General features: G+C 34.4%; 56 protein-coding genes (2 of these 56 only partly in view). 39 read left to right on the plus strand and 17 right to left on the minus strand.

Going from position 1 to position 57,671, the window contains the following annotated elements:
* The 22 genes from D1J36_RS05875 to rimO all read left to right on the plus strand — a co-directional run.
* Nucleotides 1–798, plus strand: the 3' portion of a protein-coding gene (locus tag D1J36_RS05875) for a polysaccharide biosynthesis/export family protein (protein ID WP_154137584.1). Its footprint begins 15 nt before the window's first position; 798 of the gene's 813 nt are visible here — the last part of the coding sequence; its start codon lies off the left edge, out of view; it ends in the stop codon at nt 796–798.
* Nucleotides 799–820: 22 nt separating this feature from the next.
* The gene (locus D1J36_RS05880) at nt 821–3,193 is read left to right on the plus strand and encodes a GumC family protein (protein WP_154137585.1); all 2,373 of its coding nucleotides are present in this window, start codon (nt 821–823) and stop codon (nt 3,191–3,193) included.
* Nucleotides 3,194–3,204: 11 nt separating this feature from the next.
* Entirely contained in the window at nt 3,205–4,176 is a 972-nt protein-coding gene (locus D1J36_RS05885) for an SDR family oxidoreductase (protein WP_154137586.1), read from the plus strand.
* Between the two features lie 61 nt (nt 4,177–4,237).
* On the plus strand, nt 4,238–4,594 hold the full coding sequence (locus D1J36_RS05890) for a four helix bundle protein (RefSeq protein ID WP_154137587.1): 357 nt from the start codon (nt 4,238–4,240) through the stop codon (nt 4,592–4,594).
* 66 nt (nt 4,595–4,660) lie between these two features.
* Nucleotides 4,661–5,941, plus strand: a complete 1,281-nt coding sequence (locus tag D1J36_RS05895) for a nucleotide sugar dehydrogenase (RefSeq protein WP_154137588.1) — start codon at nt 4,661–4,663, stop codon at nt 5,939–5,941.
* A 17-nt stretch (nt 5,942–5,958) separates the two neighbouring features.
* Entirely contained in the window at nt 5,959–7,314 is a 1,356-nt protein-coding gene (locus D1J36_RS05900) for a lipopolysaccharide biosynthesis protein (RefSeq protein WP_252339343.1), read from the plus strand.
* Nucleotides 7,293–8,255 (plus strand): glycosyltransferase family 2 protein, encoded by a 963-nt coding sequence (locus D1J36_RS05905; protein WP_154137589.1) that lies wholly within the window; start codon nt 7,293–7,295, stop codon nt 8,253–8,255. Before D1J36_RS05900 ends, D1J36_RS05905 begins: the two co-directional genes overlap by 22 nt.
* A gap of 176 nt (nt 8,256–8,431) precedes the next feature.
* Nucleotides 8,432–9,442: an EpsG family protein gene (locus tag D1J36_RS05910; RefSeq protein ID WP_237190436.1), complete on the plus strand. Its 1,011-nt coding sequence runs from the start codon at nt 8,432–8,434 to the stop codon at nt 9,440–9,442.
* A 133-nt stretch (nt 9,443–9,575) separates the two neighbouring features.
* Nucleotides 9,576–10,607 carry a hypothetical protein gene (locus tag D1J36_RS05915; RefSeq protein ID WP_252339344.1) on the plus strand — a complete coding sequence of 344 codons (1,032 nt, stop codon included), beginning with the start codon at nt 9,576–9,578 and terminating at the stop codon, nt 10,605–10,607.
* Nucleotides 10,604–11,476, plus strand: a complete 873-nt coding sequence (locus D1J36_RS05920; protein ID WP_154137591.1) for a glycosyltransferase family 2 protein — start codon at nt 10,604–10,606, stop codon at nt 11,474–11,476. The genes D1J36_RS05915 and D1J36_RS05920 overlap by 4 nt, the downstream gene beginning before the upstream one ends.
* Nucleotides 11,477–11,487: 11 nt before the next feature.
* Nucleotides 11,488–12,534, plus strand: coding sequence for a glycosyltransferase family 4 protein (locus tag D1J36_RS05925; protein WP_154137592.1), 1,047 nt, complete (start codon nt 11,488–11,490; stop codon nt 12,532–12,534).
* The gene (locus D1J36_RS05930; protein ID WP_154137593.1) at nt 12,535–13,581 is read left to right on the plus strand and encodes a hypothetical protein; all 1,047 of its coding nucleotides are present in this window, start codon (nt 12,535–12,537) and stop codon (nt 13,579–13,581) included.
* 57 nt (nt 13,582–13,638) lie between these two features.
* Nucleotides 13,639–15,528 carry an asparagine synthase (glutamine-hydrolyzing) gene (gene asnB / locus D1J36_RS05935; RefSeq protein ID WP_013446896.1) on the plus strand — a complete coding sequence of 630 codons (1,890 nt, stop codon included), beginning with the start codon at nt 13,639–13,641 and terminating at the stop codon, nt 15,526–15,528.
* Between the two features lie 7 nt (nt 15,529–15,535).
* Complete coding sequence (locus tag D1J36_RS05940; protein WP_154137594.1) at nt 15,536–16,693, plus strand: glycosyltransferase family 4 protein; 1,158 nt, start codon at nt 15,536–15,538, stop codon at nt 16,691–16,693.
* On the plus strand, nt 16,686–17,294 hold the full coding sequence (locus D1J36_RS05945; RefSeq protein WP_154137595.1) for a sugar transferase: 609 nt from the start codon (nt 16,686–16,688) through the stop codon (nt 17,292–17,294). The genes D1J36_RS05940 and D1J36_RS05945 overlap by 8 nt, the downstream gene beginning before the upstream one ends.
* On the plus strand, nt 17,291–17,893 hold the full coding sequence (locus D1J36_RS05950; protein WP_154137596.1) for an acetyltransferase: 603 nt from the start codon (nt 17,291–17,293) through the stop codon (nt 17,891–17,893). Before D1J36_RS05945 ends, D1J36_RS05950 begins: the two co-directional genes overlap by 4 nt.
* Before the next feature lies 1 nt (nt 17,894).
* Complete coding sequence (locus D1J36_RS05955) at nt 17,895–19,028, plus strand: DegT/DnrJ/EryC1/StrS family aminotransferase (RefSeq protein WP_154137597.1); 1,134 nt, start codon at nt 17,895–17,897, stop codon at nt 19,026–19,028.
* A gap of 78 nt (nt 19,029–19,106) precedes the next feature.
* A complete protein-coding gene (locus tag D1J36_RS05960) occupies nt 19,107–19,691 on the plus strand; it encodes a sugar transferase (RefSeq protein WP_154137598.1) in 585 nt (194 codons plus the stop codon).
* A 33-nt stretch (nt 19,692–19,724) separates the two neighbouring features.
* The gene (gene rfbC, locus D1J36_RS05965; protein ID WP_154137599.1) at nt 19,725–20,270 is read left to right on the plus strand and encodes a dTDP-4-dehydrorhamnose 3,5-epimerase; all 546 of its coding nucleotides are present in this window, start codon (nt 19,725–19,727) and stop codon (nt 20,268–20,270) included.
* Between the two features lie 10 nt (nt 20,271–20,280).
* Complete coding sequence (gene rfbB / locus D1J36_RS05970) at nt 20,281–21,363, plus strand: dTDP-glucose 4,6-dehydratase (protein ID WP_154137600.1); 1,083 nt, start codon at nt 20,281–20,283, stop codon at nt 21,361–21,363.
* 4 nt (nt 21,364–21,367) lie between these two features.
* The gene (rfbA, locus tag D1J36_RS05975) at nt 21,368–22,225 is read left to right on the plus strand and encodes a glucose-1-phosphate thymidylyltransferase RfbA (RefSeq protein WP_154137601.1); all 858 of its coding nucleotides are present in this window, start codon (nt 21,368–21,370) and stop codon (nt 22,223–22,225) included.
* 105 nt (nt 22,226–22,330) lie between these two features.
* Nucleotides 22,331–23,635 (plus strand): 30S ribosomal protein S12 methylthiotransferase RimO, encoded by a 1,305-nt coding sequence (gene rimO / locus D1J36_RS05980; RefSeq protein WP_154137602.1) that lies wholly within the window; start codon nt 22,331–22,333, stop codon nt 23,633–23,635.
* Between the two features lie 10 nt (nt 23,636–23,645).
* On the opposite strand, the gene D1J36_RS05985 is transcribed toward rimO, so the two are convergent.
* The gene (locus D1J36_RS05985; protein WP_154137603.1) at nt 23,646–24,137 is read right to left on the minus strand and encodes a dihydrofolate reductase; all 492 of its coding nucleotides are present in this window, start codon (nt 24,135–24,137) and stop codon (nt 23,646–23,648) included.
* A gap of 82 nt (nt 24,138–24,219) precedes the next feature.
* Here D1J36_RS05985 and D1J36_RS05990 point away from each other — a divergent pair, with 82 nt between their 5' ends.
* The 5 genes from D1J36_RS05990 (at nt 24,220) to D1J36_RS06010 (ending at nt 29,269) form a co-directional block, all read left to right on the plus strand.
* The gene (locus D1J36_RS05990) at nt 24,220–24,825 is read left to right on the plus strand and encodes a LemA family protein (RefSeq protein WP_004918316.1); all 606 of its coding nucleotides are present in this window, start codon (nt 24,220–24,222) and stop codon (nt 24,823–24,825) included.
* Nucleotides 24,825–25,256, plus strand: a complete 432-nt coding sequence (locus tag D1J36_RS05995; protein ID WP_154137604.1) for a TPM domain-containing protein — start codon at nt 24,825–24,827, stop codon at nt 25,254–25,256. Before D1J36_RS05990 ends, D1J36_RS05995 begins: the two co-directional genes overlap by 1 nt.
* Nucleotides 25,237–26,019, plus strand: coding sequence for a TPM domain-containing protein (locus tag D1J36_RS06000; RefSeq protein ID WP_154137605.1), 783 nt, complete (start codon nt 25,237–25,239; stop codon nt 26,017–26,019). Before D1J36_RS05995 ends, D1J36_RS06000 begins: the two co-directional genes overlap by 20 nt.
* A 126-nt stretch (nt 26,020–26,145) precedes the next feature.
* The gene (locus tag D1J36_RS06005) at nt 26,146–28,296 is read left to right on the plus strand and encodes a S9 family peptidase (RefSeq protein WP_154137606.1); all 2,151 of its coding nucleotides are present in this window, start codon (nt 26,146–26,148) and stop codon (nt 28,294–28,296) included.
* Nucleotides 28,297–28,357: 61 nt separating this feature from the next.
* Complete coding sequence (locus tag D1J36_RS06010) at nt 28,358–29,269, plus strand: TIGR01777 family oxidoreductase (RefSeq protein ID WP_154137607.1); 912 nt, start codon at nt 28,358–28,360, stop codon at nt 29,267–29,269.
* Between the two features lies 1 nt (nt 29,270).
* Here the strand turns inward: D1J36_RS06010 and lpxB are convergent, their stop codons facing one another.
* From lpxB to bioB, 3 genes are read right to left on the minus strand one after another with little or no spacing between them, the layout of a single operon-like run.
* Complete coding sequence (lpxB, locus tag D1J36_RS06015) at nt 29,271–30,371, minus strand: lipid-A-disaccharide synthase (protein ID WP_154137608.1); 1,101 nt, start codon at nt 30,369–30,371, stop codon at nt 29,271–29,273.
* 54 nt (nt 30,372–30,425) lie between these two features.
* Nucleotides 30,426–31,049, minus strand: a complete 624-nt coding sequence (locus D1J36_RS06020; protein ID WP_109475193.1) for a DUF502 domain-containing protein — start codon at nt 31,047–31,049, stop codon at nt 30,426–30,428.
* Nucleotides 31,042–32,139 carry a biotin synthase BioB gene (gene bioB / locus D1J36_RS06025; protein WP_154137609.1) on the minus strand — a complete coding sequence of 366 codons (1,098 nt, stop codon included), beginning with the start codon at nt 32,137–32,139 and terminating at the stop codon, nt 31,042–31,044. Before bioB ends, D1J36_RS06020 begins: the two co-directional genes overlap by 8 nt.
* Nucleotides 32,140–32,317: 178 nt before the next feature.
* On the opposite strand from bioB, the gene D1J36_RS06030 reads away from it, so the two are divergent.
* Nucleotides 32,318–33,175, plus strand: coding sequence for a GLPGLI family protein (locus D1J36_RS06030; RefSeq protein ID WP_154137610.1), 858 nt, complete (start codon nt 32,318–32,320; stop codon nt 33,173–33,175).
* Nucleotides 33,176–33,235: 60 nt separating this feature from the next.
* Here the strand turns inward: D1J36_RS06030 and thiL are convergent, their stop codons facing one another.
* The 3 genes from thiL to D1J36_RS06045 form a co-directional block, all read right to left on the minus strand.
* On the minus strand, nt 33,236–34,288 hold the full coding sequence (thiL, locus tag D1J36_RS06035) for a thiamine-phosphate kinase (RefSeq protein ID WP_154137611.1): 1,053 nt from the start codon (nt 34,286–34,288) through the stop codon (nt 33,236–33,238).
* Between the two features lie 15 nt (nt 34,289–34,303).
* On the minus strand, nt 34,304–34,801 hold the full coding sequence (locus tag D1J36_RS06040; RefSeq protein ID WP_154137612.1) for an acyl-CoA thioesterase: 498 nt from the start codon (nt 34,799–34,801) through the stop codon (nt 34,304–34,306).
* A 103-nt stretch (nt 34,802–34,904) separates the two neighbouring features.
* Nucleotides 34,905–36,644: a DUF4153 domain-containing protein gene (locus D1J36_RS06045; RefSeq protein WP_154137613.1), complete on the minus strand. Its 1,740-nt coding sequence runs from the start codon at nt 36,642–36,644 to the stop codon at nt 34,905–34,907.
* Between the two features lie 117 nt (nt 36,645–36,761).
* Here D1J36_RS06045 and D1J36_RS06050 point away from each other — a divergent pair, with 117 nt between their 5' ends.
* The 5 genes from D1J36_RS06050 to D1J36_RS06070 all read left to right on the plus strand — a co-directional run bounded on the left by D1J36_RS06050 (nt 36,762) and on the right by D1J36_RS06070 (nt 42,409).
* Entirely contained in the window at nt 36,762–37,556 is a 795-nt protein-coding gene (locus tag D1J36_RS06050; protein WP_154137614.1) for a DUF2797 domain-containing protein, read from the plus strand.
* Between the two features lie 165 nt (nt 37,557–37,721).
* On the plus strand, nt 37,722–39,155 hold the full coding sequence (gene miaB / locus D1J36_RS06055) for a tRNA (N6-isopentenyl adenosine(37)-C2)-methylthiotransferase MiaB (RefSeq protein WP_154137615.1): 1,434 nt from the start codon (nt 37,722–37,724) through the stop codon (nt 39,153–39,155).
* A gap of 28 nt (nt 39,156–39,183) precedes the next feature.
* A complete protein-coding gene (locus tag D1J36_RS06060; RefSeq protein WP_154137616.1) occupies nt 39,184–40,458 on the plus strand; it encodes a sigma-54 interaction domain-containing protein in 1,275 nt (424 codons plus the stop codon).
* A gap of 3 nt (nt 40,459–40,461) precedes the next feature.
* Complete coding sequence (lptE, locus tag D1J36_RS06065; protein ID WP_154137617.1) at nt 40,462–41,004, plus strand: LPS assembly lipoprotein LptE; 543 nt, start codon at nt 40,462–40,464, stop codon at nt 41,002–41,004.
* 4 nt (nt 41,005–41,008) lie between these two features.
* The gene (locus D1J36_RS06070) at nt 41,009–42,409 is read left to right on the plus strand and encodes a hypothetical protein (protein WP_154137618.1); all 1,401 of its coding nucleotides are present in this window, start codon (nt 41,009–41,011) and stop codon (nt 42,407–42,409) included.
* Nucleotides 42,410–42,422: 13 nt separating this feature from the next.
* Here D1J36_RS06070 and rnpA read toward each other — a convergent pair whose 3' ends face one another.
* From rnpA to D1J36_RS06085, 3 genes are read right to left on the minus strand one after another with little or no spacing between them, the layout of a single operon-like run.
* Complete coding sequence (gene rnpA, locus D1J36_RS06075) at nt 42,423–42,764, minus strand: ribonuclease P protein component (RefSeq protein WP_154137619.1); 342 nt, start codon at nt 42,762–42,764, stop codon at nt 42,423–42,425.
* Nucleotides 42,761–43,489: a tRNA threonylcarbamoyladenosine dehydratase gene (locus D1J36_RS06080; RefSeq protein ID WP_154137620.1), complete on the minus strand. Its 729-nt coding sequence runs from the start codon at nt 43,487–43,489 to the stop codon at nt 42,761–42,763. The genes rnpA and D1J36_RS06080 overlap by 4 nt, the downstream gene beginning before the upstream one ends.
* Nucleotides 43,486–44,112, minus strand: a complete 627-nt coding sequence (locus D1J36_RS06085) for a TatD family hydrolase (protein WP_154137621.1) — start codon at nt 44,110–44,112, stop codon at nt 43,486–43,488. Before D1J36_RS06085 ends, D1J36_RS06080 begins: the two co-directional genes overlap by 4 nt.
* Before the next feature lie 70 nt (nt 44,113–44,182).
* Between D1J36_RS06085 and D1J36_RS06090 the strand changes: the two genes are divergently transcribed.
* Nucleotides 44,183–44,803 carry a TetR/AcrR family transcriptional regulator gene (locus D1J36_RS06090; RefSeq protein ID WP_154137622.1) on the plus strand — a complete coding sequence of 207 codons (621 nt, stop codon included), beginning with the start codon at nt 44,183–44,185 and terminating at the stop codon, nt 44,801–44,803.
* Nucleotides 44,804–44,861: 58 nt separating this feature from the next.
* On the opposite strand, the gene D1J36_RS06095 is transcribed toward D1J36_RS06090, so the two are convergent.
* The 6 genes from D1J36_RS06095 to D1J36_RS06120 form a co-directional block, all read right to left on the minus strand.
* Entirely contained in the window at nt 44,862–45,335 is a 474-nt protein-coding gene (locus D1J36_RS06095; RefSeq protein WP_154137623.1) for a DUF6702 family protein, read from the minus strand.
* Between the two features lie 49 nt (nt 45,336–45,384).
* Nucleotides 45,385–46,116 carry a TIGR00730 family Rossman fold protein gene (locus D1J36_RS06100; RefSeq protein ID WP_154137624.1) on the minus strand — a complete coding sequence of 244 codons (732 nt, stop codon included), beginning with the start codon at nt 46,114–46,116 and terminating at the stop codon, nt 45,385–45,387.
* Nucleotides 46,113–46,826, minus strand: coding sequence for a nucleotidyltransferase family protein (locus tag D1J36_RS06105; protein ID WP_154137625.1), 714 nt, complete (start codon nt 46,824–46,826; stop codon nt 46,113–46,115). Before D1J36_RS06105 ends, D1J36_RS06100 begins: the two co-directional genes overlap by 4 nt.
* Nucleotides 46,827–46,832: 6 nt before the next feature.
* On the minus strand, nt 46,833–48,035 hold the full coding sequence (gene coaBC, locus D1J36_RS06110) for a bifunctional phosphopantothenoylcysteine decarboxylase/phosphopantothenate--cysteine ligase CoaBC (protein WP_154137626.1): 1,203 nt from the start codon (nt 48,033–48,035) through the stop codon (nt 46,833–46,835).
* Between the two features lie 111 nt (nt 48,036–48,146).
* A complete protein-coding gene (locus D1J36_RS06115; protein ID WP_154137627.1) occupies nt 48,147–48,470 on the minus strand; it encodes a DNA-directed RNA polymerase subunit omega in 324 nt (107 codons plus the stop codon).
* Nucleotides 48,471–48,550: 80 nt separating this feature from the next.
* Nucleotides 48,551–49,435 (minus strand): outer membrane protein assembly factor BamD, encoded by an 885-nt coding sequence (locus D1J36_RS06120; protein ID WP_154137628.1) that lies wholly within the window; start codon nt 49,433–49,435, stop codon nt 48,551–48,553.
* A 160-nt stretch (nt 49,436–49,595) separates the two neighbouring features.
* Here D1J36_RS06120 and D1J36_RS06125 point away from each other — a divergent pair, with 160 nt between their 5' ends.
* The 3 genes from D1J36_RS06125 (at nt 49,596) to secA (ending at nt 54,121) form a co-directional block, all read left to right on the plus strand.
* Nucleotides 49,596–50,627 carry a GDP-mannose 4,6-dehydratase gene (locus D1J36_RS06125; protein WP_154137629.1) on the plus strand — a complete coding sequence of 344 codons (1,032 nt, stop codon included), beginning with the start codon at nt 49,596–49,598 and terminating at the stop codon, nt 50,625–50,627.
* 93 nt (nt 50,628–50,720) lie between these two features.
* Entirely contained in the window at nt 50,721–50,942 is a 222-nt protein-coding gene (locus D1J36_RS06130) for a DUF2795 domain-containing protein (protein WP_002662059.1), read from the plus strand.
* A 107-nt stretch (nt 50,943–51,049) separates the two neighbouring features.
* Complete coding sequence (gene secA / locus D1J36_RS06135) at nt 51,050–54,121, plus strand: preprotein translocase subunit SecA (RefSeq protein ID WP_154137630.1); 3,072 nt, start codon at nt 51,050–51,052, stop codon at nt 54,119–54,121.
* Between the two features lie 248 nt (nt 54,122–54,369).
* Here the strand turns inward: secA and D1J36_RS06140 are convergent, their stop codons facing one another.
* Nucleotides 54,370–56,079: a helix-turn-helix domain-containing protein gene (locus tag D1J36_RS06140; protein WP_154137631.1), complete on the minus strand. Its 1,710-nt coding sequence runs from the start codon at nt 56,077–56,079 to the stop codon at nt 54,370–54,372.
* 207 nt (nt 56,080–56,286) lie between these two features.
* Here D1J36_RS06140 and D1J36_RS06145 point away from each other — a divergent pair, with 207 nt between their 5' ends.
* Together D1J36_RS06145 and D1J36_RS06150 are read left to right on the plus strand one after the other, a co-directional pair.
* Complete coding sequence (locus D1J36_RS06145) at nt 56,287–56,520, plus strand: hypothetical protein (RefSeq protein ID WP_154137632.1); 234 nt, start codon at nt 56,287–56,289, stop codon at nt 56,518–56,520.
* 5 nt (nt 56,521–56,525) lie between these two features.
* Nucleotides 56,526–57,671: the 5' portion of an outer membrane beta-barrel protein gene (locus tag D1J36_RS06150; protein ID WP_154137633.1), read on the plus strand. Its footprint extends 930 nt past the window's final position; 1,146 of the gene's 2,076 nt are visible here — the first part of the coding sequence; it begins with the start codon at nt 56,526–56,528; its stop codon lies off the right edge, out of view.

The following is a 57,671-nucleotide window of genomic DNA, read 5'->3' on the forward strand; positions in this document are numbered from 1 at the left end:
GCTAGAAACTACTTGACGTTGTTGTTTGTATCACTTTTTATTTTTTCGTGTAAAACGAAAAACGATATAGAGTATATGCAAGATATAGAAAAACAAGCGGAAGATGCTTATACAAGAGCTTCTCAGACAACTATACAGCGTGGCGATGAGATATCTATATTGGTAACGGCAAAGGATATGTCTGTTGTTGCACCATTTAACCAGGGAGTTACACCTTCTAATAAACTTGGAGCTTATTCCCTTGCAGAAGGGAATAGTCCCATGGGAAATCAGGCACCAATAAACGGATTTACCTATACGGTTTATGATACAGGATACATAGATTTTCCTGTGTTAGGAAAAATAGACACTAATGGAAAAACTTTAGAAGATTTAAAACAAGAGTTATCCAGTAAATTAAAAAGGTATATTGTAAACCCTACAGTAAGCGTGAAGTATGCTAACTATAAAGTTACTGTTTTGGGAGAGGTAAATAGACCTGGACAGTATATTATTCCTGATGGAAAAACGAGAATAGTAGATGCGTTAGGTTTAGCTGGTGATTTAACTATTTACGGTAAAAGGGATAGAGTGCTTGTAGTTCGTGAGCAAGACGGTGTTAGAACTAAAGCCTACATAGATTTAACAAAATCCGACTTCATTAATTCTCCATATTATCATTTAAAACAGAATGATGTGGTAATGGTGGCTCCAAATAAAACGAGACAATCAGCGGCAATGTTTGGTCCTCAAACAGGTATATATATATCGGTAGCCTCTGTGATTGTTACTATTTTAGCTTTAGTAATTAAAAAGTAAATATAAAAGAAAAAACTATACAATGGATAAAAAACTATCTAATCTGTCTATGGGAGAGGGAGATGAAATTAACATTAGAGAGATTCTTAAACCTTATTTAAGAAATTGGGTTTGGTTTGTTGTTTCAATTGCTTTGGCATTAGTCTTAGCATTTTTTTATTTAAAATTTGCTACTCCTGTATATAAAGTTGAATCATCTGTTCTTATCAAAGATGCTAAAGGAAGTAGTAGTGGAAATATGGAGGCAGATATGTTGAAGGATTTATCTGGCTTGGGCGGAATGAGTACTAACAGTATAGATAATGAGATAGAAATTTTTAAATCTAAAAAACTGATGACTACGGTAGTAGAGGCAAAAAACTTACAAACCTCTATTACTGCTAAAGATGGATTTAGAAGAAAAGAACTTTATGGGGAAACCTCACCAATTATAGTTAATATTGTTTCAGAAAAAAAAGATGAGCCTTTTTTCAAAGAACCAATAAGATTGTCTATTGAAAATAATAAGGTTACATTGCTGTCGGATGAACTCTCTTCAGAAGTGAGTGCTATACTTGGAAAAACTATTAGTTTACCATTCGCTAATATTATTATTCGTAAAAACCCAAATTTTGATTCTAAAAAAGCGGGTAATATAGATGAGTTAGAGATATCTATACTTGATAGAGATAGTAGAGTAACACAGCTACAAAAAGAGCTTGATGTGGCTCTTGTGAATAAGGATGTTACAGTTATAGGGTTATCTATGAAATCCGAGAATATAGATAAAGCCAAAGACATTATCAATTATTTGGTAACAGCTTATAATGCTGATGCAATAGGAGATAAAAACTCACAGTCTGAGGAGACTATGAAGTTTATAGAAAGTAGGATTAAGGTTATTTCTAACGAGTTAGGAGATGTAGAAACGCAAAAAGAACAATTTAAAGCTCAAAATAAAATTACAGATATTCAGGCAGAAGCAGAACTTGATTTAAAGAGTACTGCAGAAGCTAGAGCTAGGCAACTTGATATAGATGCACAACTACAACTTACAGATGGGCTTATTTCGTATTTAAGTAAACAGGCATCTTACCAAGTTTTACCTTCTGCAATAGGTTTAGATAATCCTACAGCATCTTCTGGTATAGCTTCTTATAACGAATTGGTTTTGGAGAGAAATAGATTGTTAGAATCTGCTACTCCTGAACATCCAGCCGTAATAAATCTCTCTAAACAGCTTAATAACCTTAGAGGCTCTATTTTACAAAGTTTACAAAAAACACGCTCAGGCTTACAAATAAGAAGCAATGAGTTGCAAGGTGAACAGAATAAAATATCAGGGAAAATTTCAAAGATTCCTGCTATAGAAAAAATGTTTAGAGGGATTGAGAGACAGCAACAAATAAAAGAACAATTATATCTTTTATTACTGCAAAAAAGAGAGGAAACAGCTATTTCTCTTGCTATTACAGGTAATAAAGCTAGAGTGATAGATAATGCGTATGCTTCTGATAAGCCTGTAGCTCCCAAAAAAATAATAGTTCTTTTGGTTGCATTAGTAGTAGGATTGCTTATTCCGTTTCTACTTATTTATTTAAAAGAACTTCTTGATAATAAGATTAAAACTAAGCATGATATAGAACAAATTTCTAACACTCCTGTCATAGCAGAGCTTCCTAGCATAGAAAAAGGTCAATCTGATATTGTGCAGTTGAATGACTTAACACCAATGGCAGAGGCGTTTCGTATCTTGATTACTAATATGAATTTTATGCTTCCTAAGAAAGCTAAGGGTAAAGTGGTTCAGGTAACCTCTACTATTAAAGGAGAGGGGAAAACTTTCACCTCTGTTAACTTAGCATTAACATTGGCTACTCCTAGTAAAAAGGTAATTATTATAGGTTCAGATATCAGAAATCCTCAGTTGCAGAGATATAATGAATCTAGAAGAGGATTAGCAGGACTTACAGAATTCTTGTATGATAGTACGACTAAGTTGGAAAGTATTATTCATCAAAGTTCGTTTAACCCATATTTAGATGTGATTTATTCAGGTAGTATTCCACCTAATCCAACAGAGCTCTTAACCAACGGTAGATATGAGGAGCTTTTGGAACAACTTAAACCTAACTATGATTATGTCATTATAGATACAGCACCATTAATGTTAGTAACAGACACATTCCTTAATGCAGATTTAGCAGATGCAACAGTTTATGTAACACGCTCTAAGTATACAGATAAAGAACTGATAGATTTTGCTAATAAAAATATCAATGCTAATAGAATTAAGAATGTAGGTTTTGTATTGAATGATGTAAGTAAAAGTAATTTCGGTTATGGTAATAAATATGGCTATGGTTACCATGCTGATGAAAAAACATGGTTTCAAAAACTGAAGGATAAATTTTAAAAACCTGAGAGATGAGTAACAGAAAAATATTAATTACTGGAGGGGCAGGTTTTATTGGCTCGAACCTTACAGAACACTTTTTGAGTAAAAATTATCAAGTAAGAGTTTTGGATAATTTTTCTACGGGTCATAAACATAATATAAAGGACTTTTTAGAAAATGAAAACTTTGAGTTACTTGAAGGAGATATTAGAGATTTAGAGGTCTGTAGAAAGGCTTGTGAAGGCGTGGATTATATTTTGCATCAAGCGGCATTGGGTTCTGTTCCTCGTTCTATTGAAGACCCCGTTACGAGTAATGAGGTGAATGTTTCGGGATTTTTGAATATGTTGGTGGCAGCAAGAGATGCTAAAGTTAAACGCTTCGTGTATGCGGCAAGTTCTTCTACTTATGGGGATTCTAAATCGTTGCCTAAGGTAGAAGAGGTTATTGGAAAGCCACTGTCACCTTATGCGATTACCAAGTATGTTAATGAACTCTATGCTGATGTGTTTGGTCGTACTTATGGTATGGAGTGCATAGGCTTGAGATATTTTAATGTATTTGGTAGAAGACAAGATCCTAAAGGAGCTTATGCAGCGGTTATTCCAAAATTTGTGATTCAGTTGATAAATCATCAGTCGCCAGTTATCAATGGTGATGGTACTTATTCAAGGGACTTTACTTACATTGATAATGTGATTCAGATGAACGAGTTGGCAATGTTAACCGATAATCTAGAAGCTGTAAATACCGTTTATAACACGGCGGTAGGAGATAGGACAACCATTAAACAAATGGCACAATTACTGAAAGAATACTTGTCGAAATACGATGAGAAAATAGGCGAAGTTGAAATTTTGCACGGTCCCAATAGAATAGGAGATATACCTCATTCTTTAGCCTCCATAGACAAAGCGAAGGGATATTTAGGATACGCTCCTACACATGTTTTTGAAGAAGGCTTGAAAGAGGCTGTGGATTGGTATTGGGAGAATTTGTAAAAGTGTTAAGCTGTAAAATTGTGAGATTGTAAAGTTGTGGAATTATAAAATGAATTGATGGATGTTTTATTTTGAAAAGTTAGAAGTTTGGCAAAATGCACGAAAATTTACAGTTAATATTTACAGAGTTACAGAACGCTTTCCTAATGAAGAGAAATTTGGTATTGTTTCTCAGATGAGAAGAGCATCTATGAGTATTTGTGCAAATATATCTGAAGGAATATCAAGGAAAACGAATAAGGATAAGTCAAGGTTTTTGAATTTATCGTATGGTTCTGCAATAGAGGTACTTAATTTTTTAATTATTGCTAATGATTTAGAGTATATTGAACAAGAAGAGTATCTAAAGTTGCGAAAAGAAATAGAATTAATTACTAATCAACTAAATAAGTTATATAATAAGTTGAAAAACGATTGAGTTTATGTAATTTAATGATTTTACAACTTCACAATTTTACAGTTTTACAGAATTAATAAAATAACAATGAAAAAAATAGCAATCATAGGTTTAGGATACGTAGGTTTGCCTTTGGCAAGGTTATTTGCAACAAAATATCCAGTTGTAGGCTTTGATATTAACCAAGAGCGTGTGGCAAAACTCAATCAAGGGCACGATGACACTTTAGAAGTAGCTGATGATGTTTTACAAGCAGTGTTGGTCAAAGATAATCCTTTTTCGACTGATAAGACAGGGTTATATTGTTCAGCTGACTTGAATGATATTCAAGATGCTAATGTTTACATCATTACCGTACCAACACCTGTGGATAAAAATAATCGTCCTGTTTTGACTCCTCTAATAAGAGCTAGTGAAACTGTAGGGAAAGTATTAAAAAAAGGAGATATTGTGATTTATGAATCTACAGTTTATCCTGGAGCAACCGAGGAAGATTGTATTCCTGTATTGGAAAGAGTATCTGGTTTGAGATTTAATGAAGATTTTTATGCAGGCTATTCTCCCGAACGAATTAACCCAGGTGATAAAGAGCATACTGTAGAAAAAATATTAAAGGTTACATCTGGCTCTACTTCTGAAATAGGTAGAATAGTAGATGAGTTGTATAAATCTGTTATTACTGCAGGGACTCACTTGGCTCCGACAATCAAAGTTGCAGAGGCGGCTAAAGTGATTGAAAATTCCCAAAGAGATATCAATATAGCTTTTGTAAATGAGTTGGCAAAAATATTTAGTCTCATGGGTATTGACACTCATGCAGTTTTGGAAGCAGCAGGAACAAAATGGAATTTTTTGCCATTTAAACCAGGCTTAGTAGGAGGGCATTGTATTGGTGTTGATCCTTACTATTTAGCTCAAAAAGCTCAAGAATATGGTTACCATCCAGAGATTATTTTGGCTGGTCGTCGTTTAAATGATTCTATGGGGAAATATGTAGCGGAACAAGTGGTAAAAGCGATGATAAAAAAAGATATTCCTGTAAATAATGCGGAGGTCTTGATGCTGGGGGTGACTTTTAAGGAAAATTGTCCTGATGTCCGTAATACTAAGATTGTAGATGTGATTGCAGCTTTAGAAGATTTTGGAGTGAAAGTAACAACCTATGATCCATGGGCTTGTCCTGAAGAGGTTAAACATGAGTATGGTATTGAAAGCACTAAGGATTTACCATCTCAAAAGTTTGATGCCGTAGTTTTAGGGGTGGCTCATAGAGAATTTAAGACATTGGATTTATCTCTGCTTAAAAAAGACAATGTAGTGGTGTACGATGTGAAAGGAATTCTTTCGTACTATGATGATAGATTATAACATAAGAACAGCCCTGAATGCAAAAAATTAGAAATATATTAGAACGAATAGGTCTAGATGGTGCTGTTTTTTATACTGTTTTAGGTAGGGTAATTCAAGGAGGGGGAGGATTAATATCCATATTTTTTATAACAAACTATTTATCAAAGATAGAGCAAGGGTATTTTTATACCTTCTCCAGTTTAGTTGCAATACAAGTTTTTTTTGAATTAGGTTTTACTGGTATAGTAACTCAGTATGTGGCACATGAATTTGCATATCTTAGAATAGGGAAAGATTTTAAAATAGAAGGAGATTTACAATATAAGTCTAGGTTGTCGTCGTTATTTAGGTTTTGTGTAAAGTGGTATGTTATTATTTCCCTATTGCTCTTTTGTCTTTTACTCATTATAGGAAATGTATTCTTTTCTAAATACGGAGGAGAGAGTACGGTACAGTGGTCTTTTCCATGGATGTTACTTGCATTAGCAACATCTATTAATTTGTTTTTTTCCCCCCTTCTCTCTTTTATGGAAGGAATTAATTTGATTAAGTATGTGGCTCAGATTAGATTAATACAGAAGAGTGTTCAACTTTTTATACTTTTTGCATTATTGATGATGGGGTGTAAACTTTATTCTGTTGCGATATCTTTGATGATTTCATCTTTAATTTTTCCATTCTTATTTTTCTTATCAAAGAATAAGAATATTTTTTTAGCTCTGTGGAAAGAAAGAGGTGAATGGAGTGTGAGTTACAAAAGAGAAATCTTCCCTCTTCAATGGAAAATAGCATTGAGTTGGATTAGCGGTTATTTTGTATATCAATTATTCAACCCTGTTGTTTTTGCTACAAGTGGAGCTGTTGTTGCAGGGCAGATGGGAGTAACAATAGCTGTCTTAGGTGGTGTTTCAACAATTTTTATGAGTTGGATGAATACTAAGGTTCCTATGTTTTCTAGTTTTATTGCTAAAAGAGAATATAAAATGTTAGATATAGCTTTTAAAAAAAATTTAATACAAACTTTAGTGGCTACTTTAGTGGGATTACTCATGGTAGTTATAGCTGTTGCTTTTCTTAGATATTTTAAAATTTCATACGCTAACCGCTTTTTATCGATGGATCTTTTTGTTCTATTGTCTATAGCTACATTCTTTAATCAAGTTGTATCCTCTTTAGCATTATACCTAAGATGTCACAAAAAAGAACCATTGTTAATATATTCTATTGTTTTAGGTATATTAACAGGAGGAGGGACTTTATTTTTTGGTAACAAGTATGGTGTAGATGGGGTTGTTATAAGCTATACTTTTTTTGTTGTAGTGATAGGTTTCCCATGGGTTTATAATGTTTTTAAAACAAAAAAGGCAGAATGGCACAAAATCAAAATATAGATAGTCACAAACCAACGTTAGCTCTTGCTATTCCTACATACAATCGTCCTGAGATTTTGAAGGAGAATCTTTTAAAGATTATAAATGAACTAAGTAGATATAATATACCAGTTTATATATCTGATGATAGCACAAATAATGATACAAAAGAGATAGTTGATTATTTGAAAAAGGAGTACTATGATAATATCTATTATTATAAAAATACTCCTTCTTTGGGGCATGATCATAACTGCTTGTTTACTATGTCTCTACCAAAAGAAGACTATATTTGGTATATAGGGGACTCTATGATAATAAGAGAGAAAGCATTTTCTATGATATTTGAAATTATAGAAAATGAGGACTATGATTTTATATGTTTTAATGCAGAGAGTCGTAGTGAGCCTCTACCAAATAATAATATATATACTGATCCCAAATGCATACTGTTAGATTTAGGATGGCATTTAACTATGTCAGGAGCGATAATTTACAATAGAAGAGCTTTATTCACAGAATGTATAAATATTCAATTAGTTAAAAATTTTCCTCAATTGGCTTTAATATTTTGGGCTGCCTATAAAAAGAAAATTCAATTATATTGGATTAATAAAAAAATAATATACGGCAATAGGAAAAAAGAAAGTTATTGGTCTGGCAATCAGTTTAGTGTTTTTATAGATGATTATAAAAATATGCTTATAAATCTCCCTAATAAATTTAGACTAGAAGATGTTGATAAGGTTGTAAGACAACATTCTTTAAATACGGGAATATTTAGCTATAAAAGTCTGATAGTTATGCGAGCTAAGTCTATGCTTAATATGGAGCAACTTGAGAAACGAAAGAGAGATATAAAGTCTTTTTCTAATGCTAATATATTGATTTTATTTATACTATGCTTGATTCCTGTGAGAATTGTAAGATTGGGCTATGAACTTTTTAAGAGGAAAAAATAAGTGATTTTTGTTAAAAATATTATGATTGGAGGATTAAGTTCTAAATTTGTATAGATTGATCTATAGTAAATGTTAAAGTTAGAGGTATGTTCTATTACTATTTATTATTGTTATTTTTTTTAGGAGTGTTGGAGTTTTTTTGTAGAGGGATGAAAATCAAGAATATTTTCTTGATTATGAGTGGTAGTATTTTTTTTATTATACAGGCATTTATAACTTGGACTCCAGACTTATTTAATTATGAAATTCATTTTTATAATATAGATTTAGATTATGTTAGGTTAGCGGTAGAACCGGTACATATCAAACTGATTGAGTTTGTCCATTACATAAATGAAGATTTTCAATATTTTTTAGGAGTATATGCAGCTTTAACTCTAATATTATTTTTGTTTTTTCTAAAAAAAACGACCCCGTCGCCAGCTTTCGTATTATCCATTTTTTTTATTGTTCCTTATTTTTTAAATATAATTCAAATAAGAAACTTTTTAGCTATATCAGTATTCTTAGTTGCTGTTTTATACTACGAAAAAAGGAAAATAATTTTTTGGGCATTTTATATTTTATCTGTATTATGCCATTTTTCTATGTTAATTTTATTACCATTTTTTTTAGTAAGAAAATTTTCCTTTTTTAACAAGCTTTCAAAAAGTAATATTGCCATAATTATTGGGATGTTGATACTACTGGCTGTTCCCAAATCTATAGCGGAGCCATTGGTTACAGCTATTAATCCTAAATATAGTGATTATTTGGAGGCTACTTCTACTTATTTAGGGACTATTGCTCTTTTTATACCTTTTTTTATTATCAATAATTTTATACTATGGCATTATTATAATAAGTTTTATCTATGGGAAAGTAGAGTGAATGAGTCTTATAAGAAATACCTCCCAATATTTATTCAATTGGTACAATACGCAAACTACCTTATCTTAGCACAATATTTTATAAGAGATTTTTCTAGGATAACTATGAATTTAAGCTTACTATCCTATATCTACTTGTCCGTAATATTTTTTTATAGACGGGAAACAAAGCAAGATAAATTAAGAGTGTTCTTAATGAAATTTATGTTGTATTTATGGGGAGGAGTTAGTTTTTATTTAATATTTTTATCATTGAATGAAGGAGAGTACTTTGATGTAATTGAGAAAACATTTAATAGCAATTTAATATTTAGATAACATTTTTTACCTCAAATTTAAACTACTTATGTTAAAATCTAATCTGTATACAATTTTGGTAATATTTTGCACTGTTTCTCTCAGTAGCTGTCAGAAATTCACATATAAGTATCTTCCCAAAAATTATGAGGAAATGGTATTTATATCTAGAGCAGAAAGAGACAGTGTAAGAAAAACTATATTAAATCCGTATAATTTGGTTAGAGCACTCCCTAAAAATTATTCAACAAGAGGAGATGTAGATTATACAGAACAAATACAAAATGCTATTGATAAGTATAGTCATGTTATTTTTCCAAATTTTCCAATTTTGATAAATGATAGAGGATTGTCTATACCTTCTAATAGGAAAATCTATTTTAATCCTAATTCTAAATTAATTTTAAAGGCTAGTGATAAGGGGCAGTATGAAATTTTAAGAATTCATGATGCAGAAAATGTTTCAATTTACTTTCCAAACATTATAGGAGATCGAAAAACTCATTTAGGAAATGGAGGAGAATGGGGTATGGGAATATCTATAAGGGGAGCTAAAAATATCCTTGTCTATGGAGCTAGGGTTAATGATTGTTGGGGAGATGGCATATACTTAGGAATTTCTCCTGTAACCGGTAGCGTATTAAATGATAGTATTAAAGTAGTTAAATCTCATGTTAATAATAATCGTAGAAATGGGATGTCTATTATTACAGCACAGAACTTGTTAGTTGATAAATTTTGTGCAGCTAATACATCTGGAACACCACCTCACGCAGGTATTGATATAGAGCCAGACAAGAATACAGATGTTATTTATAATTTAAATTTTAAAAATCTTGTTTTATTTAACAACGAAACACATGGTTTTTTAGCTGTTTTAGAAAATTTATCAGGTAAAACCTATGATATTGGACAGATAAATATCAAAAACATAAAGGTAGATACAGGTTATTTTGGGATAAGCTTAAGATTTGCTAGTGATAATAGTAACATACAGCAACCAAAAGGGAAAATTAATATTGAAGATTTCCAATTTAGGGGGCTTTCTAGAGCTGAATTTCTCTCCTATGATGAAAATAAAAACACAAATATTAAAGTTAATTTTAAATCTACGAAAAAGGATGTTTTTATGCTTCAGTCTCAAATGAAAAATTTGGGTGAAAATCTTAAGATTGATGTAAAATGAAAATAGATGTTATTATTCCTACTTACAATGGGTCTGAACATATAGCTCAGCAAATTGAAAGTATATTACAACAGCCTTATGAAAATATTACTATACATCTCAGAGATGATGGGAGTAAGGATGATACGGTAAATATTATCAAGAGTTTTTCTAATAAATATCCGAATGTTATTCTATATCAAGATTTAAATAATAACCTTGGGCTCGTCAAAAATGTAGAGTATCTATTAACAAAATGTAGTGGGGATTTAATTTTTCTTGCAGATCAAGATGATGTTTGGTATGAGGATAAAATTAAAACATTTCTCAGCTATTATAAACCTACAGATACACCTACCTTATTACACTCAAACTGTATGGTAACCGATGGCGATTTAAATGAAAGAGGGTTGTTTTTAGATGATAATCCTGCCTCTAATAAAAGAATAGAAAACTCTTATTTTCACTACTTTGTACAGGGAGCTTCGTCCATGATTAATAAGTCTTTAAAAAATAAGATTTTACCATTCCCAAATAATATTTATATCCATGATAGGTATATTCATTTTATGGCAGAATTATTTGGAGAAAGAGTTTATATACCACAACCTACAATGTGGTATAGGCAGCATGGTGCAAATCTTATTGGAAGTAATACATTCATAGATAAGTTGAAACGACTTAATCTAAAACAAAAATTTTATTTGGAACCAGATAAGAAATTGATAGAGATTCTTGTCAATCTATATCCAGATAAAAAAAGTAGATTTAAACTGTATTTTGATATAGTGAATAATGAAAAATCTAGGTGGTCTAAATGGAAGTTAATGTATTCTAATAATATTCCACTTAGAATGAAAGAAAAAGTATTACTATGGTTGAATAATTAATACTGCGTTGAATGAAAAAAAAGATACTTCTCTTGTCCAAATATGGTGTAGCGGGTCCAAGCTCTAGATACCGTTTTTATAATTATTATCCATATTTTCAAAAGGTAGGTTTAGATATAGAGTTTAAGCCACTTTTTGACGACGATTATATCAAAAAAATATATAATAATAGAAGTTTTTATTTATTTTTTTTACAATTATTAGCTGTCTTAAAACGTATAATATTTCTTTTAAAAAATTATAGACGGTATGATGCTTTTATTATTGAAAAGGATATGTTTCCTTTTTTGCCTTTATGGCTAGAAAAGCTTTTTCTAAATCATAAACCTTATGCATTAGATTTTGATGATCATGTCGCAGCATCTTATCAATCTTCTAGACTTAAAAATAAAATTTTAGGAAACAAAATATCTGGGTTGGTTAAACACTCTAAATTTACTACTGTTGGAAATAGGTGGTACTTTACTAAGTTTAAGGAGGGGAATTTAATTTATTTGCCTACGGTGATTGATTTAGATAAATATCCGATTCATAATATAATTTCAAAAACGAAGACAATAGTTTGGATAGGCTCACCATCTACTGTGAAATATTTAAAATTGCTTGAGCCTGTTTTTGTTGAGTTGTCAAGCGATATAGATTTTGTTTTAAGAATTATAGGAGGGGAAATTAAGCTAGATTCTCGTATAAATGTTGAATATATTTCTTGGAGTGCAGAATCCGAAAATCGACTTTTAGCAGAGAGTACAATTGGGATTATGCCTTTAGAAGAAACCGAATGGGAGAAAGGGAAGTGTGGCTTTAAATTGATACAATATTTGGCTAGTGGTATTCCTGTAGTGGCCTCTAAATTGCCAGCAAATGAGGAAGTTATAACTCAAGATTGTGGTTTTATAGCTAACGATTTGCTTGAATGGAAAAAGCACCTTAGATTCTTGCTTGAAAATCCATTAATTGCTGAAGAAATGGGAGTTAAGGGTAGATTGCGTGTTGAGGAATACTATTCATATCAAATATGGGGGGAGAGGTATGCAGATATGATAAAAAGTAAACTTTAGATGCAAACAGAAGTAAAGGGAGAAAGTTTTTATAAGATTGTTTTTGGATGTTGTATTTTACTCCATTTAATAATATTAGGCTTAGTTTTAAATAGTCCTGATAATTTTGGGCATTTAGATTCACATAGAATTTTTAAGTTAGCAGGAGGTGAATTTCAAAAAGGAGGAGACTGGGGGATTACAATTTTAGCAGCTGCTCTCTCAATCCCTGTAAAATTTGGCATAACTTACGAAGTTTTGACCCTTTTTTTCTCATTTATTTCTCTAGCAGGATATTATTTTTTATATCTCGTAGTCAAAGAGGAAACTTGTAATAATTCTTTATCATACTTGAGCGTATTACTTTTATTTTTATTGCCATCTATACATTATTGGACTTGTTTTATCAGTAAAGATTCTGTTTTCTTCTTTCTCATTTGTGGTTTAGTTTTTTCAATAAAAAAAGAAAAATTTAGGTTACAGTTTTTATTTCTAGCCCTCATGTTTATTCGCCCACATATAGCAATAGTTATTCTAATTGTAACTCTGTTTTATCACCGTAGATATTATTATTATCTCAGTACAAAACAAAAAATTTTACTTCTAATATTTGTATTCATGTTGATATTTTGTGCTTTGATTTTTTTTCACTTCAAGATATCTCCACTTCAAAATTTATTGGAATTTGTAACCAGTTTTGGACAATTTAACTTTCTGCGTAATGGCTTGGGGCATAGTCCTATCAGATTAGGTGAAACCTATTTTTACGAACGTTTTTTAATGCTAATGTATCGCCCATTATTTTTTGATGCAAAAGGCTACACACAGAAATTAGCGTCCATGGAAAATCTAATACTTCTCATTTACACAGTTTTTATATTAGGTTTTTATATTGTTAGAGCAAAACGGAAAAATAATTTATTCATAACGCTTGGAGTAGCTATTTGGATTATTATATCAGTATACATATATAATTTGGGATTAGCTAATAGAATGAAAGTAATGATTTTACCATTTATTTTCATTGGGGTAATCTTGTATTCTAAATCTTCCAAACCAGTGCAGTAGTATTATATAATTTTTTAATTATTAAGATAATAGTTGTAATTTTGAAAAAAAATATCGATGTGTGGTATTAATGGACTTATTTTAAAAGATATAAATTCTGACTCAGCGATAAAGAAGCTGGAAATAATGAACCAAAGAATTTTTCATCGTGGACCAGATGAAGATGGGTTCTTTGTAGAGCAAAAAGAGCAAAATGTTATAGGGTTTGCTATGCGTAGGCTTTCTATTATTGACTTGTCTAGTGGTAAGCAACCTATTTTTTCAGAGGATGGAACTAAGGTTATCGTTTTTAATGGTGAAATTTATAATTATCAAAGTTTAAGAAAGCAGCTTTTATCCGTAGGAAAAACCTTTAAAACCAATTCTGACACCGAAGTTATACTAAGGTTATATGAAGTTTATGGGAAAGAGGCATTCAAAATGTTAGACGGAATGTTTGCTTTCTCTATTTATGATAAGTCTATTAATAAAGTATTTATAGCAAGGGACTTCTTTGGGGAGAAACCCCTATATTATCAGAATTCAAAGGGAGGACTTATTTGGTGTTCGGAGTTAAAATCTTTAATGTCGGTTTCAGAAGAAGAACGAGTTATTTCTAAAGAAGGATTAAATCTTTACTTTCAGTTGACTTATATACCCGCACCTTTTACAATTTATGAGGGAGTCTATAAGTTAGAACCCAATCACTTTATAGAGTATGATTTGGTTGCGAATGAATTTAGATTAGAAAAAATACATATTGAAGGTAAATTTGATAAGAGAGAGATTTCATTTGATGATGCTAAGAAGGAATTGAGGGATTTGGTAAAGGAAAGTGTTCTTTCTAGAAGTATTTCTGATGTTCCCATAGGTACTTTTTTGTCTGGTGGAGTAGATTCTTCTATTGTAACGGTTTGTTTAGCTGAAGAAATGGGGCAAAAGATTAATACTTTTTCTATTGGCTATGATAAAAAATCGTTTGACGAGTCGGATAAATCAAAAATTGTAGCTAAGCAGATAGGCTCTACACATCATCAATTTATACTTAAAGAACAAGATTTAGAAGACGAAATAACTTCTGTACTACAGAATTTTGACGAGCCGTTTGCTGACTCTTCTGCATTGCCTAGTTTTTTTGTGGCAAAAAAAACTAGTGAATATGTAAAAGTAGCTCTGACAGGAGATGGAGGAGATGAAGTCTTTGGAGGATATAACAAATATCTTATAGGAAAAATAAATGAAAGATATACGCAAATAGTGCCAAAGGCTTTGCATTGTACGATAAAAAAAGTGTCAGACTTTTTAACTAAACAAAAAGAGGATCAGCGGGGATTGAAATTTAAAGTGCGAAAAGCAGTTAATGCCATTGACTACGGGGGAGAGTTTTACTATAATATGGTTAAGTTAGGTTTTCAAGAGCCTGAACTATCACGTTTTCTTAGGAAAGAATGGTTAGTAAAAGATGCTTTGAGTCTTTACAAAGAGAGAATACCTAATCCTAAAACACTTAACGATTTTCGTAATGTGGATAGAATGATAAGTTTGGAAGGAGATATGATTGTAAAAGTGGATCGGACAAGTATGTTGACTTCGTTGGAATGTAGGGCGCCCTTTTTAAATAAAAAACTTTGGGATTATTCTCACACTCTTCCAGAGCATTATTTGCTTAATGGGAATAATAAAAAGTATATACTAAAGAAGGCTTTTGAGGATAAATTTCCAGAAGGTTTTTTAGAGAAATCAAAGAAAGGTTTTGGAGTACCTGTTGGGGATTGGTTAAAATCTACACTTAAAGAGGAATTAATGTCTTACGTAGTAACAGAAAAATTGGAGAAACAAGGTCTTTTTAATGTTCTAGAAATCCAAAAATTGGTTTACAATCATTTAAATGAAATAGAAGATAATACATTCCGTGTTTGGACGCTTTACTGCTTTCAGAAGTGGTATTTTAATATGCATTTAGAGTAAATTAAGTATGCAGAAAAGAAAATTATTTAGAGTAACCACAGTTCCTATTTCTCTTTATGCTTTGCTGAGAGGACAACTGAGGTATATGTCTGACCATTTTGATGTTTGGGGTATTTCATCTTTCGGAAAAGAACTTCAGTTGGTAGAGGAGGAAGAGGAAGTATGTGTTTCCGCAGTTGAGATGTCAAGAAAAATAACGCCTTTTCAAGATTTAAAATCACTTTGGAAAATGTGGCTCTTGTTTAGGAGAGAGAAGCCTTGTATCGTTCATACACATACACCAAAAGCAGGGTTGATTGGGATGTTGGCATCTAAATTAGCAGGAGTTCCTATTCGTTTACATACAGTGGCGGGTCTACCTCTGATGGAAGCCAAAGGAGGTAAGCGTAAATTATTGGATTTTGTAGAAAAATTGACTTATGCTTGTGCTACCAAAGTGTATCCGAATTCTAAGGGGTTGTATGATTTTATTGTGGAGCAAAAATATACTTCAATAGATAAATTGAGTATTATAGCGAATGGTTCTTCAAACGGTATCAATACCACTCATTTTTCTCCCAAACAAATAAGTGAGGAATTGAAAAAGCAATTAAGGAAAGAACTGGATATTAAAGATACTGATTTTGTTTACATTTTTGTAGGTAGATTAGTTGGTGATAAAGGGATTAATGAGTTAATAAAAGCTTTTAAACAAATACAGAAACAAAATATTAAATTACTTTTAGTAGGAGCAGAAGAAAGAGACTTAGATCCTTTAAAAACTGAGACTATTCAAGAAATTGAAAGGAATAAGAATATTATAGCTGTTGGATTTCAAAAAGATGTAAGGCCTTACTTTGCTATTGCTGATGCTCTTGTGTTTCCAAGTTATCGGGAAGGCTTTCCTAATGTAGTTATGCAGGCAGGAGCTATGGGACTTCCAAGCATTGTGTCAAACATTAATGGATGCAATGAAATTATAGAGAATAACAAAAATGGGTTAATTGTTCCATCGAAAGATGTAGAAAGTCTTCGAAAGGCTATGCAAATCATTATAGATGATGATAATTTGTATTTACGGTTAAAAGAAAATAGTAGAGAAATGATTGTAAGCTGTTATCAGCGTGAGTTTGTATGGGAAGAATTATTAAAAGAGTATAATAAGCTAATTAGAGAGAATGTATAGAGATTTTTTTAAACCTATTATGGATTTCACTTTGGCTCTTGTTGGTTTCTTGCTATTAAGTCCTGTTTTTATTTTAGTTACAATAGGTTTGTTTTTTGCAAACCAAGGGAAGCCTTTCTTTTTTCAGAAAAGACCTGGGAAAAATGAACGTATTTTTAGTATCATTAAGTTCAAAACAATGAATGATAAAAAAGATGCTAATGGTAATTTATTGTCTGATGCAGAACGCTTAACAGCAATAGGTAAATTCGTTAGAAAAACATCGTTAGATGAAATTCCGCAACTATTAAATGTAATTAAGGGAGATATGAGCTTAGTTGGTCCAAGACCTCTACTACCACAGTATTTGCCATTATATAATGAGGAACAGAAAAAAAGACATAATGTGCGTCCTGGCATTACAGGTTGGGCTCAAGTCAACGGTAGAAACGCTATCTCGTGGCAGCAAAAATTTGAATACGATGTTTGGTATGTTCGTAACCTATCGCTATCTTTGGATATTAAGGTATTGTTTCTAACAGTGAAAAAAGTTTTTGTTTCAGAAGGGATTTCTCAGGAAGGACAAGCAACTATAGAACCATTTAAAGGAAATGAAGTATGATTTTATTTGGAGCAAGTGGGCATGGTAAAGTGATTTTGGATATTTTACAACTCAATGGAAAAAATGTTGAGGTAGTATATGATGATGCTCCTAAACTAAAAGAAATTTTTAGTGTTCCAGTAGCTAAAAATAATATTGAAGAAGCGGATGGTTTAGAAGCGATAATTGCCATTGGAAATAATTTAATTAGGAAAAAAATAGCTGAAAGGTTTAATTTTCAGTACCAAAAAGCTCTACACCCTCTTTCTGTTGTTGCAAAATCATCTAAGGTTTGTGAAGGGACGGTTGTTATGGCTAAAGCAGTGGTTAATGCAGATGCTAAGATTGGTAAACATTGCATTATAAATACGGGAGCTGTAGTTGAACATGATTGTGTATTAGAAGATTATGTTCATATCTCTCCTAACGCTGCATTGGCAGGAAATGTAACAGTGGGTGAGGGAGCTCATGTAGGGATAGGAGCTTCTATAATTCAGGGTATTAAAATAGGTAAATGGGCAACTATTGGGGCTGGAGCAGTTGTAATAAAGGATGTGCCAGATGGAGCTACTGTAGTTGGGAATCCTGCAAGAGTGATAAGAATACAAAATATAGAATAAAATGAACACAAAAATATGGTTATCCTCTCCACACATGGGAGGAAATGAACAAAAGTATATCAATGAGGCATTTGCTGAGAATTGGGTAGCTCCATTAGGTCCTAATGTTAATCAATTTGAAGAAAGTATTAAAACCTATTTGGGACAAAGTGTAGATGTGGCAGCCCTCAGTGCGGGTACCGCTGCATTACATTTAGCTTTGATTATTTTAGGGGTTAAAATGGGAGATGAGGTCATTTGTCAGAGTATGACTTTTTCGGCATCGGCAAACCCTATTGCTTATCAAGGAGCTACACCTGTGTTTATTGATAGCGAAAAAGAGACTTGGAATATGTGTCCACTGGCTTTGGAAGAAGCCATCAAAGATAGACTGTCTAAGGGTAAAAAGCCGAAAGCCATTATTGTGGTCCACCTTTACGGAATGCCAGCAAAAATGGATGAACTGATGGCAGTTGCTTCTAAATATGAAATTCCCATCATTGAAGATGCGGCAGAGGCTTTAGGAAGTAGCTATAAAGGACAGAAATGTGGTACTTTTGGGGAGATGAGTATTTTGAGCTTTAATGGAAATAAAATTATTACAACCTCGGGAGGTGGAGCGTTGATTTGCAAGACTTCAGAGCAGAAGGAGAAAGCCGTATTTTTATCTACTCAGGCGAGAGATAACGCGCCACATTACCAGCATTCAGAAATTGGGTACAATTATAGAATGAGCAACATTTGTGCAGGAATAGGGTGTGGACAAATGGAAGTTTTAGATGAACGTATTACCCAGCGTAGAGCTAATCATCAGTTTTATATTGATTTGTTCAAAAATATAGAAGGAGTGGAGGTGTTCACAGAGCCATCGGAAGATTATTTCTCTAACCATTGGCTGTCAGCGGTGGTGATTGATGCTCAAAAGGCTGGTTTTTCTAGAGAGGATTTACGCTTGAAATTTTTGGAAGATAATATCGAATCTCGCCCATTATGGAAACCGATGCATTTGCAACCTGTTTTTGCTGATGCTTCATATTACGGCGGTCAAGTAGCGGAGCAGTTGTTTGAAAACGGACTATGTTTGCCTTCAGGGTCTAACCTAACCGATGCGGATAGGCAGAGAATATCAGAAGTGGTTTATAAACTGAAAGGTTAGGGCGTATTCCTTAGTACTATTGCCAACCGTTAGGCTATTTGCTCTATCCCTTACTTGGGGAAAAGAAAAATGAGCATTATGAAAGGGGAACAATACACCTATCTGAAAATAAAATATACACTCGCTAGAATTTTAGCGGGTGTTGTTATTGTTGTTGTATTTCCTTTGCTTTTGATGTTGTTCATTTTGGTATCTTTAGATACGAATTCTTTCGGGGTTTTTGTGCAGGATAGAGTGGGGCAGTATGGCAAGCTATTTAGGATATATAAGTTTAAAACCATTCATCCAGTTTCCCGTAAAATATCAAAGGTCGGAGCTTTTTTAAGAAAAACCAAATTGGACGAACTTCCCCAGTTGTTCAATATCTTGAAGGGAGAAATGAGTTTCATAGGTCCTCGTCCGGATGTGCCAGGGTATTATGATTGTCTTGAAGGAAACAATAGAAAATTATTGATTTTAAAACCGGGGCTTTTATCGGAGGCTAGTTTAGAGTATAGGAATGAAGAATACCTTTTAAGTCAAAAAAAGGATTCTGTCAAATATAATGATGAAGTTATTTTTCCGCACAAAATCAAACTAAATTTAGAGTATTTAGAGAGGGTATCATTCAAAGAGGATATTAGAGTTTTATTAAAAGCCATTATTATTTTTTTTAATAAGTAAAAAACTTTATTTTTGTACAGTATATACAAGATTATGAACATAAAAGAAACACCATTAAAAGACTGTTATATTATAGAGCCTACCATTTTTGAAGATGAAAGAGGTTACTTTTACGAAAAATTTAATGAGAAAAAATTTGAGGAACTTACAGGCATGAACGGGCATTTCGTTCAAGATAATATTTCTAAATCGTCTTATGGGGTTCTTAGGGGGTTGCATTTACAAAAAGGAGAATATGCTCAAGCGAAACTCGTGTCTTGCTTAGAAGGAAAAGTTTGGGATGTGGCGGTGGATTTAATAGAAGATTCGCCTTCGTTTGGGAAATGGTATGGAGTGGAATTAACGGCAGAAAATAAGTTACAGTTTTACGTACCGAGAGGTTTTGCTCACGGCTTTGCGGTGTTGAGTGAAACTGCAGTTTTTGCCTATAAATGTGATAATTTTTACAACAAAGAGTCTGAAGGAGGCGTTCTCTGGAACGATGTGGATTTAGCGATAGACTGGAAGTTAAATGAAGCCGATGTTATTCTTTCCGAAAAAGATAAAGTACAGTTGCCATTTTCTAAAAAGAATTTTTAAAAAATAAATGATGAAATCAATTATAATAACAGGAGGAGCAGGTTTTATTGGCTCTCATGTGGTAAGAGAGTTTGTGAAAAACTTGCCTAATACCAAAATAATCAATTTAGATGTTCTGACTTATGCAGGGAATTTAGAGAATTTAAAAGATATTGAAAACGAACCCAACTACGCTTTTGAAAAGGCAGATATTACCAAAGTCGAAGAGTTAAGAAGGGTATTTGAAAAACATCAGCCTGATGCGGTGGTGCATTTGGCGGCGGAGAGTCACGTGGATAGAAGTATTACCGACCCTAACGCTTTCATCAATACCAATGTGATGGGGACGGCTAATTTATTAAATATTTGCCGTGAAATTTGGACGCTTAATCCAGAGCATACGCACGGGAACTTCCCAGATGAGCCAAGGCAAAACTTATTTTATCATGTTTCTACTGATGAGGTTTATGGGGCTTTAGGCGAAACGGGGTTCTTCACCGAAGAAACGCCTTACGATCCAAAATCGCCTTATTCGGCGAGTAAAGCGGCTTCCGACCATTTGGTAAGAGCGTATGGGAATACTTACGGAATGCCTTTTATCGTGTCTAATTGTTCTAACAATTATGGTCCGAATCATTTTCCTGAGAAATTAATTCCGCTTTGTATATCTAATATTATCAACGAGAAACCGCTACCTATTTATGGTGATGGTAAATATACAAGAGATTGGTTGTTTGTCATAGATCATGCAAAGGCGATTTTCCAAATTTTCCACGAGGCTAAGACAGGCGAAACTTACAATATTGGCGGTTGGAACGAATGGCAAAATATTGATTTAATTAAAGAACTTATCAAACAGATGGATGCTAAGTTAGGGCGTCCAGAGGGATATTCCGAAAAGTTAATCACTTTTGTGAAAGATCGTCCTGGGCATGATAAACGCTATGCGATAGATGCTACGAAACTCAATAAAGATTTAGGTTGGAAACCAAGCGTTACTTTTGAAGAAGGTTTGGCTAAGACTATCGACTGGTTTTTGAATAATCAAGATTGGTTGGAAAATGTAACCAGCGGAGCTTACCAAGAATATTACAAAGAGCAGTATAAAAATTAAAACTATGAAAGGAATTATACTTGCAGGAGGTTCAGGTACAAGACTTTACCCATTAACCATTGCGGTGAGTAAGCAGCTAATGCCCGTTTATGATAAACCGATGATTTACTATCCGCTTTCTACTTTGTTGTTAGCGGGGATTAGAGAAATACTTATCATTACGACACCACATGACCAAGACGGCTTTAAAAAACTTTTGGGTGATGGCTCACAAATTGGTTGTAGAATAGAGTACAAAGTACAGCCCAGCCCAGACGGATTGGCACAAGCCTTTATTTTAGGAGAGGAATTCATCGGTGATGATTCGGTAGCTTTGGTATTGGGCGATAATATTTTCTATGGTACAGGATTACCGCAGTTACTAAATAGTAAGACTGAAATCAAAGGAGGTTGTGTGTTTGCTTATCAAGTTTCTGATCCAGAAAGATATGGGGTGGTGGAGTTTGATTCTGATAACAAAGCTATTTCCATTGAGGAGAAGCCTGAGAATCCAAAATCGAATTATGCGGTTCCAGGACTGTACTTCTACGATAATCAGGTGGTAGAATTTGCTAAAAACTTAAAGCCTTCACCAAGAGGCGAATTAGAAATTACGGACATCAATAAAATTTACTTAGAAAGAGGCGAGTTGGAAGTTGGAGTAATGAGCAGAGGAACCGCATGGTTAGATACAGGAACATTTGATTCTTTACATGAGGCTTCGGAGTTTGTGAAAGTTTTAGAAAAGCGTCAAGGTTTCAAAATTTCTTGTATTGAAGAAATTGCCTATAAAAAAGGTTTCATCAATAAAGAACAACTTCTAAAATCGGCAGATAAATACGGTAAAAGTGGTTACGGAGAATACTTGAGAAGAATTTTGTAATAATTTCTTAGACAAATAAATATCAATAGGGTACATCTTTATAGGGTGTACCTTTTTATTTGTGTAAAAATCCCTAAATTTGCAGGCTTTTAATCCATTAATGTTATGAGAACTAAATCCACAGGAAAGAAAAAAATCAATGTAGTAACGCTAGGGTGTTCAAAAAATTTGTACGACTCGGAGGTGCTTATGGGTCAGCTTAAAGCCAACGGAAAAGAAGTGGTGCATGAGCAAGAGCGTGGAGATATTGTGGTAATTAACACTTGTGGATTTATAGACAATGCGAAAGAAGAATCTATCAACACAATATTAGATTATGTAGAGGCGAAGAATAGGGGCGAAGTAGAGCAAGTTTTTGTAACAGGCTGTCTTTCGGAGCGATATAAACCAGATTTGTTGAAGGAGATTCCTGATGTAGACCAATATTTTGGGACGAGGGATTTACCTATTTTACTCAAACATTTAGGAGCAGATTATAAGCACGAATTAGTAGGAGAAAGATTGACGACGACTCCTAAGCATTATGCTTACCTTAAAATATCCGAAGGCTGTGATAGACCGTGTTCATTCTGTGCTATTCCGTTGATGAGAGGGGGACATGTTTCTACACCAATAGAAAAATTGGTAGAAGAAGCGAAAAAATTAGCCAAAAAAGGAACTAAAGAGCTAATTTTGATTGCACAAGATTTAACTTATTATGGTTTAGATATTTATAAGAAAAGAGCTTTGGGAGATCTTTTAAAAGAGTTGGTAAAAGTAGAAGGGATTGAGTGGATAAGGCTGCATTATGCTTTCCCTACGGGATTTCCAGAGGAGGTATTGGATATTATCAGAGAAGAGCCTAAAGTATGTAATTATATTGATATTCCGTTGCAACATATCAATACTGATTTGCTAAAGTCTATGAAAAGAGGGACAACGCATGAAAAAACCAACGCTCTTTTAAATAAATTTAGAGAAAAAGTGCCAAATATGGCAGTGCGTACCACTCTTATTGTAGGTTACCCAGGAGAGACGGAAGAGCGCTTCCAAGAATTAAAAAATTGGGTAAAAGAGCAAAGATTTGATAGGTTAGGTTGTTTCACTTATTCTCACGAAGAAAATACTACGGCATATCAGCTAGAAGATAATGTGCCTCAGAAGGTTAAAGAGTCGAGAGTGGAAGAAATAATGGCACTACAGTCTCAAATTTCTTGGGAGAAAAATCAGGAGAAAATAGGGCAGGTATTCCGTTGTATCTTTGATAGAAAAGAAGGTAATTACTTTGTAGGGAGAACCGAGTTTGACTCTCCCGATGTAGATAATACTGTACTAGTGTCAGCGGAAAATACCTATATTTCTATTGGGGAGTTTGCTAATGTTCGTATAACTTCTGCAGAGGAATATGACTTATACGGAGAATTGGTCTAATTGTATTTGATTATTTCTGTACTCTTTCATAAGTTTGAAAGCAAAAATCATAAGGGTTTTGCTCGTCCTTTTCATGGCAAATCTCATCAGTTTTTAGCCATTCTTTTGGGTTGATTTTTGGAAAAAAGGTATCTGCGTCTAGAGTAGTATCTACTAAGGTTATTTCTAGTCGTTCTGCTTGGTCTATGGTCTGTTCATAAATGCTGCCACCACCGATGATGAAAATATTTTCGTCTATTTTCTTGGCAAATTTAATAGCTTCTTTTAAAGTACCAACAATCAGAATACCTTCTTCAAACCAATCATTTTTTTGACTAACCACGATATTAGTTCTGTTGGGTAGAGGTTTTCCAATACTTTCGTAGGTTTTTCGTCCCATAATTATAGGGTGTCCTGAGGTTAAATTTTTGAAGTGTTTCAAATCTTTAGGTAAATGCCAAAGAAGTTGGTTATTAAAGCCTATTTCATTATTTTTACCCATTGCTACAATGATGGTAGTCATTTTTAATACTATTTTTTGACAAATTTAGCATATAATTTGTATATTCGGTGCAGATTTAATTTTAATTTAAAAAAATGAAACTATGAATAATAAAGGATGTATGAGTGCTAGTACTATTTTTATAGCACTGGGAGTTATTTTGGTAGGGCTTTTCTTTTGGGGAAAGTCAGGTTATAATACTTTTGTAGAGAAAGACCAAGAAGTAAACTCTAAATGGTCTAATGTAGAAACGGTTTACCAAAAAAGAGCTAACTTAATCCCTAACTTGGAAAGAACAGTAAAATCTTACGCTCAGTTTGAAAAAGAAACTTTAACAGGAGTAATTGAGGCTCGTTCTAAAGCTACTTCGGTAACTATAGACCCTACTAATATGACGGAAGCTGATTTAGCAAGATTCCAGTCAGCACAAGGGGAATTGAGCGGAGCGTTGAGTCGTCTAATGGCTGTGGTAGAGCAGTATCCTAATTTGAAGGCAGACCAACAATATATTAATTTTCAAAGAGAATATATAGCAATAGAGAATAGTATTAGAGCAGAAACGGTTTATTTTAATGATGCAGTAAAAGATTACAATAATACTATTAAGAAATTCCCTAATAACATTTTGGCTAATTTTACTAACTTTAGAGATAAGCCTTATTTCCGTTCCGAAGTAGGTGCAGAAAAAGCTCCAGAAGTTTTCAAATAATGGTTAAAGATTATCTTACAGAAGAACAACAGGCTTCCCTTGTGGAAGCCATTAAAGTAGCTGAAAGCCTTTCTACAGGAGAAATTAGAGTTCATATAGATACTCAGTCAGAACATCATCACGCTAAGAGAGCTTTTGAGGTGTTTCAATCGTTAGGTATGCAAGATACTAAGTACAGAAATGCGGTTTTATTTCATATTAACTTTGATAATAAATACCTTACGATTATAGGTGATGAGGGTATTCATAAAAAGGTGAAACAAGAGTTTTGGGACGGATTGCACGATGAAATTACCGCTTCGTTTGCTCAAGGTAAATATTATTTAGGGCTGAAGGAAGCTATTTTCAAGGCAGGTCAAGAACTCAAAAAATATTTTCCTATAGAAGGACAAAATCATAACGAATTACCGAATGAGATTACATTCTCTTAAAATATTTTTACTTCTATCTTTTATTTGGTTTGGGAATGTTGTAGCTCAGTATCAAATTCCTAAAAAGCCAAGTGTACTTTATCCAGTTTATGATGAGGTGGACTTACTTTCTGTCCAAGAGAAACAACAGCTCAACCAAAAGTTAATAGCCTTTGCGGATTCTACTTCTACCGAGATAATGGTCATTATTATCCCAACAACTAAAGGGGAAGATATTAACTATGTGGCTACAATGTTTGGTGAACAGTGGGGAATAGGTCAAAAAAAAGTAGATAATGGGGTAGTTTTTCTCATAGCTACGGAAGATAGGAAGGTATCTATACAGCAGGGGCGTGCAGTGGAACAGTATCTTACGGCTTCCACAGCGGGACAAATTATAGATTATCTTGTAGTGCCTCGCTTTAAGACAGGTGCTTGGTACGAAGGTATAGATTACGGAACAACAGCGATTATAGAAGCTGTACAAGGTAAGTTTAAACCTATTCCGAAGCCTGAAAGAAATAGCGGATTGGCAACGGGTATCATTATTTTTATTATAATAATATTTATTTTACTGATGTTTTCAGGACATGATTCTAATGGGAGAGGTGGCTACGATGATGAAGATGTAATTATCACAAGACGAGGAAGACGCTCTTATTCTGGAGGATTCTTTCCTTTTCCAGGGGGAGGTTTTGGCGGAGGCTCTAGTAGTGGCAGAGGTTTCGGCGGTTTTGGAGGCGGTGGTAGCTTTGGCGGTGGAGGAGCCAGTGGTGGTTGGTAATCTTAGCTTAAATTTTTCATAATAAGATTTTCATAACGGAGTTTATTTTAAGTTCAAAGGAGACTAGAGGTGTTTTGTTTTCAGTGTAACATTTTTTAGTATCTTTGGGGAGAACAAATTGTTGTTATGAGATTTAATAAAAACTATTGGTTGGCTTTGTTTGTAGTGGGTTTGCTACCTGCTCAAAAACAAAAGTTTACAATGAGTGAAGCTGTTAATGGGCTTCGTTCTAATTTGGCAATTAAGAATTTACCTCAATTACAATGGGCAAAAGATGGTTCAGGGTATATTCATTCGGTTAAGAATGCCTATATGGTTACAGAGTATCCTTCAATGAAATCGGATACTTTAATTTCTCTTTACCAAATCAACCAAAATTTAACAGGAGGTAGAAAATTATTTGGATTTCCTAATCTTAATTTCATCAATAATAATACAGCTTATTTTTCTCAGGACAACACTCATTATTTGTTGGAGAAAAAAAGTAATGGTTGGAATATTAGAGAATGGGAACGTTTGCCAGAGGAAGCGGATAATATCACACTTTTATCAGATAATTCCACTTTTGTTTATACAGTTAAGAACAATCTTTATTGGCAAAAAAATGGACAAGCGTTTGCAATTACTGATGAAAAGAATGAAAATATCATTAGTGGACAATCAGTTCATCGTAACGAGTTTGGGATAGATGGAGGTATTTTCTCTGCTCCCGATAATTCTATGATTGCATTTTATAGAATGGACCAAACGATGGTGAATGATTATCCTGTGATAGATTGGTCGGTTACGCCTGCAAAAAATCATAATATTAAATATCCTATGGCGGGCGGTACTTCTCACCAAGTAAGTTTAGGCGTTTATGATGTAAAATCGAAAAGAACTCATTTTCTAAATGTAGAAGGAGATAAAGAACAATATTTAACGGCAGTTTCGTGGAGCCCAGATGCTAAATATATTTTTGTAGGTGTTCTCAATAGAGACCAAAATCACCTCAAAATGAACCAATATGACGCTAAAACAGGAACGTTTATCAAAACTCTTTTTGAGGAAAAAAGTGATAAATATGTAGAGCCACAGCACTCGTTAGTATTCTTCCCTAATTCTAATACAGATTTTATTTGGCAGAGTCAAAGGACGGGGTATAATCACTTGTTTCATTATCATCTCACTAAAGGTTTGATTGGTCAAATAACAGAAGGCGATTGGTTGGTAAGTAATATTTTAGGATTCAATGCGAAGAAAAATGAAATTTATATAGAGGCAACTAAAGAAACACCTTTAGAAAAGCACTTATATAAGGTTAATTGGCACAACAAGAAAATGGTGCGTCTTTCCAAGTCGGCAGGTGTTCATAGAGGGTTGCTTAATCAGTCTGGGACGGTCTTGTTAGATAGCTATTCTAACGCCACTACGCCAAGAAAAATAGAGGTCATCAATACCAATACAATGACATCTAGTACTTTGTTGTCTGCGGATAATACTTTGGAGGGATACCTTCGTCCAGAGGTTAAAAATGTAACGCTGAAAGCAGATGATGGTACGCCTCTTTATGGAAAGCTGATTTTGCCGACTTCATTTAATCCAAATAAAAAATATCCTGTTATTGTTTATTTATATAATGGTCCACATCTTCAGTTAGTTACTAATTCTTTTCCTGCGAGTGGGAATCTTTGGTATGAGTATTTGGCACAGCGGGACTATGTCGTCTTTACTATGGACGGTAGAGGTTCGTCTAATAGAGGTCTAAAGTTTGAGTCGGCACCATTTCGTCAGCTAGGAACTGTGGAAATGAACGACCAACTAAAGGGAGTAGATTATTTAAAATCATTACCTTTTGTAGATGCTGAAAGAATGGGCGTTCATGGTTGGAGTTTCGGAGGATTTATGACGACGAGTTTAATGCTTCGTCACCCAGATGTCTTTAAGGTAGGTGTAGCAGGAGGTCCTGTGATAGATTGGAAGATGTATGAAATTATGTACACAGAGCGTTATATGGATACACCTCAGCAAAATCCAGAGGGCTATGCACAAGCTAATCTACTAGATAAGGTTCAAAATCTTAAAGGGAATTTGCTCCTGATACACGGAGCTCAAGATGATGTGGTGGTATGGCAACATACGATTGATTTCTTGAAAGCAGCAGTTGATAAAGGGGTACAATTGGATTACTTTGTCTATCCAGGTCATGCTCATAATGTGCTAGGTAAAGATAGGGTGCATCTGATGCAAAAGGTTACAGACTATTTTGATGCTCATTTGAAAAATAATAAAAACTAAATTTAAAGGCTCTAGGATTAAATATCTTAGGGCTTTTTGATTAAAAAAAGTGCAAGCAAAGATGAAAGTCATTATTTCAGGAGGAACAGGCTTTGTAGGGAAACATCTTACCGAATATCTTATTTCAAAGGGATATGAAATTTTTATTTTAACTAGAAGGCTACCACCTTATAATCTACAGGATAATTTACGCTATTTTGAATGGAATCCTCAATTAAAAACCTTTGATAAAAAACCTTTTGAAATGGCAGATGCTATCATCAACCTCGCAGGAGCAGGTATTGCAGATGAACGCTGGACTACTCAAAGGAAAGGAATACTCATCAATAGTAGAATCAATGCTAATGAGACAATAATAAAAGCTCTGCGGGAAGTGGATAATCGTATTACGACGGTTATTAGTACTTCTGCGATAGGTTGGTATGGGTTAGAAATTCCTAGTGATATGTTTTGTAGGGAAGATATGCCCGCTGCAGCAGATTTTTTAGCACAATTATGCCAAAAGTGGGAAAATTCTATAAAGCCGGTCAGTGATTTAGGGAAAAGATTATGTATTCTACGAACAGGTGTTGTTTTAGGAACAAATGGTGGGGCTTATCCTAAAATGACTCAACCTTTAAATTTTGGTATTAAACCTCTACTTGGAAATGGTAAACAAATGATGAGTTGGGTTCATATCAAAGACCATTGTGCTATTTACCATCACTTACTGGAGAACGAAGTGGAAGGTATTTTTAATTCGGTGGCACCTAATCCAGTAACACAAAATGAATTTTTAAATCAAACTCAAAAATCTAAAAAGAAATATAGTCTGCCTGTAAAAGTTCCTAAATTTTTTCTTAGAATGATGCTAGGCGAACTATCGGATATGCTAATTTCTAATGCTAAAGTTTCCTCACAGAAAATAGAACAAGCAGGATACAAATTTAGATATCCTAATATAAAAGATGCTGTTGAAGATTTAGAAAAATAATCTAATTCTTAGTAATGATTTCTGCTGCTTTCTCGCTAGCTCCTTTTCCTCCTAGTTTTTCTTTAAGAATTTTATAGTCAGAAAGAAGACTGGTTCTATTTTCATTGAGTATCAGTTTGAGTTCTTTAACAAGATTAGGCGTATTGAGTTCATCTTGAATAAGTTCTTTAACCACCTCTTTATCCATAATTAAATTAACGAGGGAAATGTATTTAATATGTTTGATGAGGCGTTTAGCGATTTCGTAGGAGATTTTACTTCCACGATAGCAAACTACTTCTGGGACTTCTAATAAGGCGGTTTCCAAAGTAGCTGTGCCAGAGGTTACGAGTGCTGCATCGGAGCATCGGAGAAGGTCGTAGGTTTTATTAGAAATAAAGCTCACTTCCTTATCTACATAACTTTCGTAGAAAGATTTAGGTAAACTAGGAGCTCCAGCGATTACAAACTGATAGTCTTTAAATTCACTCCTCACAGAAAGCATTATTGAAAGCATTTTTTTTACTTCTTGTTCTCTAGAACCAGGTAGAAGAGCAATGATTTTTTTATCACTTAATTGATGTTCTTTTTTAAAAGTTTGAATGTCAATTGGTGGTAAATCAGATAAAGCATCTAAAAGTGGGTGTCCAACAAAATGAGCTTCTATCTGATGTTTTTTATAAAAATCCTTTTCAAATGGTAGGATAACAAGCATTTCATCTACATATTTTTTTATGATGTTTACTCTGCTTTCCTTCCATGCCCAAAGTTGAGGGGAAATGTAATAAACGACTTTAATACCTAACTTTTTTGCAAACTTGGCAATTCTAAGGTTAAAGCCAGGATAATCTACAAGAATTAAAACATCAGGGCAAAAATTACGAATGTCCTCTTTACAGAATTTAATATTTCTGAGTATAGTGCCTAAGTTTTGAATAACCTCCACAAACCCCATAAATGCTAGATCTCTGTAATGCTTTACCAAAGTGCCACCTTGTTGCTCCATTAAATCACCACCCCAAAATCTAAAAGTAGCGTTAGGGTCTTTTTGTTTTAGAGCTTTCATAAGGTTGCTTCCATGTAAATCACCAGAGGCTTCTCCTGCTATAATGTAGTATTTCATTTTAATCCTTTTCTAATGAGATATAGAGTTTATGAAATATAGGAAAATAGCTAACTACGATACAGTATCTTCCTTTTTTCTTGAAGTTATATTATTAGGAAATCCAGCAACTCCACCACTTACAGCAAATTTCATGGCATCAGCAGCGTTGATATTTTCTAATAATTTTACATTTTTACTTTCTACTAAAACTACCCAGCCAGAGACGGCATAAGAATGCGGAAGATAGACCGATACATGCTCCTGAAGTCCCATGATAGAAACTTCTTTTTGAGTAAGAAAGCCTACTCTCCAAACTTCTGGAGAATCGTTAGTTTTGATGAGTACAGGAATGTTAAATTTCTTTTTATCTCCAACAAAAGAAGACATCACATCTTTTAAAGAAGTGTAAATAAATTTGATACCTGGCGTATGCTCAAGTAGATAATCTATACTATCCACTAAGATTCTCCCTAATAGAAATTTATTACCGAGCCAACCTATAAGTGCTGTGCTACTGATTACCAATATAAAGATAAGCCCAGGGAATTTCTCCGCAATGGAAGGTATAATGTTGTCTATACTAGAAACAATATACCAAATAATCCATACCGTTGCAGCAACGGGACCAATAATAACTAATCCTTGCAAAAAAGAACGAAGGAAGAGCCCAAGGTAATCGTTTAAGTTTTTATTCATTATCTTTTAGAGAGCTACTAGATTGTCTTTTCTCTTCGTTTCTTGGTATTTTGTGTCCAGGTCTCGTCCATTTAGGATTTTCTCCTAGAGCTGTGTATTGGCTGTTTTCTTTGTCCACAACCTCTCTTTTGGCGTGTTTTTCAAAAGGTTGTTGAGGTTTTATTCCCAAAAGATTAAATAAGGTTTTGTCCTCGTTAATATCAGGGTTAGGGGTGGTTAATAATTTATCTCCTGCAAAAATAGAGTTGGCACCCGCAAAGAAACAAAGTGCTTGCCCTTCCTTAGAAAATTCTGTTCTTCCTGCGGAAAGTCTTACTTGAGTTTTAGGTAAAACAATTCTAGCAGTCGCTACCATTCTTACAAACTCAAAAATGTTTACAGGTTCTTGGTCTTCCATAGGCGTTCCTTCTACGGCAACCAAAGCATTGATTGGAACACTTTCGGGCTGTGGCATCATATTGGCTAAAACTTTTAGCATTCCACAGCGGTCTTCCACACTTTCTCCCATACCAATAATTCCTCCAGAACAAAGGGTGATAGAGGTTTTTCTTACATTATTGATGGTTTCTAATCGGTCTTCAAAAGCACGGGTAGAAATCACTTCTTTATAATATTCTTCGGAACTGTCTATATTATGGTTATAGGCGTATAGCCCAGCTTCTTCTAGCCTTTTAGCTTGATTTTCGGTAAGCATTCCTAGGGTGCAACATACTTCCATATCTAGTTTGGTTACCTCTCTTACCATATCTAGCACATGGTCAAAATCAGGACCGTCTTTTACATTTCTCCACGCTGCTCCTAGACATACCCTAGAAATGCCATTTTGCTTGGCTCTTAAGGCTTGAGCTTTTACTTGGTTTACAGGTAACATCTCGTGGATTTTAACCTCTGTGTGGTATCTTGCTGCTTGAGGACAGTAACCACAATCTTCTGGGCAACCTCCTGTTTTTACAGAAATGAGCGAGGATACTTGTATTTTATTAGGGTCGTGGTGTTGGCGATGAACCTCTGCTGCACGATAAATCAAGTCAAAGAAAGGCAAGTTATAAATATCTAAAATCTCTTGGGTCGTCCAGTTTTGTTTAATCATTTTATTTTGTTATAGATTTTTGTTCAAATTAGAGGTTGTAAATTTACTTATTTTTTCTTTAACGAAAGATGAAAAACTAGAATTACAAAGTGCTTTTTATTTAACTTAGATATATTTCATAAAAAACTTTTGGATATTTATACGAAAGTTTTATCTTGGTAAAAAATTGAAGATTATAATGAAACAAATAGAGAATGTAGTAATATTTTTAGGCTTAATTTTCTCCACATTATTATTAGCTCAAAAGAATGATGAAAATACGCTGGAAGTAGAATTTGCCTATCTTTTAAAGGCGAAATTGGATAAAACTAATTCTTTCGTAGATGAGGAAGTTTTTCTTTTGCAAGTTTTAAAGGACAAAGCTTTCTTTTTTAGTGAAAATATGGCGAAAAATGACTCTGCAAGACAAAGTGATATTTACAGAGCTTTTGCCGCCACACCAAAAGGACGACCTATTAATGTTACAATGTCTGATAGATTGAAAGGTAAATATGATTATAGCGTTTTACAAACCAGCCAAGAAAATCAGTATTTTGAGGGAAATGGAAGTAGTTCATATACTTATAAAGAGCCAGTCATCAAAGATTGGAAATTGATAAATGAAAGCGAAACTATCAATACTTTTAGTTGCAAAAAAGCAACGTTACATTACAAGGGTAGAGATTGGGTGGCTTGGTATTCCCCAGAGATTCCGTTGCCTTACGGACCTTATAAATTTACAAGCTTGCCAGGTTTGGTGGTGAAAATAGAAAGTGAAGATGGCGAGTTTAGTTTTGAATTGGTAAAATCTACATTCAAAGATAACCTCAACGGCAAAGCACTTTCTTTACAAGATTCGCGATACAAAAAGGCTACCCCAGCCACCTTTTCAGAAATACGAAAAATGAAGAAAAGCAACATAGAAAGGCTTGTGGCAGAGGCTGTCAGTATGGGGATTGATACTTCTGCGGAAAATGTGAGAAATTTATTGGAAAGACAAAAACGAAAACTTCATAATTTTGAAAATGAAAATCTGATAGAAAAAACAGAACATTGATTGTTCAAAAAAAAGGCTTATACGGAAAAAAGTATAAGCCTTTTTCTTTATGAAAAATATTTACTTTGAAAGTAATGCGTCCCAGCCTTGTGCGGTGAGTGGCGTGAGCTGTTCGCTTCCTCTTAGTACCAAGTAATTGCCTTGTTCTAGCTCCGTAGCATGACCAATAATAGTAAAATCTGGGTGGTTTCTTATCTTTTCATAATCGTTTGGAAAAATGGTGAATAAGAGTTCATAGTCTTCGCCACCGTTAAGGGCTGCCATTGCAGGGTTTAGATTAAACTCATCTGCGGTAGTTATGGTAAGAGTATCCATAGGGATTTTCTCTTCATATAACCTAAAACCTACTTTGCTTTGGTCAGACAAGTGCAGAATCTCCGAAGCCAATCCGTCAGAAATATCTATCATTGAGGTTGGAGTGATGTCCAATTCGGTTAAAGTCTTTTTGATGTCCGTTCTTGCTTCGGGTTTTAGTTGGCGTTCTAGGATATAGTCGTAGCCTTCCATTTCTGGTTGCATATTAGGATTGGTTAAGTACACCGAATGCTCTCGTTCTAGAATTTGCAGCCCCATATATGCACCACCTAAATCTCCTGTAACTACTAATAGGTCGTTAGGTTTAGCGCCGCTTCGTTTGGCTAATTCATTTTCGTTTGCGAGTCCTATGGCTGTAATGTTCAATATAAGTCCTGCTTGGGAGCTGGTAGTATCACCACCTACAAGGTCTACATTGTAGCGTTCGCAAGCTAAAGCGATACCTGCATAAATTTCGTCAAAAGCCTCTACTGGGAAACGGTTGGAAGCCGCCATAGAAACCAATATTTGTGTAGGTGTGGCATTCATAGCGGCAATATCACTTAGATTGACTACAACAGCCTTATACCCTAGGTGCTTTAGCGGAACATAACCTAAATTAAAATGTACGCCTTCTGCTAAAACATCGGTAGAAACAACTACTTTTTTGTTTTCTGGATTGATGATGGTAGCATCATCTCCTATGCCTAGTTCCGAAGAGGTGTTTTTTAAACTGAATTTGTCGGTTAAGTGTTTTATCAGTCCAAACTCTCCTAATTGAGAAACTGGAGTAAGTGCCATTTTCTTTTCTTCTAACATAATGAAGTTTAAAAATTAAGATTGAAAAACAGAAGGGTCTATATTTTCTGGTCTGAAAGGAAGATTTTTGATGTCTTCTCTACTTAGTGTTTTGGTGTTTTCTGTTTTATAGGGTGCCAGACTTACCAAAATATCATCAGGTGGCGTGGTGGTTTTTCTTAGCATAGTGTCTATCCATACGCCCATTACTTCTGAAGTGGCACAGTGAGTACCATCAGGTAGATAAAACTTGTGAGTAAAAGCATAAATGCTGGCATCTTCTGACACGCCCGAAACCTCCAAAGAAACATAAACCGTTTGGTCTGCATAAATTTCTTTAAAAAACGAATACTTTTCGTGAAGAAGTACGGGACCAATTCCCCAACGATTAAGCTGTGCAAGTCCCATTTTATGTTGGTTCATAAAAGCCATTCTTGTTTGGGCACAATACTGCACATAGGCGGAGTTGGCAAGGTGTCTGTTGGCGTCTATATCGCTCCAACGCACTTCAAATTTATGGTAGAATACTGACATTTTTAATTTTTTAAGGTCAAAGGTAAGAAAATTTAAAGTAAAACGGTTTTTAGCAATACTTCGTATAAAGGTATTTTATAGTACAACTACTGTTGTATTTGCTTTAAAGTTTTTTAATTGTAATAAGCTCTATATTCGCATAGGTTACTTCTTCTTTTTCAATATTATAATCAATACGGTTAATGTATATCGTTATACGGTAGCCCTCAAGGTTTTTTGTGAATGCCATTTCTTCCACTTCGCCCGAAGGAGTGTTTTTAGCAAACTCAGTAATATCTGGTGCAAAATTTACTTCTTTGTTATCTAGGCTTATGAGTAGGCTACTATTTATCTTTAATGATTTGTTTTCTATTGTTAGTTCGGCATTGTTATCATATTCAGTACTTAGAATCCAGCCTTTGCCGTCAAAAGGTATCGCTTGTGTTCTGTCTTTTAAGTTGAAGTATTTATATTCATTACCTCTTTCAGTAATGCTTCCTGTTTCATCATTTATAGTGGTAAAATCGTCATATTCTACAAAATAAGGGAACTCTTTGTTTAGGTTTTTAAAATGTTTTTCATCAAGATATTGGGCGAGTTCATCTTTTGCATTTCGGTTAATTAAATACCTTCCTGCATCACTAATTTCATAAAAAACAGAACGCTTTATCACTTTATTAAAATTGATTTTGCCATTCACGAGCAGTCCGTTTTCAGACAATACCTGATGTAAACGGTTTAGTTGACTTCTCTTAGCTACCGAAAATACATTGAAGTAAGGGAAAATTAACGCAAAGATTAAAAATGCCATCAAACTTTTAGGAATAAACGATATGGAAGTCTTCTTTCTAAAAATGAAATAAAAGGTACATAAGGTAATCCATATCGCCATTAAAAGGACAAAGTATCTAGACTCGGTAACTCCATAATCAAACAAACGAGTGAAAATCGCTACAAATAGCAATACTAACATTGGTACAAGCGAGAAGTAAAATATTTTGGAGAACCATTTAACCCAAGATTTACTGTTTTCATTTTTTAGTGGGTGTACCAAAAGCAATGCGAATATCCCTACTAAAGAGTAGCTAATCACAGTGATAGATACCAAGCCTTTAGGGAGCTCCCATAAGAAAATAATCTTGGCAGCATATAGGTACATAATCACTAAATAGATAAATAAAAGTGGAATAAGTATGTATTGTGTAAAGAATTTGAGTGCGATAGGGAACCCTGTTACAGTACCAGTGCGTTCTTCTTCTCTGCTTCTTTCTTCAAAAAGGAGGAAAATGATGGTATTCCCTAAAATGGATATGCCAGAAAATAAGATAGGATATATTTTATAATTATCATTGATGCCAAATAAACTATTAAAAATACTGATGGCTGAAAGAATTCCAGCCGCTAGAACACCACTAAAAATAGAGGACAGTATGAAGTTAACAAACAAATTTTTGTTATAGTTCCAAAAGGAGTATTCATTTTTAACTTTTGGTAAAAAGGGAGCTACCGAAATAAATAAATGGATAATTGCAGCCACTGGAATGATTATAAAGGTGAAATTTTCAAATTGAGAGTAATCATTGGGGAAGATGGCGTAATATCCCACTAATAGCACTACACCCACGATATTGAGAAGCCACTTTTTGCCAATAACATCACTTAGCTTTTTTAGAGAAAAGAACAAACCTATCCCCGTGGCAGAAACAAAAGCAATAACCGCCATATTATAAACAAAATCGGACTTTGCGTCCCATATAATAGCCATAACGATGGCAATATAAGAAATGAGTGCCGAAAGTAGTACCATTGGGTAGTTGGCAACTATTTTCTTTAAATTTTTGAGGGCGTTATTAAGTAGTTTCATAATTAGATTAAATGAGATAACAAATGTATTGTTTTTGTTTGTAGTGGCAAAGTCTGATAATTCATTGGTTTGTTACTGCCGAATTTAATCTGTATTTTTGAGAAAAATTAGCAAAAGATGTTATTTACAGGGCAAGTACTCAAGATGTCTGCACAGTTGGCAGAACCTATCCAATATTACCTTAATCTATCTGATGATTTACTGCATATTAATGCTTTGTTTAACCGCAGGCTGAGTATAAAGCATATAGGATTTCAGTGTGTGGAATGTGGGAGCGATGAGCCTGTGTATCAGATGGGGTTTTGTAAAAAATGCTTTTTTGAAAGCCCTTATGCTAGTGAAACTATTCTAAAGCCCGAACTTTCTAAAGCCCACCTAGATATAGAAGAAAGAGATATAGAGGTGGAACGGAAAATACAGCTACAACCACATTTGGTTTATTTGGCTTATACGGGAGAGGTTAAAGTTGGGGTTACCAGGCAAACACAAGTACCTACTAGATGGATAGACCAAGGGGCAACAAAGGCTCTTCCCATAGCGAAGACCGAAAACCGCTACGAAGCAGGAGTTATAGAAGTGGCTCTTAAAACTCATTTATCCGATAAAACCAATTGGCGAAAAATGCTCTCCGATGATGGGACTAGCGAGGTAGATTTGTTTGCGTTAAGAGAGGAAGTGGTTGGTTTATTCCCAAAGGAAAGTCAAAAGTTTGTGGTAGAGTCCGAACTTTATAGTTTAAAATATCCTTATACGCCCTTAGAAAAAATCACTTCTATAAATTTAAGTAAGACAAAAGAATATCAAGGTATTTTAAAAGGAGTTAAAGGGCAATACTTGGCATTTGAAGATGGTGGCGTAATGAATGTTCGCTCCCACGAGGGCTATGTGGTGGAACTTGAAATAAAAGATTAGCTTAGAAAAAGGGTTAAAAAATAAAGTGTTGTCTTCAGTATGAAAGCAACCGAGTTGTATTTCTTATGATACGACTGTTTTTATCTGCCATTTTGTCATAATAATTAGTATATTTGCGGATTAGATTATCCTGTGGGTAATATTTAATGGTTAATACAATAGACTATGCAAGAGAAATATATAGACGAAAGTCGTCAGGGAGAGGCTTACGCCATAGCAGAAAAGGAAGGTAACTCTAAGAAACTTTTTTTAGAAAGTTATGGTTGCCAAATGAATTTTTCTGATAGCGAAATCGTGGCTTCTATTTTAAATGATGAAGGCTACAATACCACTCTAAAGGTAGAAGAAGCAGATTTAATTTTGCTTAACACTTGCTCTATCAGAGAAAAAGCAGAGCAAACAGTAAGAATGCGTTTGTCTCAATTCAAGAATTTGAAAAAAGAAAAACCAAGTCTTACGGTGGGGGTTTTGGGCTGTATGGCAGAAAGGCTTAAAACCAAATTTTTAGAAGAGGAGCAACTGGTGGATTTGGTAGTTGGTCCTGATGCATACAGAGATTTACCTAACCTACTTAAGGAAACCGAAGACGGTAGAGATGCCATCAATGTAATTCTCTCTAAGGAAGAGACCTATGCAGATATCAATCCTGTGAGGTTGGGTGGCAATGGAGTTACGGCTTTTGTAACCATTACTAGAGGTTGCGATAATATGTGTACTTTCTGTGTGGTGCCATTCACAAGAGGAAGAGAAAGGAGTAGAGACCCACATTCTATTATTAAAGAATGCCAAGAGTTATGGGAAAACGGCTATAAGGAAATTACTTTACTAGGGCAGAATGTAGATTCTTACCTTTGGTACGGTGGCGGTCCTAAAAAAGATTTTGATAAAGCCACAGAAATGCAAAAAGCTACAGCGGTAGATTTCTCTCAACTGCTAGAGATGGTGGCAAAGGCGGTACCAGAGATGCGTATCAGATTTTCTACTTCTAACCCTCAAGATATGAACTTGGAGGTGTTTAGGAAAATGGCTCAATATCCTAATATTTGTAAGTATGTACATTTGCCTGTTCAGACGGGAAGTAACAAAATGCTAGAACTAATGAACAGACAGCATACTAGAGAGGAATATCTAGAGCTTATTAAAGAGGCAAGAAAAATAGTGCCTGATGTGGCTTTCTCTCAAGATATGATAGTAGGCTTCTGTAATGAAACGGAAGAAGACCATCAAGATACCTTATCTCTTATGAAAGAGGTAGAGTACGATTACGGTTATATGTTCGCTTATTCGGAAAGACCAGGGACACCCGCCCATAAAAAAATGGAAGACAATGTCCCAGCGGAAGTTAAAAAACGCCGTTTGCAGGAAGTAATAGATTTGCAGGGAGAGCTTTCTAGAAAGAGAATGAAAGGCTATGTAGGGCGTCATCATGAAATCCTGATAGAAGGAGAAAGTAAAAAGGATAAAAACCAATGGAAGGGAAGAAACTCCCAAAACGCGGTTTGTGTGTTTGATAAGAAAGAAGGGCAGAAGATAGGAGACATAGTTTCTGTTTTTGTCTATGATAATACGCAAGGCACACTTTTGGGGAGAGTGGACTAAGTTTTTTAACCTTTAATTTTTATCAAAGATGTCAGAGCTACAAAATATAAAGAATAGATTTGGGATTATAGGTAACTATCCCGTACTCAATAGAGCCTTAGAAAAGGCCATACAGGTAGCACCCACGGATATTTCGGTTTTGGTGATTGGCGAAAGTGGGGTTGGTAAGGAGTTTATTCCTAAAATCATTCACTCAGAATCACGCCGGAAGCATCAACCTTATATCGTGGTAAACTGTGGGGCTATCCCAGAAGGTACCATAGATTCCGAACTTTTCGGACACGAAAAAGGGGCTTTTACAGGGGCAACTTCCACACGAAAAGGCTATTTTGAAGTGGCGGACGGCGGAACTATCTTTTTAGATGAGGTAGGAGAGTTACCTTTACAAACACAGGTTCGTCTGTTGCGTGTGTTAGAGAGTGGTGAGTTTATGAAGGTAGGGTCTTCCCAAATACAGAAAACCAATGTGCGTATTGTGGCAGCAACTAATGTTAATATGTTGAGTGCAATCCAAGATGGGCGTTTTCGTGAGGATTTGTTTTACCGTCTGAATACGGTGCAGATAGACATGCCGCCACTTAGAGAACGCAAGGGAGATATCCATTTGCTTTTTAGAAAATTCGCGATTGACTTTGCGGAAAAATACCGTATGCCTGAACTTAAACTTACTGACGATGCGGTAAGTTATTTAGAACAATATCCTTTCCCTGGGAATGTGAGACAGCTGAGGAATTTGGTAGAGCAGATGACGGTGGTAGAGCAAAAAAGAGAGATAGATGCTGTAAGATTAGCGGAATATATTCCTACGGAAAATAAATTACCTGCTTTAGTTCAGAAGAATACAATGGGTGGTTCAGGTTCTGATTTTAGTTCTGAGAGAGAGATTATGTATAAAATACTCTTTGATATGAGGAACGATATCAATGATTTGAAATCATTAACTTCGGAGCTGATAAAAAATAGAGGGAATTCTGATTTTAGCCATCACGAAAAGAGTCTTATCAATAGAATTTATACACCAGATACGGCGGCGGTTAATACGGGGTCTTTACTTTATTTTGAAAATCAAAATAGTGGTATGGAGTCTGGTATGGTAGCACCTGTGCAAGATGATGTGGAAATTGAAGATATAGAGGTAGAAGAAGCTAAACCAGAATCTTTATCTTTGCAGAACAATGAGCGAGAGCTTATTGTAAAAGCACTAGAAATGCATAACGGAAGACGAAATAAAGCGGCGGAAGCATTAGGTATTTCTCAACGAACACTTTATCGTAAGATTAAACAATATGATTTAGAAGACTAAATTATGAATATCATCTATCATCAAATGAGATTGAGTAAAATATTATTTTCATTTTTGAGTTTCTTGTTCCTAACAAGTTGTTATAGCTTCACGGGGAATTCTTTGACACCGGAAATGAAAACAATACAAATAAAAACATTTCCTAACAATGCGGCTTTGGTTAATCCAGAGTTAAGTCAGCAATTTACCATAGCTTTACAAAACAGGTTTTTGCAGAGAACCACTCTTAAAGGAGCTACTCAAAATCCTGATTTGATGATAGAAGGAAAGATTGTAGATTATCGCCTTAACGAACCAACCACAATATCCACAGGAGTGTCCACACAAGGTGGTGTAATGCAAGCAGCTCAAAACAAACTAGTGATTAGTGTTAAGGTAAGGTATGAAAATAAAATAGACCCTCAGCTTAGTTTTGATAGAACTTATACCGATGAAGCGGTTTATAATAGTGATTTAGATATTACTCAGATAGAAAATTCGCAGGTTCAAATCGTGAATGAGAGAATCATCAATAAGATATTTAACGACATAGTGGCCAACTGGTAAAATTATGAATGCTAGAATTTTAGAACTTATAAAACAGCCTCAGCTTATTCAGAAAGACGATGTGGCTTTGCTAGATAAAGAACTTAAAAATCAACCTTATTTACAGTCGTTAAGAGCTTTGAAATTGATTGGGACTCACAAGTTTTTCCCTGAGAATTACAATTCAGTTTTATCAGAAACAGCCGCTTTTACCACAGATAAAAAGATATTATATCAGTTGATTTTTGGTAAACCGAAGAAAATAGAAGAAGTTCAACCTTTGGTTTCTGAAGAAGTATCTGTTGAGAAGATAGAAGAAGCGGTAACTCCGAGTGAGCCCAATGTTTTATCTGAAAATACAGAGGAAGTACCTGTAGCTATGGGTATTGTTTTAGAGGAGGAAGAGTTAGAAGTTATAGATTTTGATGAAGCTATGGAGTCGCAATCATCAATCACTGATGAGGTTCAGAATGATGAAAAAATAGAGATTGTAGAAGAAGTCAATGCTCAAAAAATAGAGGTAGATAGAGAGGAAGTTATTGAGATAGACAACAAAGAGGAAGAAGCTACAAGTTTAAGTTTTCAAGAAATGGAAGCATTTTTACCAAACATTAAATTTAAAACACCCGATACCGAATTAAAGACTGAAAGCAACATAAAAAGCGAAGTGGCTAAAGAAAACATAGTAGAAGAACAAAAGCCCGTTGTAGCGGAGGAAGCTCCTACGGAAGTTTTAGTAGAATCTATGGAAGATAAATTGAATGACAGTCCTCAACCAGAAGAAAATTTAGCTTCAGAATGGAAGCCTATGTCTATTGAAACGCATTTGCCTGATGCTTTGATAGGTAAACCAAAACCATCTCTAGAACCTAAGGAGGAGGTGAAAGAAGAACCTATTTTAGTGGAGAGTCATCATACAGAAACTCTAGTAGAGGAGGAAACTCCAGCAGATTTAGGGGAAGAATCGGAAGAAAGACAAGCCTTAAATGTTTCATTTTTTAGCGATACTCCTGCTCCGATAGATACTGTTATTGCTACTGAAACTCAACCAGAGGTTGAGGAAAGTAATGTCCCAAGTTTCATTAATACTTGGCAAAATTGGCTTAAAATAGATAGGACGGCGGTTTCTGAAGTTGATAAAAAATCTCAAATTATAGATAAATTTATAGAGACTAATCCTAGCATTGCTAAGGTAGATAAAAATACACCTATTAAAGAGGAAAAAGAGTTTTTAATCAAAGAAAAAGGTGATGATATTTCTCATCTAATGACGGAGACCTTAGCTCAGCTTTATGTAGAACAACATCTTTATACTAAGGCCATTGAGGCCTATGGTATATTGCAAAATAAATATCCAGAAAAGATTGATATTTATGCCGAAAAAATAGAAGAAATTAAACAAATGAGAATGGGCGGGAGAGCTTAGCTTTCTCTAAGTATTACTTTTTGCAAAGTTTTATAAAATCTTCTTCTACCAACTGATATTTTTTAGGCATTTCTGCAGATACCCAAAATATCATAGCGTGAGATGTGGCTCCGAATTTTTGATGAAATAACTCTTTGTTTAGGCGATAGCATTCTCTTAGGAGTCTTTTCACTCTGTTTCTGTCGGTAGCTTTTTTGAAATAGCGTTTAGATACAGAAACTCCGATTTTACTTGCTTCTGCATCAGTAAAAATAAGCCTAATGTTGCCACAAGTTTGCCATTTTCCTTTTTCAAAAAGAGTGGTAATATCTTTTTTAGACTTTAATCTTTCAGATTTAGGGTAGGTATAACTCATGCGTCTTTTTTAGTAAGGTGATTGATAACTTCAGCTGCTGCGTGGAGACCAAATAATGCAGGCATAAAACTAATGGTGCCGTAAAAAGATTTTTTGAAATTAGACCCGTCTGTCATTTTAAGGCTGTCCTCTTTTTGTAATTCGGTAGAGAATACACACTTAATACCTTTATTGATTTTCTCTTTGCGAAGTCTTTTTCGTATTTGTTTGGCTAAAAAACAGTTGTTGGTTTTACTGATATCTCTTACCATTACTTTGGAAGGGTCGGTTTTACCACCAGCTCCCATAGCACTCACTATTTTTATTTTATTTCTTTTGGCAGCTAAGATGAGAGAAAGCTTTGGAGAAACGCTATCAATGCAGTCCAAGATATAGTCAAACTTTTCTTTGGTAAGAATAGACTCCATTCGTTCAGGCGTAAGAAACTCATTGATGGCTATAAGGTTTAAATCGGGATTGATGTCTTTTAATCTCGCATAAACCAATTCTACCTTAGGCTGATTCACGGTAGAGTGTAATGCTGGAAGTTGTCTATTGATGTTGGTAATATCTACCGTATCGCCATCTATTATCGTCATTTTTCCTACGCCAGCTCTTGCTAAAAATTCTGCAGCAAAAGAGCCTACGCCGCCCAATCCTACTACTAAAATATTGGCGTTTTGTAGTTTATTTAGTCCGTCCTGTTTTATTAAAAGTTCTGTTCTTTCCAGCCAGTTATTTGTCATAAATTTAATTTTAAAACATTTAGAATGTTGTTTTCAATCCTACTTTTAAATTCTTGTACAGAAAGCTGTTTAAGCTCTGCAGCTTTCATATAAACTTGCTCTATATTATCAGAAGAGTCGTCAGTTTCTAAAAAAATCCTTTCTATGGGAGTTTCTATAAAAACATTTTGCAAAGATAAATTTTTAAAAAGAGCTGTGCCAAAAGAAAGATAAAAACCTTTTTCTAAAAGCATATTTGCAATATTTTTATTCTTATTAAATCCGTGGAAAATAACAGGGATGTCTAGATTTTTACAAAGCCTAGCAACTTCATTATGCCGTTTTATACAGTGGATAATTAGAGGCTTCTTTAGAGTTTTTGCTAACTCTATATGAAGTTTAAAAACCTCGGCTTGTAAATGTTCATCAATAGGAAGTAGTGCATCTAATCCGCATTCTCCTATGGCGATACATTTTTCATGTTGTGCGATTATTTTTATGTTGAGCAATGTTTTTTCATAATAAGATGTAATATCCATTGGGTGAACTCCTATCGAAAAATAATCTTGATGAGAATAATTTTCTTTAGGAAGATTGTAAATACCAAATTCGGTTGGGTTATGGTGATGAAAATTGAAAAACATGCCAACGAAGATACTAAAATGAGAATATATCTAATATATTTTTTCTAATTTTGTAGTAAATGAGCTGTGTATGAATCAAAACTTTACTCAAAAACAAATTAATATTCTTAATGCTGCAGAGGAGCTAATAGCAAAGAAAGGGTTTGATGGAGCGTCCGTTAGAGAAATAGCAAAAAAAGCAGGAGTAAATGTGGCTATGATTTCCTATTATTTTGGGTCAAAAGAAAAAATGATGGTTTCTCTTTATCAGTACAGGGTAGAGAAGACGCGAGAGATGTTTAGCCTTTTTACCCAAACTATAGCCAAGGCAAGCCCAGAAGTTCAGATTTCAGAAATGGTCTCTTTTATTGTAAAGCAGATGCTGAAGTTTAATTACTTTCACGGATTTGCAACTCAAGAGATTGGTTTTAATTCTAATTTAGCTGTTTTTTTACAAGATTTTTATGAGTTATGTACGCATAGGCTAGAGGAGGCAATACAAAAAGGCATTGCAATAGGAGTATTCAAAAAGATAGCTAAGCCAGAAGAGATATTAGCCAGTCTTATCGGGACGGTATTATTTGCGATTAGAAATCAGTTTTTTTATAGAAGTTACTTGCCAAAAGGAGAAGCGTATTTACCTGCATTGGAGAAAAAAATGGAACATCATCTTAAGACAATGCTTTACGCAATTTTAGGTTATGAAGAATAAAAAATCCCTATCTTTTTTAAGATAGGGATTTTTACTGTATAATATTTTGAAATTTGGTTTAGAAAGAAACTTCACTAGTATCATTTCCTCTAGAGAAATTCATGTTCTTTTGATTACCCTTGTAGGAAATATTAACAAGGTTAAGTTGTTTAGGATAGGCTTCCAATAGTATGGCATTCTTTATTTTAATTGTACTGATGGAAGCTACATTATTTATTTCATAGTAAATCCAAACACTTTCACCACTTACTTGGCTACCTGTGAAGGTAATTGCTTGAGGCTTACCATTGATGGAAACAGCAACCTTAGAGTTGATGTATTTTTTCAATTCAGCTTCAAAAGCAGCTGTTCTTGCATCTACTTTAATCACATCAGTAATGTGAGAAGTGTTTAGTTTTGTAGTAAACTTTAGTGTGTTGCTACCATCTATGTAGTCCACTTTAGTCATCGTAGAGTAAAATTCACTGGGGAAGAAACTCATTACAAAACTCACTAAAGCGAAAATACCTAATATGTTTAAAAACTTTTTCATTGTAATTGTTTTTTGTTATGTACTTATAATCTCAATAATTATGCCAATACTAGAAATTGACACTAATGGCATATTTCTCATAAAAAGCTTTAATGTGTGCTACAGCTTCTTCGGCAGTATCTACCACACGGAATAGGTTGAGGTCTTCTGGAGAGATGAGTTTATTTTCGAGCAAAGTATCTTTAAACCAGTCTAATAATCCGCTCCAAAACTTAGAACCTACTAAAACGATAGGAAATCTTCCTATTTTTCGAGTTTGTATCAATGTAAGTGCTTCGGATAGTTCGTCTAGTGTTCCGAAGCCTCCAGGCATTACGATGAATCCTTGTGAGTACTTTACAAACATTACCTTTCTTACAAAGAAATAATCAAAAGTCATGTTGTAATCCTTACTGATGTAAGGGTTAAAGTGTTGCTCAAAAGGAAGTTCGATGTTTAGCCCAATAGATTTACCCTTTGCTTCAAAGGCACCTCTATTCCCTGCTTCCATAATCCCAGGTCCGCCACCTGTAATAACTCCAAATCCTAGTTCTGTGATTTTCTTCGCAATATCTACGGTCATTTGGTAATAAGGGTCGTCTTCTTTTAGTCTAGCAGACCCAAATATAGAAACACAAGGTCCTAATTTTACCATACTTTCGTAGCCGTTTACGAGTTCGGCCATTACTTTAAATACCATCCAACTGTCTTTGGTAATACTTTCGTCCCAAGTTTTAGGGCGAAAGCTATCACTTATACGGTTGTCGGTAGAGTCGTTATTATTACTATTGTTGTCTATCATAAAAAATATTTTTCTGCTTCTGTTATGGCTTCAGGCTTGCCTACATCTATTAGTAGAGCATCATGCTCATAGCCTATAATTACTTTTTCATTCATTAGGTCTAAATACTCATCAATAATAGAGAATTTACCTTTTCGTTTAATTCTTGAGAAAATCTCTGAAGAAATACAATGTATTCCACTAAATGCTAATTCTTTGAGTGTATCGTTGGTTTTGGATAGTTTTAGCTCTCCAGTATTTTTGTTAATCCAACCACATAAAATTTTATTTTGGTCAAAAAGGAGTTTTCTAGAACTTTCCCTATCCGATACGGCAAGAGTTACCATTTGGTTTGATGATAAATGAAAATTTACAAATTTTGTAACATCAAGATTGGTTAGAATATCCGCATTCATCACCAAGAAGTGAGATTCTTTCTCTAAGAAAGGTCTTGCAAACATCATACCACCACCAGTTTCTAAGAGTTCATTAGTCTCATCAGAAATTTCTATGTTGGCACCGAAATAATTATTTTCTTTGAGGAAATCTAAAATTTGATTTCCGAAATGATGTATGTTAATCACAAAATCATTGATGCCAAATGATTGCAAATATTTAATATTTCGCTCCAAAAGTGGAATACCATTCACTTTAGCGAGAGCTTTAGGATGATGGTCTGTAAAGGGTTTTAGCCTTGTGCCTTTGCCTGCTGCAAAAATCAGTGCTTTCATATAAGGTTATATTAGCTGGTTTTCTATAAAGTCTAGAATGTCTTTGGCTACTTCTTTTTTTGATTTTAAATCAAATGTGTTTGTTGCTTTAGATGTAATAATGCTGACTTTATTGGTGTCTTTTTTGAATCCCGCCCCGCTATCTTTAAGAGAGTTGAGAACAATCATATCTAAGTTTTTCTTTTCCAATTTAGTTTTGGCATTTTCTTCTTCGTTTTGTGTTTCTAAAGCGAAACCTACCAAAATTTGATGCTTTTTTTGTTCTCCCATTGCTTTGAGAATGTCAGGGTTTTTAACCAATTCTATGGTAAATTGTTCTTCTTGTTTTTTTATTTTTTCGGAAGCCACAACTTTGGGAGTATAATCGGCAACGGCAGCACTTGCAATGGCAATATCCACATCGTTATAGTATTTAAAAACTTCTTGGTACATTTCTTTTGCGGAAGTTACCGAGTGTAGTTCTATATCAGGGTGATGTGCGATTTCGTTAGAAGGTCCAGAGATAAGAATAACCTTTGCACCTCTTTGTGCGGCAGTTTCGGCTAAAGCGTAACCCATTTTTCCAGAGGAATGATTGCCTATAAATCTTACGGGGTCTATAGCTTCGCAGGTTGGTCCAGCCGTGATGAGTACTTTTTTCTGATTGAGTTTTGAAGCAGAGTTTTGATTCTCAAAATACTGATGAATATGATTGAAAATAGTGCAAGGTTCGGCTAATCGTCCAATACCAACCAAACCACTTGCAAGTTCGCCTTCTTCTGCAGGAATGATATGGTTGCCAAATGTAGTTGCTAAATCTAAATTTCTTTTAGTAGAAGGGTGTTGATACATATCCAAATCCATTGCAGGAGCAATAAATACAGGGCATTTAGCCGACAGATAAGTGGCGATTACAAGATTATCACAAATCCCGTGAACCATTTTGGCTAAAGTGTTTGCGGTACACGGAGCAATAATCATAGCGTCAGCCCAAAGTCCCAGTTCTACATGGTTGTTCCACTCTTCATCCTCCGAAATAAGTTTAGATAAAACTTCATTCTTGGATAAAGTGGCTAAAGTTAATTTAGAAACAAACTTTTCAGCAGAGGGAGTTAATATAACCTTTACATTAGCTCCAGCCTTAACAAAATCTCTGACTAATAAATTGATTTTGTAGGCAGCTATTCCGCCTGTAATGGCTATTAGGATTTTTTTATTGTTCAAAATCATATCATATTTTCGCTTAGAACAACGAATATAGTTTTTTTATTTCAATGTAGAAAATGCAAATAAAAAAAACGCTTCCCTGTTGTAGGAAGCGTTAGCGTATGTAACCCATTTTTAAGATTTTTCTTCTCTCTTTCGGAAATAAACTTCGCCATCTAACCATTCTCTCACAGCAATAGAGGTAGGCTTAGGTAGTTTTTCGTAAAGTTTAGAGATTTCTATCTGTTCTCTGTTTTCAAAAACTTCTTCTAAAGTAGCATTGTGTACAGCAAATTCGTCTAACTTGTTGTGAAGTTCAGTACGAATTTCCGCATTTATTTGCTCGGCTCTTTTACCCATAATTACTATAGCTTCGTAGATAGAGCCTACTTTTTCTTCTATTTTATCACGGTTATAAGTAATAGTGCTTACTTCTGCTTTAGAATCTTTTACACTCATTTTCAGTGGGTATTTTTATGGTTTAAGTCCGCAAAGATAAATAATTATATATAACAAAAAAAATGTTTTTTGAGGAAGCCTTATTTAGTTGCTTTTTCCTTTTCTTCTCTTTCCTTTTCTTTAGCTTTCAGTTCCTCTCTTTTCTGTTCTACTAACTTTTCTAACTTGGCAAAGTTTTCTAGTTCAGCATCTAGCTTTTTTCTTAGGGTTACGGCTGTTTTAGCAATATCGGTATCAGGATAATTTTTTTCCATAAGATAAGTGTAAGCTATTGCATGTTCTAACCTCTCTCGTTTCAATTCAAATTTAGAATCCATCGCTAGTTTGGCTTTTGCGTCCATAAGCATTGTTTCTATTTTTGGACGGAGTTTTGTAGATGGAAAATCATCTAATACATTCTCAAAGCTAATGATAGCTGATTTTAATTCTAGCATTTTATAATACTGACGAGCGTTCTCATAAGCTTTAAACTCTAGTTTGTAAGAAAGCTCATCAATCAGCTTATCAATATTTTTAGTTCTTTCAGAATTTGGATAATTGTTTAAGAAATTTTGTAATTCGTTTATGGCTAGTTCTGTATCCTTTTGGTCTAGGTTGTAGTCCATAGAGCCTTGATAGTAACATATTGCAGACATATAGGCTGCTTCCTCTTTTCTAGGGTCGTTGGCTAGAGTATTGTTTACTGAAAATTTTTTAAACTGATGTCCAGCAATTCTGTATTGTTTATCGTAATAATTAGCATAGGCAGATTTAAATAAAATATCAGAAGCTTCGTCTGTGCCTGAAACTAAATTCTGAACCCTTTCATATAAACTTAGAGCTTCTTTCCATTTCTTTTTGGCATACAATTCATTAGCTGTTTTCAGTATCAAATCTTTATCTGCACTTTTCATTGCTAAGTCGTATTGCCTGTTACAAGATACAGAAAATAGAGCTAACGAGAGTATGAGAATGTATTTTTTCATTGTTTAATTGTATAGTCTGCAAAAATAAAACTTTTTTACTAAATCTTTCTATTTTATGAAATTTTAACATAGAACAACATCTATTGTTATTTATGGAGGCTTTCAATGAAAAAAATAGACTAACATTATGTATCTTTGTGCAGATTTAAAATTAAATTGAATGATGAAGAAAACTTACCTTGTTACGGGAGGGAGTGGTTTTATTGGTTCTCATCTTGTGGAAGCTTTATTGAAAAACGGACATTTTGTCATCAATGTTGATAATTTTGATGATTTCTACAACTATAAAACAAAAATAAATAATACTCTAGAATCTTTAGGAATAACAACAAATTTTGACTTTGAAAATAAAAATTTGGATATTAAAAAGTTAGCTTCTTTGGTTAATAAAGGTAATTATAAGTTTTATTATCAGGATATTAGAGATAAAGAAGGACTAGAAAAAATCTTTAAAAATCATCGTCCCGACGTGGTGATTCACTTGGCGGCTTTGGCAGGTGTCCGTCCTTCCATAGAAAGACCTTTGGAATATCAAGAAGTAAATATTAAAGGTACGATGAATATTTGGGAAGTGGCTAAAGATTTAGGTATTTGTAAATTTGTAATAGCTTCTTCTTCTAGTGTTTACGGTAATAATGAAAAAATTCCATTTTCGGAAGAGGATAATGTGGATAGACCAATTTCGCCTTATGCAGCCACTAAAAAATGTGTGGAGGTTTTAGGGCATACTTACCATCATTTGTATGGTATGGATATGATTCAGTTGAGGTTTTTTACAGTCTATGGTCCTAGGCAACGACCTGATTTAGCAATACATAAATTCGCTAAAATAATTAAAGATAATAAGCAAGTACCATTTTACGGCGATGGCAATACGGCTAGAGATTATACCTTTGTTGATGATATTATTGATGGTATAATGAAATCTATAAAGTATGTAGAAGAGAATGCAGGAGTGTATGAAATTTTCAATTTAGGTGAAAGTGAGGTAATTCCTCTACATAAGATGCTGTCAACCATAGAGGAAGAGCTAGGCGTTAAGGCTACTCTTAATAAATTACCAATGCAGGCAGGAGATGTGCAAAAAACCAATGCAGATATTAGAAAGGCACAACAGAAAATAGGCTATGCACCAACTACAAACTTCCAAAATGGCATAAAAAAGTTTGTGGAATGGTTTTTGAGAAAGTAGTCGCAAGTATTTATAAATTAACCTTTAATTATAACTTTAAAGATAAAGAATAATTCACTTTATTTTTTATTTTTGCAAAAAATATAGAATATTATGTACTGGACATTAGAATTGGCATCTTATTTAAGTGATGCCCCTTGGCCAATGACAAAAGCGGAGCTTATAGACTACGCTATTAGAACAGGTGCTCCAATGGAAGTAGTAGAAAACCTTCAGGCGATAGAAGACGAAGGCGAAATCTACGAGAGCATAGAGGAAGTATGGAGCGATTATCCTACGGACGAAGACTTCCTTTGGAACGAAGACGAATATTAAAATTAAACACAATTGTGAAACTTGCAGCATTACGGTTGTAAGTTTCCTTTTTAAGTTACTATCAAAAAAAGCACCAGCATTATAGCTGAAAAATGAACAATTAGATTATGAGTTTTTTAAACACAATCCTTAAAAGTTTCCTCGGAAATAAAAATGAAAAAGACCTTAAAGAGGTAAAGAAAGTAGTTGCTAAAATAAAAGCTGTTGAACCAGAAGTAGGAAAACTTTCGGACGATGGTTTGAGACAAAAAACAGAAGAATTTCAAAATAAAATTAAAGAAGCAACCTCTAAAATAACCTCACAAGTAGAAGAGCTTAAGGAGAAAATTAAAACCTCTAAAGATGTTGATGAAAAAGAAGCTTTATTCAACAAAATAGAAGAGCTTAAAAAAGAAGCCTATCAGATAGAAGAGAAGGTACTTACAGATATTCTTCCTGAAGCCTTTGCGGTTTTAAAAGAGACGGCACGAAGATGGGCTCAAAATGGAGAAATTAGAGTAAAGGCTAACGATAGAGATAGAGCTTTAGCAGCAACCAAAGACTTCGTTGTGATAGAAGGTGATGAGGCGGTTTGGCTAAATCATTGGGATGCTGCAGGGACTAAGGTGCAGTGGGATATGGTTCATTACGATGTTCAGTTTATAGGAGGTGTGGTGCTACATAGTGGTAAGATAGCAGAGATGGCAACTGGGGAGGGTAAAACTTTAGTAGGTACGCTACCTATTTACCTTAATGCCTTACCAGGAAGAGGTGTGCACGTGGTAACAGTAAATGACTATCTTGCGAGAAGGGACTCCGCTTGGATGGGACCATTGTACGAATTCCACGGACTTAGTATAGATTGTATTGATAACCACCAGCCTAACTCTGATGCTAGAAGAAAGGCTTATCAATGTAACATTACTTACGGAACTAATAACGAATTTGGTTTTGACTACCTGAGAGATAATATGGTAAATTCGCCTAACGAAATGGTACAGGGCGAGCTTAATTATGCTATCGTAGATGAGGTGGACTCAGTATTGATAGATGATGCTAGAACACCTTTAATTATATCAGGTCCAGTGCCTCAAGGGGACAGACAAGAATTTGATGTTCTTAAGCCTTCCGTAGATAGAATTGTAGATGTCCAGAAGAAGACAGTTTCTGCTATATTCCACGAAGCAAAAAAACTAATCGCTCAAGGAAATACTAAAGAAGGTGGCTTTAAACTTTTACAAGCGTACAGAGGTTTACCTAAAAATAGACAACTGATAAAATTCCTTTCAGAAACAGGTAATAAAGCTCTTTTACAGAAAGTAGAAGCACAATATATGCAAGATAACAATCGTGAAATGCCGAAGGTTGATAAAGACCTTTATTTCGTGATTGATGAAAAAAACAATCAGATAGACCTTACAGACAAAGGCGTTGAGTATATGTCTCAAGGGAACTCTGACCCTAATTTCTTCGTTCTACAAGATATAGGAACTGAATTGGCGGAATTAGAGGCTCAAAATTTACCTAAGGAGGAAGAGTTTGCCAAGAAAGAGGAATTGTTTAGAGACTTTGCTGTAAAATCAGAGAGGATACACACGCTTAACCAGCTTCTAAAGGCATACACCCTTTTTGAAAAAGACGACCAATATGTGGTGATGGATGGTGAGGTAAAGATTGTAGATGAGCAAACGGGTCGTATTATGGAAGGACGCCGTTATTCAGACGGTTTGCATCAGGCGATAGAAGCTAAAGAAAATGTAAAGATAGAAGCGGCTACTCAGACTTTTGCTACAATTACTCTCCAGAACTATTTCCGTATGTATAACAAGCTAGCGGGTATGACGGGTACTGCTGAAACAGAGGCAGGCGAGTTTTGGGAAATCTATAAATTAGATGTAGTGGTGATTCCAACCAACCGTCCAATACAAAGAAATGATAAGCACGATTTAGTATATAAAACCAATCGTGAAAAATATAATGCTGTAATAGAAGAAGTGGAGAAATTAACTTCGGCAGGAAGACCTGTTTTAGTGGGTACGACTTCGGTAGAAATTTCGCAATTACTTTCTAAAGCATTACAATTAAGAAAAATTCCGCATCAAGTGCTTAATGCTAAACTTCACAAAAAGGAGGCAGAGATTGTTGCCGAAGCAGGAAGGGCAGGTGTTGTAACCATAGCAACCAATATGGCGGGGCGTGGTACCGATATTAAGCTAAGCAAAGAGGTGAAAGATGCTGGAGGTTTGGCTATTATTGGTACAGAAAGACACGATTCTCGCCGTGTGGATAGACAGTTGAGAGGTCGTGCAGGAAGACAGGGAGACCCAGGTAGTTCTCAGTTTTATGTGTCGTTAGAGGATAATTTGATGCGTCTTTTCGGTTCAGAAAGAATTGCGAAAATGATGGATAGACTAGGGCATAAAGAGGGCGAGGTAATACAGCACTCTATGATTACCAAGTCTATTGAAAGGGCACAGAAGAAAGTGGAAGAAAACAACTTTGGTATTCGTAAAAGATTGTTGGAGTACGATGATGTAATGAATAAACAGAGAGATGTGATTTATAAGAGAAGGAAGAATGCACTCTTTGGAGACCACTTAAAGTATGATATTGCTAATATGATATTTGATGTGTCTCACTCTATTGTTAATCAAACCAAGATGCACGGAGATTACAAAGAGTTTGAGTTTGAAGTTATTAAATACTTCACTATGGAAGCTCCTGTTTCTGAAGCTGATTTCAAAAACAAGACAGTTAAGGAACTTACAGATATTGTATTCAAAAAAGCTCAAGAAGATTATGAGATGAAGCTTAATCTGCTTAAAGAAAAGTCGTTCCCTATTATCGAAAATGTGTACCAAAACCAAGGTAATATGTTTAAGATGATACAAGTGCCTTTTAGTGATGGTACTAAGACAATGACTATTCTTGCAGATCTTAAAGAAGCATACGAAACGCAGTGTGATAGCCTTATCAACGATTTTGAGAAAAACATTTGCTTATCTATTATTGATGAGAATTGGAAACTTCACCTAAGAGAAATGGACGATTTACGCCGTTCTTCCCAAGGAGCAGTTTATGAGCAGAAAGACCCATTAGTGATTTATAAACAAGAGTCTTTCCATTTGTTTAGTGAGATGGTAGATAAAATCAATAAGGAGATTATTTCTTTCCTTTATAAAGGGGAAATACCAGCGTAAGATTTTTATTGTTTCGTTATTCTAAAGGACTGTTCCGTTTTTTAGGTAAAGAAAATAGTTTAATTAGAAAAGAGAAGTAAATCTCTCTTTTCTAATTTTTTTGCCAGTTCTTATTTGTATGCAGCATATAAAAATCCACTGAAGTAATTTTCCAATGAACAATCTAATCCGAGAGATGGAATGTTTACAAAGGTATTAAAAGAGAATAGATGGGTTTTAACTTTTATATATAAATCGTTTTTATAGAGCTATAATTTGGTATTTTCTTTTTTCCTTTCTTTTATAAAATCGGTAGGGCGTATTCCGTTGATTTCTAGGAATAAGTCTGAAAAGTTTTGACGCGAGGGGATACCGCATTTTTCGGCTAATGATTCTACGGTTAGGTTAAGAATTTTTTTATCGTTATACATTTGCTGGGTAATATAGTTAATACGCAATTCAGCGATGTATTTGGAGAAACTATTGTTCTTATTTTCATTGATTACTTGGGAGAGGTATTTGGAGTTTGTCTCTAATTTTTCAGAAAGTTTTTTTAAGGTTAGCCCTTTTTCTGTAAAGCCTAATTCGTTTTCAAAAGTTTCTAATTTTTGTAAAATCTCATTATAGATTTTCTTATCAGGAATAGGGTTTGGGGATGGTAAAACTTCCAAGGTTTGGACTGGGACAATGGAAGGATTGGTTTTCAGCTTTTCTTCCAACGCAGAATATGTTTTTTGGATATGTCTTACTTTTTTGTAATGGAAATAGATTAGAAGGCATAATACCAAAGTAAGGATAACACCTGCAATGAGGATCCAATTGTTTTCGTTTTCCAATCTTGCTTTTTCCTCTAAAAGTTTAGCTGTATCATAGTCTTTGTGTATTTTGGAAGAAAGTTCGTTAAAGTCTTTGGACAGAATTTGGTCTATTTTCAAAAGTTGATTGATGAAGTACAATTCTTGTTCCTTATCATTATTTTGCTTTGCGTGTCTTATTAAAAGTTCATAGTTTTTTCTTAGTTCTGGAATTACAAAGTTGGTCTTATTGAAAATAGAATCCACTTTTTTAAGATAGAGAATACCTCTATCTTGTTGATGGAGGTCTATATGTGCTTTTCCTAAATACATATAGCTGATGGATTCCCAGACGATGTCTTTATTTTTTATGATGTTAGGCAAAGCTTTGTTAAACCCATTGATAGCTTCGCTAAAGGATTTTTTGTTGTAATTTGATATGGATTGGGATTTTAAAAAGTAAGAATGTTCCAAAGAAAACTCACGAAACTGGCCGGTCTCAAACAATCCAATTGCTATTAAGGAGTCTGCTTTTTGGTGGTTTTCCATGTTTAGGTAACAAACCACCGCTTGATGCATACTATTGTAATACCCTTTTCGGTTATCGTATAGACTATTAGCATCTAACTTTTTGTTACGAGCCATGGGTTCAAAAAAGGCAATCCCTTCCTTAAAATGCTCCAATGCTTCAGTATTATATCCCAAATAACTCTTTACAACCCCAATGTGATAGGATATGGAATGTGTACGAAAAAGGTTACTATGTTGTTGTTTTTTAAAAATGTTAAACGCTTTTATATAGTCTTCTAACGCTTTTTTTAAGTCTCTACGATAGAAGTAGAAAAGACTTCCACGCATCATGTAGGCGGTAGTCTTTTTATCGATATTATGCGATAGTTCTGCGGTTATGATGGCACTATCGGCATACTTTAGTTTTATTTTTTCATTGGAATTATAGAACCCGGCGTCAAAGTACCCTTGGGTAAGATGGTCATAATCTTTCTCGTGCTTTGCTTTAGCAATGTATCTTTTTATATCGCCTAAAGCCGTGGTGTCATTTTCATTTTTATAGTCGTATTTTGAACGAATAGACGCATAAGACTGGGCAGATATAAAACCGTAGCATACCTGTAAAAAAAAGATTAAAAATAACTTAAAAAGAAGGTTTTCTTTATTTAAAAGCACAAGAATTGGGTATAAATAATTCTCAAATATAAGGAAAAGAAAATTAATTGTAAAATGTATTGTAAATCAGCATATTAATTATTTAAAATATTTGTCCTAATTCGTGAATTAGGACGGATTTTTCCTTGAATTGTGACCACAATAATTTTATTGGACGAAAGAAGCAGTTTAGTTTTGCAAGTGAAAGTAAAACTAAATTTTATTGCTATGAAAAAGATATTATTGATGAGCATTTTTACAGTTGGAGTCTTTTCTATGGAAAGTTGCAGAGAAGCCGATGAATTAAATATTTCAGAAATTTATGAGAGTAATAATACAAAAGTAATGGATGGAAAGTTTACAGTAAGTATTAAGAATAATAGTACAAAAGAAGGAGAACATCCCAAAGATCCTGTTAAGTGGGGAGTAGTCGTACAGGATAGTATAAAAATCAAAAAATAAGGAAAATGAAAAAGAATGTTATAGTCATAACTGCATTATGCTTTGGTATTTTAGTATATGGGCAAGAATCAGATTCTACCGCCAAGGTCAAAGAAATACAGGAGGTTATTATTAAGTCTCAGCGTAAAAAGCAGTTTTCGGATAAATCGGTTTATACTTTTGATAAAGAGGCAATTGCTGCAGCTCGGCATTCAAAGGATTTATTGGTTTCTTTACCGGAGGTTCAGCTTGATCTTGTTTCCAATAGGATGTCCAGTATTAAAGGTGGAAAGATATTATTTCTCATTAACGGTATTGAAGCTACGGATATGCAGTTTGGTGCTGTGGCGCCGGAAAATGTGGTTCGTGTGGAATATTTTGATATTGTCCCTACCCGGTGGGAGGGGAAAGCAGATGTCGTTGTCAATATGATTACGCGTAATCCTGAAAATGGGTTGACTTACGGAGCAGAAGCGATAGGCGCGTTTTCTACGGGTTTTTTAGATGCACAAGTTTATGCCAGCCATACTCGTGGAAATCACGATTTTGGTTTAGAGTATGCTTTTTCTCTTAGGGATTACGATAATAGAGAGTACCTTAATTCTTATGAGTATTCGTTAAATGGGACGAGATATAAATCTGAAGAGAAACGAAGAGACCATTTTGGTTATACCATTCAAGATGTTGCTTTAAGGTATACCTACGCTAAGCCGGAGAAAGAAACGTTCCAAGCCAAATTCAATCTTAATCTGATGAACGATTTTAGTAAAGGAAACGGGCGTAGTATTTTTGAACAAGGAAATGTAAGCTCGTTGAACAACACTAAAGACTATAAATCCGGTAAATATTTAAAGCCAACTTTGGATTTGTATTATTCCAGACAGATTGGTAAAAAAGACGAATTGGTAGTTAATTTTATTGGGTCGGTGTATGATAATCAAACCTATCAGAATGATAGAGAGTGGGTTGCCTTTACGGGAGTAGATCTATTTAATAATGATATGTCTCTAATTGCCAAGCAAAAAGCCTTTGTGGGAGAAGTGGCGCATTATCATAATTTAGGCAAGGCCAAATGGAATTCGGGGTATCGGATTAGCAATAACACGATTTCCAACGATCTCACTAATTTATCGGGGCAAAGACAGTTTAGTGTCAATTATTTGGAGCAGTAT

The sequence above is a fragment of the Riemerella anatipestifer genome (assembly GCF_009670965.2).
GTDB lineage: Bacteria > Bacteroidota > Bacteroidia > Flavobacteriales > Weeksellaceae > Riemerella > Riemerella anatipestifer_B.

Bases quoted from the DNA above. Each gene is read 5' to 3' on its own strand.
- D1J36_RS05880 (WP_154137585.1), top strand. From the start codon at position 821: ATGGATAAAAAACTATCTAATCTGTCTATGGGAGAGGGAGATGAAATT.
- D1J36_RS05885 (WP_154137586.1), top strand. From the start codon at position 3,205: ATGAGTAACAGAAAAATATTAATTACTGGAGGGGCAGGTTTTATTGGC.
- D1J36_RS05890 (WP_154137587.1), top strand. From the start codon at position 4,238: ATGTTTTATTTTGAAAAGTTAGAAGTTTGGCAAAATGCACGAAAATTT.
- D1J36_RS05895 (WP_154137588.1), top strand. From the start codon at position 4,661: ATGAAAAAAATAGCAATCATAGGTTTAGGATACGTAGGTTTGCCTTTG.
- D1J36_RS05900 (WP_252339343.1), top strand. From the start codon at position 5,959: ATGCAAAAAATTAGAAATATATTAGAACGAATAGGTCTAGATGGTGCT.
- D1J36_RS05905 (WP_154137589.1), top strand. From the start codon at position 7,293: ATGGCACAAAATCAAAATATAGATAGTCACAAACCAACGTTAGCTCTT.
- D1J36_RS05910 (WP_237190436.1), top strand. From the start codon at position 8,432: ATGAGTGGTAGTATTTTTTTTATTATACAGGCATTTATAACTTGGACT.
- D1J36_RS05915 (WP_252339344.1), top strand. From the start codon at position 9,576: ATGGTATTTATATCTAGAGCAGAAAGAGACAGTGTAAGAAAAACTATA.
- D1J36_RS05920 (WP_154137591.1), top strand. From the start codon at position 10,604: ATGAAAATAGATGTTATTATTCCTACTTACAATGGGTCTGAACATATA.
- D1J36_RS05925 (WP_154137592.1), top strand. From the start codon at position 11,488: ATGAAAAAAAAGATACTTCTCTTGTCCAAATATGGTGTAGCGGGTCCA.
- D1J36_RS05930 (WP_154137593.1), top strand. From the start codon at position 12,535: ATGCAAACAGAAGTAAAGGGAGAAAGTTTTTATAAGATTGTTTTTGGA.
- asnB (WP_013446896.1), top strand. From the start codon at position 13,639: ATGTGTGGTATTAATGGACTTATTTTAAAAGATATAAATTCTGACTCA.
- D1J36_RS05940 (WP_154137594.1), top strand. From the start codon at position 15,536: ATGCAGAAAAGAAAATTATTTAGAGTAACCACAGTTCCTATTTCTCTT.
- D1J36_RS05945 (WP_154137595.1), top strand. From the start codon at position 16,686: ATGTATAGAGATTTTTTTAAACCTATTATGGATTTCACTTTGGCTCTT.
- D1J36_RS05950 (WP_154137596.1), top strand. From the start codon at position 17,291: ATGATTTTATTTGGAGCAAGTGGGCATGGTAAAGTGATTTTGGATATT.
- D1J36_RS05955 (WP_154137597.1), top strand. From the start codon at position 17,895: ATGAACACAAAAATATGGTTATCCTCTCCACACATGGGAGGAAATGAA.
- D1J36_RS05960 (WP_154137598.1), top strand. From the start codon at position 19,107: ATGAAAGGGGAACAATACACCTATCTGAAAATAAAATATACACTCGCT.
- rfbC (WP_154137599.1), top strand. From the start codon at position 19,725: ATGAACATAAAAGAAACACCATTAAAAGACTGTTATATTATAGAGCCT.
- rfbB (WP_154137600.1), top strand. From the start codon at position 20,281: ATGAAATCAATTATAATAACAGGAGGAGCAGGTTTTATTGGCTCTCAT.
- rfbA (WP_154137601.1), top strand. From the start codon at position 21,368: ATGAAAGGAATTATACTTGCAGGAGGTTCAGGTACAAGACTTTACCCA.
- rimO (WP_154137602.1), top strand. From the start codon at position 22,331: ATGAGAACTAAATCCACAGGAAAGAAAAAAATCAATGTAGTAACGCTA.
- D1J36_RS05985 (WP_154137603.1), bottom strand. From the start codon at position 24,137: ATGACTACCATCATTGTAGCAATGGGTAAAAATAATGAAATAGGCTTT.
- D1J36_RS05990 (WP_004918316.1), top strand. From the start codon at position 24,220: ATGAATAATAAAGGATGTATGAGTGCTAGTACTATTTTTATAGCACTG.
- D1J36_RS05995 (WP_154137604.1), top strand. From the start codon at position 24,825: ATGGTTAAAGATTATCTTACAGAAGAACAACAGGCTTCCCTTGTGGAA.
- D1J36_RS06000 (WP_154137605.1), top strand. From the start codon at position 25,237: ATGAGATTACATTCTCTTAAAATATTTTTACTTCTATCTTTTATTTGG.
- D1J36_RS06005 (WP_154137606.1), top strand. From the start codon at position 26,146: ATGAGATTTAATAAAAACTATTGGTTGGCTTTGTTTGTAGTGGGTTTG.
- D1J36_RS06010 (WP_154137607.1), top strand. From the start codon at position 28,358: ATGAAAGTCATTATTTCAGGAGGAACAGGCTTTGTAGGGAAACATCTT.
- lpxB (WP_154137608.1), bottom strand. From the start codon at position 30,371: ATGAAATACTACATTATAGCAGGAGAAGCCTCTGGTGATTTACATGGA.
- D1J36_RS06020 (WP_109475193.1), bottom strand. From the start codon at position 31,049: ATGAATAAAAACTTAAACGATTACCTTGGGCTCTTCCTTCGTTCTTTT.
- bioB (WP_154137609.1), bottom strand. From the start codon at position 32,139: ATGATTAAACAAAACTGGACGACCCAAGAGATTTTAGATATTTATAAC.
- D1J36_RS06030 (WP_154137610.1), top strand. From the start codon at position 32,318: ATGAAACAAATAGAGAATGTAGTAATATTTTTAGGCTTAATTTTCTCC.
- thiL (WP_154137611.1), bottom strand. From the start codon at position 34,288: ATGTTAGAAGAAAAGAAAATGGCACTTACTCCAGTTTCTCAATTAGGA.
- D1J36_RS06040 (WP_154137612.1), bottom strand. From the start codon at position 34,801: ATGTCAGTATTCTACCATAAATTTGAAGTGCGTTGGAGCGATATAGAC.
- D1J36_RS06045 (WP_154137613.1), bottom strand. From the start codon at position 36,644: ATGAAACTACTTAATAACGCCCTCAAAAATTTAAAGAAAATAGTTGCC.
- D1J36_RS06050 (WP_154137614.1), top strand. From the start codon at position 36,762: ATGTTATTTACAGGGCAAGTACTCAAGATGTCTGCACAGTTGGCAGAA.
- miaB (WP_154137615.1), top strand. From the start codon at position 37,722: ATGCAAGAGAAATATATAGACGAAAGTCGTCAGGGAGAGGCTTACGCC.
- D1J36_RS06060 (WP_154137616.1), top strand. From the start codon at position 39,184: ATGTCAGAGCTACAAAATATAAAGAATAGATTTGGGATTATAGGTAAC.
- lptE (WP_154137617.1), top strand. From the start codon at position 40,462: ATGAATATCATCTATCATCAAATGAGATTGAGTAAAATATTATTTTCA.
- D1J36_RS06070 (WP_154137618.1), top strand. From the start codon at position 41,009: ATGAATGCTAGAATTTTAGAACTTATAAAACAGCCTCAGCTTATTCAG.
- rnpA (WP_154137619.1), bottom strand. From the start codon at position 42,764: ATGAGTTATACCTACCCTAAATCTGAAAGATTAAAGTCTAAAAAAGAT.
- D1J36_RS06080 (WP_154137620.1), bottom strand. From the start codon at position 43,489: ATGACAAATAACTGGCTGGAAAGAACAGAACTTTTAATAAAACAGGAC.
- D1J36_RS06085 (WP_154137621.1), bottom strand. From the start codon at position 44,112: ATGTTTTTCAATTTTCATCACCATAACCCAACCGAATTTGGTATTTAC.
- D1J36_RS06090 (WP_154137622.1), top strand. From the start codon at position 44,183: ATGAATCAAAACTTTACTCAAAAACAAATTAATATTCTTAATGCTGCA.
- D1J36_RS06095 (WP_154137623.1), bottom strand. From the start codon at position 45,335: ATGAAAAAGTTTTTAAACATATTAGGTATTTTCGCTTTAGTGAGTTTT.
- D1J36_RS06100 (WP_154137624.1), bottom strand. From the start codon at position 46,116: ATGATAGACAACAATAGTAATAATAACGACTCTACCGACAACCGTATA.
- D1J36_RS06105 (WP_154137625.1), bottom strand. From the start codon at position 46,826: ATGAAAGCACTGATTTTTGCAGCAGGCAAAGGCACAAGGCTAAAACCC.
- coaBC (WP_154137626.1), bottom strand. From the start codon at position 48,035: ATGATTTTGAACAATAAAAAAATCCTAATAGCCATTACAGGCGGAATA.
- D1J36_RS06115 (WP_154137627.1), bottom strand. From the start codon at position 48,470: ATGAGTGTAAAAGATTCTAAAGCAGAAGTAAGCACTATTACTTATAAC.
- D1J36_RS06120 (WP_154137628.1), bottom strand. From the start codon at position 49,435: ATGAAAAAATACATTCTCATACTCTCGTTAGCTCTATTTTCTGTATCT.
- D1J36_RS06125 (WP_154137629.1), top strand. From the start codon at position 49,596: ATGATGAAGAAAACTTACCTTGTTACGGGAGGGAGTGGTTTTATTGGT.
- D1J36_RS06130 (WP_002662059.1), top strand. From the start codon at position 50,721: ATGTACTGGACATTAGAATTGGCATCTTATTTAAGTGATGCCCCTTGG.
- secA (WP_154137630.1), top strand. From the start codon at position 51,050: ATGAGTTTTTTAAACACAATCCTTAAAAGTTTCCTCGGAAATAAAAAT.
- D1J36_RS06145 (WP_154137632.1), top strand. From the start codon at position 56,287: ATGAAAAAGATATTATTGATGAGCATTTTTACAGTTGGAGTCTTTTCT.